The organism is Nonomuraea sp. B208 (genome assembly GCF_057536035.1).
Genome location: NZ_BAAJOU010000001.1, coordinates 1 through 55,995, shown reverse-complemented (window position 1 = coordinate 55,995; position 55,995 = coordinate 1). Strand labels below are relative to the sequence as shown.

The following is a 55,995-nucleotide window of genomic DNA, read 5'->3' as shown; positions in this document are numbered from 1 at the left end:
ATGGTCAGGTACTCGGGGCCGGACAGCACGTAGCCGCTGGAGTTGCGGTGGTCGGCGCCGGAGTTGCCGATGACGGCGCCGGTGCCGTCCCTGGTGCCGTCGGCGGTCTTCATGGCGACCTCGGCCCGGCCGTCGCCGTCGTAGTCGTAGACCTGGAACTGCGTGTAGTGCGCGCCGGCGCGGATGTTGCGGCCGAGGTCGACGCGCCACAGGCGGGTGCCGTTGAGCCGGTAGGCGTCCACGAAGACGTTGCCGGTGTAGCCGGACTGGGAGTTGTCCTTGGCGTTGGACGGGTCCCACTTCAGGATGATCTCGTACTGGCCGTCGCCGTCCACGTCGCCCACGCTCGCGTCGTTGGCGCTGTAGGTGTAGGAGACGCCGTCGGGGGTGGTGCCGCCGGACGGGGGCTGGATGGGCACGTCGAGGTACGCGCCGCCGGTGAAGCGCAGCGAGGCGGGGGAGGCGGCCTGCTCGGCCCCGCCGACCACGGCCCGGACCGTGTAGGAGGCGTCGGCGGCTGCGCCGTCGTCGAGGTAGTTGGTGGAGGCGGTCAGGCCGGAGACGATCCTGGTGGAGCCGCGGTAGAGGTTGAAGGAGACGCCGTCGGGGTCGGTGCCGAGCAGCCGCCAGGAGACGAGGTTGCCGGAGCCGGAGCGTACGCTGATCAGCCCGCGGTCCAGGTCCTCCATCTGCTTGGTCGGCGGGGCGGCCTGGGCGGGGCCACCGGTCGTCACGGCGGCGCCGGTCGCCGCCGTGGCCAGTGCCGTCGCCAGGGCGAGGGCGGCCTTTCGTAACCGCATCACGGGGTCCTCTCGTTGGGTAAGCGCTTTCCCGAAAGGGAAAAACGTTTCACGGGGCGCGGGGCGGGGTCTCGGCGTATTAAAGCCGCGACCCCGCCCGGGCGGCAAGCGATCGTGAAACTTTCGGACTTGCCCTGACGCCGGTGTCAAGGTTCTAGCCTGCGACGGTGAAATTCGGAATCAGCTACAACGCCGCCCATTTCGGCACCGACCCGGAACAGCTCGTGGCGTTCGCCCGGCAGGCCGAGGAGTGCGGGTTCGAGTCCCTGTACGTGCCGGAGCACGTGGTCCTGTACCCGGGCGCCCGGGTCGGGCCCTTCGAGCTGCCGCCGGCGCTGCCGTACCTGGACCCGCTCGACTGCCTGGCCTTCGTCGCGGGGGCGACCCGGCGCATCCTGCTCGGCACCGCCGTGCTGCTGATCCCGTACCACCATCCGGTGCCGCTCGCCAAGCGGCTGGCCACCGTGGACGTGCTGTCCGGCGGGCGCATGAGGCTGCTCACCGTCGGGGTCGGCGCGCTGCCCGGCGAGGCGCGGGCGGTCGGGGTGGACTTCGCCACCCGGGGCCGGCGCGCCGACGAGGCCATCGACGTGCTGCGGCTGCTGTGGGCGGGGGGCGAGGAGGGCGCCGGTCACCAGGGGGAGTTCTACGCCTTCGACGACCTGTGCAGCTTCCCCAAGCCGCTGGGCGGCGCGGGCCTGCCGGTGCACGTCGGCGGGTCCAGCCGGGCCGCCGCGCGCCGGGCCGGGCTGCGCGGCGACGGCTGGTTCCCCGGCGGGCGGCTCGACGCGCGGGAACGGGCCGGGCAGTGGGACCTGGTGAGGGCCACGGCCGCCGAGGCGGGACGGGACCCCGGTGCGCTGGAGTACACCCGCTGGGGAGCACTCGACATGACGGAGGACGACGTCGAGACGCTGGCCGCGCAGGGGGTGACGCGGCTCGTCGTCAGCCCGGCCTCGCCCGACCCCGAGGAGCGGCGGGAGGAGCTGGCGGCGTTCGCCGGGCGGTTCGGCCTGACTCCCTGATCTACTTTGTAAAGGCCACACTCCGGTCGTTGTGACCTTGAGCACTGTTCGGAACGCCGGAAGTCGCCGACAGTGAGGACATGGGCCTGCTGAAGGTGGATTTCGACGAGAGCTGCCTGGTACGCACCCGCCGCGCGGTCCTGGCCTGCGCCCGCGCCCAGGGGGTGACGGGGGAGCGGCTGGGCGACTTCCTGTCGGCGGTCAACGAGTGCCTGGTCAACGCGGTCGAGCACGGCGGCGGGCGGGGCCGGCTGCGCCTGTGGCGCGAGGACGGCCCAGGGGGCGGCAGGCTGGTCTGCGAGGTCGCCGACGACGGGGACGGCATCCCGGTCGAGGTGCTGAAACGCGAGTCGCTGCCGGCCGCGTCCGCCCCGGGCGGGCGCGGCATCTGGCTGATGCGCCGCCTGGCCGACGAGGTGGTCTTCCTCACCGGGCCCGGTGGCACCACCGTCCGCATCGCGCTGGAGGTGGCGGGTTCCTGACCGGCGCGCCGGGGTACACGTACGCTCTCCGTCGATCCCCGTTCGAGCGAAAGGCGTCGGTGCGCGGATGTTCGCAAGGCTGGTCGAGCTGGGCGGTTTCGGGGTGGAGGCGGCGATCACGCTGACCCGCAACGGGCTGCTGGGGCCGGTGCCGCCCGCCGCGCTGGCCCGCGTGGTGGAGGCGTACCGGCATTTCGGCGTCACCCCGGCGGCCGGGGTGGCGATCGCGGCGGCCCGCTGGCCGGACCGCACGGCCGTGGTGGACGAGGCGGGCTCGCTGACGTTCGGCGAGCTGGACGCGCGGGCCGCCGGGCTGGCCGCCGAGCTGCGGCGGCGGCACGAGGTGGGGCCGGGGCGCACGGTCGCCGTCATGTGGCCCAACGACCGGGGCTTCCCGCTGGCGATCGCGGCGGTGTCGCGGCTGGGCGCGGATCTGCTGCTGCTCAACACCGGGCTCGCCGGGCCGCGCCTGCGCGAGGTGCTGACGCGGGAGGGCGTGGACGTGCTGATCGCCGCGCCGGACCTGCCGGCGGTGGAGTTCGACGGGCCGCGCGTGGGCGACCTCGACGCGCTCGCCGCCGCGGGCCTGGCGGACGGCTCCGCCGCCGAGCCGCCGCGCCGGCCGGGGCGGCTGGTGCTGCTGACGTCGGGCACGACGGGCACGCCCAAGGGCGCTCCGCGCCGGCTGTCGCTGGCCGAGCTGACCGAGCCGTTCGTGTCGATGCTGACCACGGTGCCGCTGCGCGGCGGCGAGCCGATGCTCATCGCGCCGCCGCTGTTCCACGGCCTGGGCCTGCTCTGGTACGGCGCGGCTCTGGTGCTCGGCTGCCCGGTCGTGCTGCTGCGCGGGTTCGACGCCGGCGCCGTGCTGGACGCGCTGGCCGTCGAGCGGGCCGCGGCGCTGGTGGCCGTGCCGGTCATGCTGCGGCGGCTGCTGGCCCTCCCGCCGCGCCGCCTGCCGGACCTGCGGGTGGTGGTCTCGGGCGGCTCGGCGCTCCCTCCCGGCCTGGCCGCCGGGTTCATGGACGCCTACGGCGAGGTCCTCTACAACCTGTACGGCTCCACGGAGGCCGGCTGGGCGGCGCTGGCCACGCCCGCCGAGCTGCGCGCCGCGCCCGGCACCGTGGGCCGGCCGCCGCGCGGCGCGACCGTCCACGTGGCGGGCCCGGACGGCGCCGAGCAGCCGCCCGGCGAGGTGGGCCGGGTGCTGGTGTCCGGCGGACTGACCTTCACCGGCGCGGCCGACGGCCTGCTGCCCACCGGCGACCTCGGCCACCGGGGCCCGGACGGGCTGCTGTTCATCGACGGCCGCGACGACGACATGATCGTCTCCGGCGGCGAGAACGTGTTCCCGCAGGAGGTCGAGGACCTGCTGGCCGGGCGGCCGGGCGTGACCGACGTGGCGGTGCTGGGGGTGCCGGACGAGGAGTACGGGCAGCGGCTGGCCGCGTACGTGGTGCCCGACCGGGACGCGCCGCCGTCGGCCGACGACCTGCGCAAGGCGGTGAAGGCCGAGCTGGCCGCGTACAAGGTGCCGCGCGAGGTCGTTTTCGTGGAGTCGCTGCCGCGCAACCAGACGGGCAAGGTCGACCGGTTCAGGCTCCTGGAGCAGGTCGGCGGCTGAGCGGCCGCCGGGCGGATCACCGGCGGCGAACTGTCGGAGGCTCCCGCTAACGTCCCCGACCATGATCAGCCGTCATGGATCGGAGGTTCCCGCGTGAGCGCCTGGGACGACCTGCTGAAGCTCGCACAGGCCGGCGACGTGCATGGCACGATGCGCCGCGTCGGCGAGCTGACCCCGGCCGAGCGCCGGTCGGTGGCCGAGGAGCCGGCCAGGCGCCTCGCCCACCGGCGCGCGGCCGGGATCTCCCCGTGGGAACACCGCCAGGAGCTGTCACCGCTGCTGCTGACGGGCGCCGGCACGATCGGCGGGGCGTCGGCGGTGGCGTCGTGGCTGCTGCGGCGCGACTTCCGCGACCTGAGTGAGCGGAACGTCCCGCGCGTGCTGGAGGTGCTGCGCGCCCGGCCGGACGACTGGCGCGCCGACCTGGCCGTGCGCCTGGCCCGGCGGTTGCGGCTCGCGGACGGATGGCCGTGGCGGGTGGCGGCCGAGCTCGTCCGCGAGACGGGCGTCGAGCCGCCGCAGGAGGCCGACGCCTTCAAGACCGGCTGGCTGCGCACGCTGGAGGCGGACCGGGCGGCGGGCGATCCGCTGCTCGCCGCGTACGGGCCGGGTCTGTTCGAGATCGACGGGCTCGCCACGCTGCCGCTGTGGGAGGTGGCCGACAACGTCGTCCGCCTGGTCGAGGCCGGGCTGCTGGAGCGGACGGTCGTGCTCGACGGGCTGGTCCGGCGGCTGCTGCGCGACGGCCCTGCCGCGCTGTCGCCGCTGGCGGGCCTGCACGACCGGCTCGGCCCCGATCTCGACGAGACCGCCGGGCACGCCGAGGACTACGTGGCGCTGCTGCCCGCCGGGCCGGTCGCGGTGGCGGACCTGGCGCTGGCGCAGCTCCGGCGGCTGGAGGAGGCCGGGCGGCTGAGCGAGGAGTCGTTCACCGAGGCGCTGGAGGCGCTGGTGTTCCGGCCGGAGAAGAAGCTGCTGCGGGGCGCGATCGCGTGGGCGGGCGACGCGGTGCCGCGCGACGGCGGCCGGACGGGCACGGTGCTGCGGGCGATGGCGGTGCTGTTCGCCCAGGACACCCTGGCCCTGCAGGAGCGGGCCGTGCGGCTCGCGGTGCGGCTGGCCCCGCACGCGGGCCCCGAGGAGCGGGAGGCGGTCCGCGCCGCCGCCGCGGGCCTGCCCGCCGAGCTGCGGGAGAAGGTCGCCGCCGGATACGGAGGCGCCATCGAGGCCGACGAGCTGGAGGCGGTGCCGCTGGCGGCGGCGGTGGACGGGCGGCGGCTGCCGGCGCCGTACGGGTCGCCGGAGGAGCTGGCGCGCGGCCTCGACAGCTTCCTCTCCGACGAGGATCCGCACACGTTCGAGGTGCTGCTGGCCGGGCTCGCCACCTGGTCGGAACGCGACCCGGAGGGGCTGCGTGCGGCGCTGCGTCCCTGGACCGAGCCGCTCGACGCGAGCTTCTTCGGGCACTGGCCGGACGGGCTCGACGAGCACGTCGGCTACGGGCTGCGGCGGGCGTTCCTGGCCTTCGCCGCGCCGGAGGTGAGCAGGTCGCTGCCCTCGCGGCCCAGGCGGTGGTCGATGTCCCTGGCCGTGCTCGACGAGCCCCCGGTGCGCCGGTGCGCGGAGCTGGCCGGCCGCTACGCCGACGGCGGCCGCTACCCGGTCGTCCTGGCGACTCCGACGGCGGTCACCGGCCACGTCGCGCCCGGCGTGCTGCTCGACCGGCTGGAGCGCCTGGAGGCCGAAGGGGTGGAGGCCCTGCCCGCCGACCTGACCCAGGCCCTGCTCCGCCTGCCCCGTGAGATCGCCGCCGCCGACGTCGCCCGCGCGGGGCGGCTGGTGTCGGAGGCGGGGCGGGCGTGCGCCGCCTGGATGCGGGGGGAGCGCCTGGGTGATCCCGAGGTGACGATCACGCGGCGCCCCTGGCATCGGTTGCCGACCACCATCGACGCGGTCGGCGCGCCGGAGCGCGTGCGGCAGCTGCTGGAGACGCGGACCGACTACTCGTGGTCGACGGACTGGTGGCCGCTGGTCATGCCCTCACACCGCGAGGTGGTGGCCGCCCACCTGGCGTCCCCGCTGTGCGCGGGCACCGAGAGCACGGACAGCGACGCGCGCGTGCTGGTGGATCTCGTCCACGGCGACGGGCCGCTCGGCACGGGCATGGCGTACGCGCTGGCCTGCGGTATGGGGCAGGCCCAGGCGGCCGGGCGGGCGGCGGCGGGCGACGCGCTGCTCACGCTGGCCGCGCGTGGCGAGGTCCCGGCCGCCGAGCTGGCCGAGGTGGTCACGAAGCTGGTCAAGAGCGAGTACGTCAAGCTGAACCGGGTGGTCGCGGTGCTCGACGACGCGACGCAGGCGGGCGCGCACGAGGCGGTGTGGGAGGTGGTGCTGCGGCTGCTTCCCGGACTGCTGCCGGAGGAGGGCGAACGGCCGCGCGCCGGGCTGGCGGACCTGCTGGCGACGGGGGCGCGGGCGGCGAGGATCGGGCGGGTGCGCGCGGACCTGCCGGAGGTGGCGGCGGTCGCGGCACGCAAGGGCTCGTCGCGGCTGGTCCAGGAGGCGAGGCGCCTCCATAGGCTGGTCTCGGAATCTACATTGTAAAGGCGTCGGGTTGGGTGACGCCTCCATCAGCACCTGGAAAACCCAGCAGCAACGAGTCAGCCCGTGGCGGCCCTGGCGTAGCGGCGGGCCAGGCGCTCGAAGGCGTTCCTGAGCTCCGGCGGGCCGACGACCTCGATGTCGGCGTCGAACCTGCCGAGCCCGGCGGCCAGGCCGTGCCACGACCAGGAGCCGAGGACGAGCCGGCAGCGGCCGGGCCCGAGCTCCTCGACGATGCCGTCGTGGAGATAGGGGGCCACGTCGGCGGCGGGCAGGTGGAGGATGACCTCGCCCTGGCAGGGCCAGTCCGCGGTGCCGGTCGCGGGGTCGGAGCCGCGGAAGCGGGCGGCGATGAAGGTGGCGACGTCGCCCGCGGGCGGCTCGCGCGGGGTGAAGCGGGGGCCGGTCGGGACCTTCGGGGTGATGCGGTCGGCGCGGAAGGTGCGCCAGTCGTGGCGGTCGAGGTCCCAGGCGAGGAGGTACCAGCGCCCCCGCCAGGTGAGGAGGTGGTGGGGTTCGACGCGCCGCGGCGGGCCGTCGTCCTCGCCGCCGGGGGCGTAGTCGAAGCGCAGGATCTCGCGGGCGTGGACGGCCGCGCTGATGGTCATGAGGAGGGCGCTGTCGGTGCGTGCGCGTGGCCGGGTGGTGGGGGGTTCGACGGCGGTGACGTGGAGGGCGTCGATGCGGTGGCGCAGGCGGGCGGGCATGACCTGCCGGACGGTGGTGAGCGCGCGGGCGGCGCCTTCGGCGATGTCGGCGCCGGTGGCGGTGGCGTGGTGGAGGGCGATGGCGAGGGCCACGGCCTGGTCGTCGTCGAAGAGGAGCGGGGGCAGGTCGGTGCCGGGGGTGAGGCGGTAGCCGCCCTCGGGTCCTTTGGCGGCGGTGATGGGGTAGCCGAGTTCGCGCAGACGGTCGACGTCGCGGCGGACGGTGCGGGGGCTGACGTCGAGGCGTTCGGCGAGCAGCGCTCCCGGCCAGTCGCGGCGGGTCTGGAGCAGGGTGAGCAGGGAGAGCAGGCGCGCGGACGTCTTCGGCATGGGGTCATTGTGCCGGGAATGGCGGTCACGTCCTGTCCGCTTCGGCCATCGTTATTTTACTAGTGAAACATTTGCTAAACTTATGGGATGCGTTCTTCTGCCTTCGCCGTCCGTCTGCCCGCCCTGTCCGCGTTGCGGCTGAGACCGCTGGGCGACGTCTGGCACAAGCCCGCGTTCAGCTCGGTCGTCGCGCTGCTCGTGGTGCTGGGGCCGCTGGTGGCGGCGGGGCGTCTGGACCTGGTCCTGTACGGCGCCACCGGCGCCATGTGCGCCCTCTACGGTCACGCGCTGCCCTACCGGGCGCGGGCCGGGGCGCTGGCGTGGGTCGTGGCCGGGATGCTGGCCGGCACGGGGATCGCGCTGGTGACCGCCGCGCTCACCGACGCCGTGGCCGTACGGGTCGCGGTGGCGGCGGTGCTGGCCGGGCTGCACAAGGCGGTGTGCGACGCCACCCGCATCGGCCCGCCGGGCAACGTGGTGCTCACCTTTCTGACGGCGAGCGCGGCGTTCGTGCCGCAGCGGCTCGCCGACGTGCCGCTGCACCTGGGGATTGGAGTGCTGGGCGGGGCCGTGGCCTGGGCGGTGGGGATGGCGCCGTGGCTGGTCCGGCCGGACGGGCCGGAGCGGGTGGCGGTGGCCCGCGCTCTGGAGGCGACCGCGCGCCTGCTCCGCGCCCGGCAGGACGGGGCTGATGCCCTCCACGAGGCGCGGCACGCGGCCGCCGCGGCGGTGAACGCCGCCTGGCAGACGCTGCTGCGCGCGGGCGCGGGCCGCGAGGAGCTGCGCCGGCTGCTGGTGCGGGCGGAGTCGGGCGTGAGCGGCGGCGTCGGGGCGGAGGCGCTGCGCGGCTGGGCGCGTGAGCTGCGCAAGGGGCGGCCGGTGCCCGTGCCGCCGGCCGGTGACCTGGGCACCGCGGCGGCCGAGCGGGCGGAGCTGGCCGGGATCGCCGCCGAGGAGGGCGCCGGGCGTGGGCTGCGGCGGCTGGCGCGGGACGTCGCGGGCCGGTGGCGGGTCGTGGTGATGGTGTTCGCCGGCTCGGCGGTGGCCGGGTGGGCGTCGATGGCGTTCGGGGTCGGGCGGCCGTACTGGGCGGTGGTGACGGCGGCGTCGGTGTTCGCGGCCAACACGGCCATGTCGTGGAGCCGGGCGGTGCAGCGGGTGGTGGGCAACCTGCTCGGGGTGGCGCTGTTCACGTTGCTGGCGCCGGTGACGCGGCTGGGGGCGGTGGCGCTGCTGGTGACGGTGCTGGCGCTGCAGTTCGTGACGGAGCGGGCGATGACGCGGAACTACTGGCTGGGGAGCGTGTTCGTGACGCCGACGGCGATCCTGATGACGCAGTTCGCGGGGGCGCAGCCGGTGCCGGTGCTGGTCGCCGATCGGTGGCTGGACACCTGCCTGGGTGCGGTGGCCGGGCTGGCGGCGTGCGTGGTGCTGCGCGACCGGCGGGCGGCCGGGCGGGTCCACGACGGGCTGGAACGGCTGGAGCGGCTGGTGGCCGAGCCTCGTCCGGCGGCCGACCGGCTGCGCGCGGCGCTGGTGGGGCTGCGGGAGGCGGCCGACCTGGCGGCGGGGGAGTGGCGCGGGGCGGCGTTGCCGGAGGAGCGGATCGTGGCGGCCGAGCGGGCGGGGCACCGCCGCCTGGCCGAGCTGACCGCCGTGCGGCATCCGTGACTGGCGCGTACGATCGGTCCGTCGCCGGGGCCGAGCCGGCGGGGGTCGAGAGGAAGGGCGGGCAGGTGGAGGACGCCGTGGCGGTGGCGCTGCGTCAGTGGCGGCAGGTCCTTCCCGATGCCGACCTCGACGCGATCGCCGTGATCGGCCGGCTCAACCGGTGTACGGCGCTGCTGCAGCAGGCGACGGACGCGCCGCTGGGCCGGGCGGGGGTCAACCGCGCCGAGTACGACCTGCTGTGCGCGTTGCTGCGGGTCGGCGGCGAGCTGACGCCGGGGCGGCTGGCGCGGGAGACGTTCGCCTCGGGGGCGGCGGTGACCAAGCGGGTGCGGCGGCTGGAGCAGATCGGGCTGGTGGCCCGGCGGGTGGACGAGCGGGATCGCCGGGTGGCGCATCTGTCGCTCACCGAGCGCGGTCGGGCGTTCGTGCTGGAGCTGGTGCCGGAGCAGCTGGCGTACGAGAACGCGTTGCTGGCGGGGCTGGCTCCGGGGCGGGAGCGTGAGCTGGCCGGGCTGCTGGGGGAGTTGCTGCTCATGCTGGAGGGGCGGCTCGGCGGCGTGATCGGCTGACGAGCGGCCGGGTCCCGGACGCGGGGCGGTGCCCCGCGTCCGGGTGGTGGTTCAGGCGGCGGTGCCGGTCATGGCGGCGTGCAGCCGCAGGTACGGCTCCGCCTCCTGCGGGCGGCTGCGGCGTTCGAGCGTCCGGCCGAGCAGCAGGTACGCGTACGCCTCGGCCGGGTCGCGCTCGATGACCTGCCGCAGCTCGGCCTCGGCCCGCCCGAGCTGGGCGGAGTGGTAGTAGGCGCGGGCCAGCAGCAGCCGGGCGGCCACGTCGTCGGGCGCTTCGGCGACGACGCCGGCGAGGTGGCGGGCGGCTTCGATGTAGTCCTTGAGCTGGAAGAACATGCGTCCGCGCGCGTAGGTGTCGGCGATCATGGTCACTCCTTTCCCGGACCGGTGTGGGGGAGTCGGGCGGCGGGGACGACGCCGAGGCGGCCGGCCTGGTAGTCCTCCATGGCCTGGACGATCTCGGCACGGGTGTTCATGACGAACGGCCCGTAGTGGACGACGGGTTCGCGGATGGGCTGCCCGCCGAGCAGCAGCACCTCCAGGTTGGGCTCGGCCTGCGGCTGGTCGGGGGCGGCGGCGAGGGTGAGCGAGTCGCCCGCGCCGAAGACGGTCAGCTGTCCCTTGGTGACCGGGCGTCGTTCGGCGCCGGCGGTGCCGTGTCCGGCGAGCACGTACGCCAGGGCGTTGAAGCCGGGGTTCCACGGCAGGTCCAGCCGCGCGCCGGGGCTGAGGCTGGCGTGCACCATCGTGATCGGGGTGAAGGTGACGCCGGGGCCGGGGTGGCCGTCCAGCTCTCCGGCGATGACGCGCAGCAGCGTGCCGCCGTCACCGGAGGCCAGCAGCGCCGACTGCCGGCCGCGGATGTCCTGGTAGCGGGGGACGTGGAACTTGTGGGCGCGGGGCAGGTTGACCCACAGCTGGACGCCGTGGAACAGCCCGCCGGACACGACCAGGTGCTCCGGCGGCTTCTCGATGTGGAGCAGGCCGCTGCCGGCGGTCATCCACTGGGTGTCGCCGTCGGTGATCGTGCCGCCGCCGCCGGCGGAGTCCTGGTGCTCGAAGATGCCGTCGATGATGTAGGTGACGGTCTCGAAGCCGCGGTGCGGGTGCCAGGGGGTGCCTTTCGGCTCGCCGGGGGCGTACTCGACCTCGCCCATCTGGTCCATGTGGATGAAGGGGTCGAGCAGCGACTGGGGCAGGCCGGCGAAGGCGCGCCTGACGGGGAAGCCCTCGCCCTCGTAGCCGGTGGGCGCGGTCGTCACCGAGCGCACGGGGCGCGGCCGGGCGGCGGCCGGATCGGGGGTGGTGACGCGTGGCAGCGTCAGGGTGTCTGCGGTGACGGCGGGCATGACACACCTTCCAGGTTGAAATTTCAACTTCTTGCGCCGTGTAACCCACGGCGCCCCGCCGGCATTCCCGCGGTCAGGTGGTGAGCATTCAGAGGGTGAGCATCGCCTGGCTGCGCTCCCACAGCAGCCGCGCCGCCTCCGGGTCGCCGGCCAGGCGGTGGGTAGGCGCGGGCCGGCGTTTCACGTAGTGGCCGCCGGGCTCCCAGCCCTCGCCGGGAGGGGTGGTGGCCAGCCAGACGAGGGTGTCGGCGCCCTGCTCGGGCGTGAGCATCAGCCGCTTGAGCGGCGAGCGGTAGGTCAGCCGGGCCAGGCTGTCGGTGCCGTCGGCGAAGTTCGTCGCGACCACTCCGGGATGGAAGGAGACCGCGCTGACCCCGTCGGCCCCGTGGCGGCGTTGCAGCTCGCGGGTGAACAGGATGTTGGCCAGCTTGGAGTTGGCGTAGGCGCGGGTGCCGGAGTAGCGGCGTACGGCGTCGAGGTCGTCGAGGTCGAGGCGGGCGCCCCGGTTGAACTCGCTGGAGGTGTTGATCACCGTGGCGCGGCTCTCCGCCAGGCGCGGCAGGAGCAGCGTGGTGAGCAGGAACGGCGCCAGATGGTTGACCTGGAAGGTGGTCTCGTGGCCGTCGGCCGTCACACGGCGCGAGCCCATGATGCCGCCGGCGTTGTTGGCCAGCACGTCGATGACCGGGTGGCGTTCCAGCAGCGTCTCCGCCAGCGCCCGCACCTCGGCCAGCCGGGCGAAGTCGGCCACGTGGAAGTCGGCGTCCAGTTCCTTGGCCAGCGTCTCGGTCTTGTCCGGCGAACGCCCGACGAGCACGACGCGCGCGCCGCGCTCGTGCAGGATGCGGGCGGCCGCGCGGCCGATGCCGTCGCTGGCCCCTGTGACGATCACGGTCCTGGCCGCCATCGCAGCGTCCCTTCGCCGGAGATCTTCTACCTTAACCAGGCTCGCCCTGTCTGGATACGCGCGTGAGCGCGGCCAGGTGATCGGAGACCGGCCCCAAGGTGAGCAGGCCGCTGCCCGCGCCCGCCAGCTCACCGGCCGCCGGTGCCAGCGCGTCGCGGGCCCGCCGCGCCGCCTCCCGGTGCCCTGTGGCGACCGCGGCCCGCGCCACCAGGCACCACATGGCCTCCAGCAGCAGGTCACGCGGCGGGTCCGGCACTTCGTCCAGCGCCGCCGCGGCCATGTCCGTCCGCCCTGCGGCGGCCAGGATCAGGGGACGGACCCACGGCTCGTACGGGCCGTAGTCGGCGTCCCCGCCCGGGGGCGGCAGGCCGCGCCGCACCCGCGCGCACAACAACGCCAACGCCGCAAGCCCCCGCTCCAGCCCCGGCATCCCAGCCCCCACCAGCAGCCCGGCCGCCTCCCGATAGGCCCCTTCCACCTCGGCCGCATCCCCATCGAGCCCCGAGCGGGACGCGGTGCCGGGCAGCGCGCCCGTCATGTCCAGGCGCAGCGCCCGGTACCAGCCGGTGAACACCCCCACCAGCGGCCGTTCATGCCGTTCGGCCAGCCGCCCGGCCGCGGCCGCGTGCTCGTCGGCCGCCAGGAAGTCGCCCAGGGCGCAGCGGGCCTGCAGCTGGACGAGATGGCCGAGCACCTCGAAGGTGACCAGCCCGTGCCGCCCCGACAAGGCGACCAGCTCCGCGCCGATCGCGTCCCGCCGCCCGGCCAGCCCGGCCCGTTCGAAGCTCTGCATGAAGACGGCGTTGAGCGCGAAGGCCAGCAGCGCCGGGTCGTCCAGCTCGCGGGCCAGCCGCTCGGCCTGCCGCGCCGCCTCCGGGCCGCGCGGCCCGTGCCCGCCCCGCGACTCCAGCGCGACGGCGGCCAGCAGCCGCGCCCGCGTCGCCTCGCGTGCCCTCGTCCCGTCCGGGGGCAGCGCGGCGAGGGTGCGTTCGGCCGCCGCGACCACCTGCGCCGCCCGCGCCGGGTCGTCGGACCGGGTCCAGATCGCCGGTACGTCGAACGCCCCGATCACCCGCGCCGTCAGCTCGGCGTCGCCCAGTTCCTCGGCCGCCGCGACGGCCGCCACCCGGTGCCGCCCGGACGCCTCCAGCCCCGCGCCGCCGGTGACGGCCAGGTCGCGCATGAGGTTCACGGTCGACTCCAGCCGCGCCCGCGCCCCCGGCGGCGCGCTGCGGTCGTAGGCGGCGGCCGCCCGCGCCCACACCGCGTCCGCCGTACCGGAAGCGGCGGGGTCGAGATGCGGCGCCTGATGCAGGATGTCGGACTCCAGCCTGCGCAGCGCCGGGCCCGGGTCTACGCCCAGCTCCTCCACCAGCAGCGCCCGCGCCCGCCGCAGCACCGCCAGCGCGTCCCCCTGCCGCCCCGCCCGGTACAGCGCCAGCGCCAGCAGCCGCCAGCCGTCCTCCCGCCACGGGTGCTCGGCCACGTGGGCGTCCAGGTCGGGCACCGCCTCGGCGGCCGGGCGTACGGCGAGGCGCGCCTCGGCCCGCCGTTCGACGGCGTGCAGCCGCAGCTCCGCCAGCCGTGACCGCTCGGCCCGCGCCCACTCCTGCCCGGCGAACTCGGCGTACGCCGGCCCCCGCCACCAGCCCAGCGCCTCCTCCAGCCGCTCCAGCGCCTCCCGGGGCGGCAGCGTGGCGGCGTCGGCCACCGCCTGCTCGAACCGCCAGGCGTCCACCGCGCCGGTCGCGGCGCGCAGCGCGTACCCGGGGCCCTCGGTGACCAGCAGCCGGGGCGCGGCGCGGGGCGGCCGCTCCGGCTCCAGGGCGCGGCGCAGCGCCGCCACGAACGTCCGCACCGCGCTCACCGCGCCGCGCGGCGGGTCGCCGTCCTCCCACAGGTCGGCCACCAGCAGGTCCACGGGTACGACGCGGCGGCGGGCGACGATCAACCGGGCCAGCACCGCCCGGTGCCGTGGCCCCTTGACGTCGATCGTGTTCCCGGCGTCGTCCCAGGCCGTCGCCGGCCCCAGCACCCCGAAGCGCACCCCCACCCTGTCGACCGTAGCGCGCTCATCGGATGCTCATCGCCGCCCGGCAGGCTGGAAGCCGACCCCGAAGGAAAGGAAACCTCATGCGGATCCCAGGCTTCGCCTACCACCGCGTCCCGGTCGCCGGCGATGTGGCGCTGAACGTCGCCGTCGCCGGCTCCGGCAGCCCCGTCGTGCTGCTGCACGGCTTCCCGCAGACCCACCTCATGTGGCGGCACGTGGCCGCCGACCTCGCCACCTCCCACACGGTGATCTGCCCCGACCTGCGCGGGTACGGCGCCAGCGACAAACCCGCCGAGACCGGGCCCGGCACCTACAGCAAGCGCACCATGGCCGCCGACGTCGTCGCGCTGGCCCGCGCGCTCGGCCACGAGCGCTTCGCGCTGGCCGGTCACGACCGCGGCGCCCTGGTCGCCTTCCGCGCCGGGCTCGACCACCCGGCCGCGATCACCCATCTGGCCTGCCTCGACGTCCTGCCCACGCTCGACATGTGGGAGGTGATGCGCGGCGCGGAAGCGGCCGTCGGCTTCCACCTGTACCTGATGGCGCAGCCGCCCGGCCTCCCCGAGGCGATGATCGCGGCGAGCGCGGACGCCTTCTTCGGCCACTTCCTCGATCTGTGGACCGGCGACGCGGAGTCGATCCCGCCCGCGGTCCGGTCCGCCTACCTGGACGCCTGCCGGGCCGCCGTCCCGTCGATCGTGGCCGACTACCGCGCCTCGGCCGGCGTGGACGCCGAGCACGACCGGGCCGACCGGGCGGCCGGCAGGCGCCTGGCCATGCCGGTCACCGTGCTCCAGCAGGACTGGGGCGAGGCGCTCGGCTACGACGCGGCGGCCCTGTGGGGGGCCTGGGCGGGCGATCTGGACCACCGGACCGTCACCTGCGGGCACTTCATGGCCGAGGAGGCTCCGGCCGAGGTCGCCAAGGCCCTGCGCGACCTGCTCGCCCGCTGACACCTGCCGTCAGGCCGATTCCGTGATGATCCGCACCAGGTCGTGCGGGGCGTCGCGCATCAGGTTGTGGCCGCCGTCCACGGCGACCACCCGCCAGGCGGGGTCCTCGCGCAGCCGTTCGTACGTGGTGGTGAACGGGGAGGGGCCGTCCCAGCCGGTCGCGTACACGTACGTCCGCCGCTGCACCCGCTCCAGCCCGCCGGTCAGGCGCAGCGGCTGGAGCACCGAGGCCAGCGGGTGCGGCGTGGCGCGCGGGTCGAAGAACGGCAGGGGCCGCGTGGCGAAGCCGTCGTCGGTCACGTCCAGGTACCAGCGCCGCTCGTTCTCCGAGGCCAGGTCCCAGCAGGAGTCGCCGTCGCCGGGGACCATGGCGTCCAGGTAGACAAGCGAGGCCACCCGCCCCGGCATCCGGTCGGCGACGCCGGTGATGACCATCCCGCCGTAGCTGTGCCCGGCCAGCACCGCGTCGCGTACGTCCTCGGCGGCCAGCAGGGAGGTCACGTCCTCGATGTGGGTGTCCAGGTTGACGCCGCCGCTGAGCAGGTGGGCCCGCTCGCCGACGCCGGTGAGGGTGATCGGCAGGACCCGGTGGCCCCGCCGGCGCAGCTCGTCGCCGAGGTCGGCGTAGCACCAGCCGCCGTGGCACATGCCGGGGACGAGGACGATGTCGGTCACGTGTCGCTCCTGGAGTAGATCGAACTGATCGGTACGGTCCGGCGATCGTAGCAGTCATCGCACCGAGCGGTACGATCCAAGTCATGCCGGTCCCCAAGGGCTCGACCATCGACCCCGCCCGCACCCGCGCCGCCATCCTCCAGTCCGCCACCGCCCTGCTGTACGAACGCGGCCTCGACGGCATCGGCGTCGCCGAGCTGTGCACCAGGCTCGGTGTGTCCAAGGAGACCCTCTACCGCCACTTCGGCACCAAGGACGGCCTGGTGGAGGCGGTGCTGGAAGCGCGCAGCGACCGCGTGATCGCCTGGGTGGAGTCGGCCGTCGCGGCGGCGGGCGACGACCCGGCCGCCCAGCTCGCCGCCGTGTTCGACGCCTTGCAGCACTGGTACGAGGAGCCCGCCTTCCGCGGCTGCGCCCTGGTCAACGCCGCCGCCCAGCACCACGTCCCGCAGGTACGCGCCATCACCGCCCGCCACCTGGGCCGCCACCTCGCCCTGCTGACCGGCATCGCGGACCGCGCCGGAGCCGCCGAACCCGGCCTGCTCGGCCGCCAGCTCCTCATGCTGGTCGAAGGCGCCACCGTCGTCGCCGCCCACCGCGACACACGCGGCCCGGGCGCCGAGGCCCGCGCCGCCGCCCTCACCCTCCTCGCTGCCGCGCGCGCACGGCCGTCGTCGTGACGTCTCGAACGTCGGCACCCAGCCTGGCGAACCACGGCTGCAGGTGCCGCTCACGATGGGCCTGAACAGGTCAGGCGGCCTTGTCCCAAAACACCTTCCGCCCTCCCGCCACCCGCATCCTGCGGAGCCTGCCTCCCTGCCCATACGCAGCCGAGGACGGGTTCGTCCGTCGCGCCGCAATCGTCCTCCTTGCGCGCCCGACCGTCCTGCCCTCGCGATCTTCCTGATCGAACGGCCTGGGAGCCCTTCCTGATCGAACGGCCCGGGGCCGTCCGGGAGCCGCGCGCACCGACGACTGCCGGATCCCGCTGCCCGGGAGCCGCGCGCCGACGGCCAGGCCGCTCTCCCGCAGGCAGGCTTCCCACGTCCCCAAGCCAGCAAGGAACCTTCCACGACCGTCATCGACACCGCCCCGCCCGGCAGGGACACCCATCCGACACCGACGCTTGTGCACCTGTCAGGGGAGACCGACATCTCCAGGACGGCCCGGCTGCGCCAGCGCCTGACCAGCCTCCTCACCCCTGGCGCCTGCGGCCTCGTCCTGGACGGACCCGTCCCAGGTCACCTTCTGCGGTGCCGGTGGACTCGCCGTGCTGCTCGGGGTGCAGAAACGGACCCGCTTCCTGAGCTCACGCGGGCGTTGCCCGGCGTGCCGGCCGCGTGATCCTCCAAACCCCGGCCACTTCCCTCTGCATTTACCCGCAACGCACGAGCCGGCCGGCGACTGCTGATGGGGCGACTCGACGAGCCCCGATCCTGTCGGATGCTTCGGGCATGATGGCGGGCATGGCGTCATGGCAGGAGTTCGAGCAGCAGGCCCCCGAGCTGAGCAAGGTCGCCCGCCGATTGGTGGAGGCTTACCGGCACAAGGTGCTGGCCACGTTGCGCAAGGACGGCTCGCCCAGGGTCAGCGGCACCGAGACGACCTTGAAGAACGGCGAACTGTGGATCGGGTCGATGGGCGGCGCCGTCAAGGCCCTCGACCTGCGGCGCGACCCGCGCATGGCCATCCACGTGACCTCGCGCGCCCCCGAGGGCGACGACCCGTCGTCCTGGGAGGGCGACGTCAAGCTGGCGGGACGCGCGATCGAGATCACCGGAGCGGACGTGCTCGCGGCACTGGAGGTTTCGGAGGAGGGATCGCATCTGTTCCGCATCGAGCTGACCGAGGTGGTCTGGACCCACGTCGAGGGCGACGAACTGGTCATCGACTTCTGGCAGGAGGGATCGAGCCCTCATCAGATCCGCCGCCACTGACAAGCCGTACCGGCCAACGGACCGCGCCAGCCAACAGACTGTGCCGGCCAACGAGTTCGTCCCAATCAGTGGACCATGCCGCCGAGCAGGCCCTGCCGCCCAGCGGACGGTGCCGTGTCGATCAGTAGGCCATGCTGCGCTCCCGCAGGATGCGCGCCGAGTTCTCGTCAACAGGCAGGAACGCCTCCAGGCGCAGCTCCGCCAACGTCACATCCACAGCCGTCGCGAACGAAGTCAGCGTCGTCATCAGCCGCAGCTCACCCTCCGGCACGCGCAACCGCAGCGGCACGGCGAAGCCGAGATGCCCGCCGGGCGCCCCCAGCCCGGGCAGATAACCGTCCAGCTCAGCGATGAACTCCTCCAACTCCGGATCAGGGCTGCGGTCGAGCTGGTCACGCAGGCTGCCCGTGATGTGGCGGCCCCACTCGGCCAGGTTCACCACCCGGCCCGCCATGCCGTCAGGATGCAACGCCAGACGAAGTACGTTGACCGGAGGCTTCAGCAGCTCAGGGGCCGCGCCCTCACACAACACCCCGAAGGCCGCGTTGGCGGCGACCAGCAGCCCGTGCGGCCGCACGACGACCGCAGGACAGGGCAGATGACCATCGAGAATGCGGTCCAACGCCTCGCGCACCGGGCCCAGCTCGGGCGCGTCCAGCGACGACTCCGCGTACACCGGCGCATACCCGGCGGCCAGTAGGAACCCGTTCCGCTCCCGCAGCGACAGGCTCAGCGACTCGGCCAGCCGCACCACCATGGCCCGCCCCGGCCGAGAACGCCCCTGCTCCAGAAAGCTCAGATGCCGCTGCGTCGTGTCGGCCCTGATGGCCAGATCGAGCTGGCTGAGACGGCGACGCGCACGCCATCGCCGAAGCTCGCGGGCGAAGTGGTTGGGCTCGGCCGACACTGTCATGAACCCATTCATACTGGACGGCGTCCGTCGCGCGATTCCCTCCAGGGAATCGCGCCACCGCACTCGCCCGGCACAGACTGCCGGTCATGAGCAACCCCATCGAGATCAAGGAATGGGCCGGCCGCTACGTCGCCCAGTGGAACGAACCCGACCCGGACCGGCGGGCCGCCCTCATCCGGGAGCTGTGGGCGCCCGACGGCGTCCAGGTGCTGGTCGACCCGCCGCAGGCGATCCGAGAGGAGGCGGCGAGCCTGGCGTTCCCGGTGCCGCCGCTGGAGGCGCGCGGTCACGACGGCCTGGACGCCAGGGTCCGGCGGGCCTACGAGATGTTCGTCGCATCGGGGGAGCATGTCTTCAAGGCAGACGGTGAGCCGTTCGCACTGCTGCCTGACCTGATCGCCGTGCGCTGGTCGATGGTGTCGACCAGCACCGGCGAGACGGTCGGCGGCGGCCTGGACCTCCTGGCCCTGAACGACGACGGCCGCATCCGCACCGACCACCAGTTCATCGGCACACCAAGCTGACAGCGCCGCCGCCACACCGCGTCAGCCGAGACGAGAAGGCACGACGGCACCGCCCACCTGCCTCGACGCCTAGGCAAGCCGGTTGGCGGCGACACCACCCCCCACCCCAGGACAACACCACCCCCCAAGGCGACACCACACGCCGCCCCAAGGCCGCACCACTCGCGAGCCCCCGGCCCGTGCCGCGCACCCGTACCAGGGCCCGTGCCGGGCGCCCGTACCAGAGCCCGTGCCGGGCGCCCGTACCAGAGCCCGTGCCGGGCGCCCGTACCAGGGCCCGTGCCGGGCGCCTGCGCCAGGGCCTGTAGCCCCAGCCCTCGCACGGTCCCCGGCCCGCGCACCCGCGCCAGGTCCGTGTGCCCCGCACGCGCGCCCAGTGCGTTGAACCCACGCCACCAAGGCGGCACTGGACACCTGCGCCAGAGCCAGTACCGAGCACCCTTGCACGGGCCCGGGCCGCGCCAAAGCCCATGCCACGCACCTGCGCCAAGGTCCGTGCTGCGCACCTGCGCCAAGGTCCGTGCTGCGCACCCGCGCCCAGTGCGCTGAGCCCGTGCACCATGGCGGCGCTGGACACCTGCGCCAGAGCCGCAGCGCCAGTACCGAGCACCTTTGCGTGGCTCGGGCCGTGCGCAGCCGCGCCAAAGCCCATGCCACACACCTGCGCCAAGGTCCGTGCTGCGCACTCGCGCCCGGCGCGCTGAGCCCACGCACCAGGGCGGCAGCGGGCACTTGCCTCGAAGCGGTGCTGAGCCGCAGCCAAGCCTGCGCCACCGACCTCCCATCCTGGCGGCGCCGCGCAATCACCTCTCAGGGGCGTGCCGTGCATCTGCGCCATCACAGAAACAAAAACAACAGCAACTTAATTAAGTTCCTTATATACTCCTCCGGTGCCGCCCAAACCGCAGCCCGGCGAGCTCGATGTCGCCCACCTGACCTCGGTGCTGGAGGAGTTCACCCGGATGTTCATCCGCCTGCCCGCCGTGCAGCGGCTGAGCTTCACCACGCTGTCAGTGCTCCACACACTGGCCGGACAGGGCCCCAAACGTCTCACCGAGCTGGCCGCGAGTGAGCAGGTCACCCAGTCCGCCATCACCCAGATGGTCGCCAAACTGGAACGCGACGGCCTGGTGGAGCGCCGGCCGGACCCGTCGGACCGCCGCGCCGTGCTCGTCGACGTCACACCGGCCGGCGCCGCGATCGTGCACGGGCGGCGCGCCGACCGCAGGGCGCATCTCGCCGAGCTCACCGGCGAGCTCACCCCCGCCGAGCGGGCGACGATCGCGGCCGCCTTGCCCGCCTTGGCCCGCATGAGCGAGGTGAACCGGCGGCTCGCCGGCGAAGCCGACGCCCCGGACAGGAGGAAATGACCATGCCCACCACAGAGCCCACCGCGCAGGGGAACCGCTCGTTCCCCCTGGAACCGACGCCGATCCACGTGCCCGACGACGTCCTGGACGACCTGCGCCGCCGCTTGGAGCTCACCCGCTGGCCTGCCGACGCCGGCAACGAGGATTGGTACTACGGCGTCAACGCCGACTACCTGCGCGAACTCGTCGACTACTGGCGTACGGGCTACGACTGGCGCAAGGCCGAGGCGGCGATCAATGCCTATGAGCACTACAAGGTAAACGTCGACGGCGTGCCCGTGCACTTCATGCGCCGCCCGGGCGTGGGCCCCAGCCCGACGCCGCTGATCCTCACCCACGGCTGGCCCTGGACGTTCTGGCACTGGTCCAAGGTCGTAGATCCGCTCGCCGACCCGGCCGCTCACGGTGGCGACCCTGCCGAGGCGTTCGACGTGATCGTGCCCTCCTTCCCCGGATTCGGATTCTCCGGGCCGCTGCCCGGCCGCCCGGACATGAACTTCTGGAAGGTCGCCGACGTCTGGCACACCCTCATGACCGACGTCCTCGGCCACGACCGTTACGCCGCCGCCGGCTGCGACGTCGGCGCGCTGGTGTGCGGGCAGCTCGGCCACAAGTACGCCGCCGAGCTGTACGGCATCCACATCGGCTCGGGCCAGATGCTGACGATGTTCAACGGCGACCGGGCCTGGGACCTCAGCGGTGGCCGGCCCATCCCCGAAGGGCTGCCGGCCGACGTCCATGCCCAGGTCGTGGCGCTGGACAGGCGCTTCGCCGTGCACCTGGCCGCGCACGTGCTGGCCCCGAGCACGTTGGCGTACGGGCTGTCGGACTCGCCCGCCGGGCTGCTCGCCTGGATTCTCGAACGCTGGATCAAGTGGAGCGACAACGGCGGTGACGTCGAGACCGTCTTCACCAAGGACGACCTCCTCACCCACGCCATGATCTACTGGGTGACGAACTCGATCGGCACGTCCATCCGCACGTACGCCAACAACAACCGTTACCCGTGGACCCCGTCCCACGAACGGTGGCCGCCCGTGGAGGCGCCGACCGGCATCACCTTCGTCGGCTACGAGAACCCGCCCGGCGTCACCACCGACCAGCGCGTCCAGCACTTCCTCGACAGCGGCAGGGCCGCCTGGTACAACCACGTCAACCTCACCGTCCATGATCACGGCGGCCACTTCATCCCCTGGGAGATTCCGGGGGAGTGGGTGGACGACCTGCGCCGCACCTTCCGGGGCCGCCGCCGCTGACCACACAGTTCTCCTTGTGCCGCAAGCCGCATGATCCGTCCCCATGCCTCTGCGGCCCTGGACCGTCTCCACACCCGCCTGAGCCCCCCCTGTCCTTCGGGAACGGTGCCCGGCTTGCCGTTCCTCGGCTCTTACGACCGGGCTTGGGCTTCCTCCGCCCGGATCCGAGACTCAGGTGGCCGGGCCCGTTCATAGGCGTGGAACGCGCCCCAGCAGACGCACAACGCCAGCGCGAACACCGGTAACCAGGCCAGCCTGGCCAGCACCCAGGACGGTTCGCCGGGCACGGTGTGCAGGCCGTGCAGAGGGCGGCCGGCGAGCAGCCCGAGTGTGGTGACCGCGATCATCGCCGTCTGGTGCCAGAGAAAGATCGTCATTGCGGACAGGTTCGCCAGTGCCACGAACGCCCACACGGTGGGCCGCGCCAGCAGTCGCCGCAGCGGATCGCGGAGAAGGAGCGCGGCTCCGCACTGGGCCAGCCCGAACGCGACCGCCGCGAGGGTGGGCGGGGACTGGTTCGAGATCGGGGCACCCGGCACTCCCACCATGGAAGCCGGATAACCGGCCCACACGATCAGCACGGCCGCGCTGGCCGCGCCGCCGGCCAGCAACGCCCATCCGGTCGTCCGCTCGTTCAGCCGGTCACGGGCCCAGGCCGCCCCCAAGCAGTACGGCACCAGCCACCCCGCCGCCAGGTTCACCCATCCCACCCACTCAGGCCCGCTCCACCCGAACCGCACCAGGTCGACGAGAGCGACCACGGCGAGCGGCCACGCCGGATGCAACCGGGCGACCAGCGGTGTCAACGCCGTCAGCCCTGCGTACACCAGCAGGAACCACAGCGGGGACCACACCAGCTTGGCCAGCGCCTGCACACTCTTGAAGTCGGCACCCGAGGCGAGCATCACCAAGGCCACCAGGGTCCATACCACCGCCACGGCCGCGACCGGCCGCAGCAGCCGTGCCGCACGCACCCGCAGCCACCGCCCGTAGCCGACACCGCGAGCGCGCGCGGAGGCGTGGCTCCTGGCGGTCATCTGGCCGCCCACCAGGAAGAAGAGCGCCATGGTCTGCAGGACCCACGACACCGGGGCGAGGTACGGCATGTCACGCAGCGGGCTGGCGACCCGAACGCTGCCGCTCTCGACGACCAGCGCGCTCACCAGCCAGTGGCCGAGCACCACACCGCCGATGGCCAGGGCGCGCAGGGCATCCACGCTGCGGTCACGCCCGGCCGGCGTCGTCTCCTCGACCTTCCGCACGAGATCACGCACGCCCGGCCACCTCCAGCGGCATCCGCGCGTGCCCGCCCTTGCTCGGCGGCATCCGTGTGTGCCCGCCTCCGCTCGGCGACAGGGGTATGTGCCCGCCCCCGTGCCCCATCGGCGACATGCGCGCGTGTCCGCCCAGGTCCTGTCCCGCGCCCTGTCCCGCGTCCGAACGCGCCTGCGCTGTGACATGGGCGTTCGCTTCCGTGATCGGTCCCTGATTCCTCGTGCTGCTGATGAGCAGTTTCGTGGCCGCGTCCGCTGGTCGTGCCGCGGCTTCGTCCGGTGCTCTCAGGAGTGGCTCTGGTGTTGTGACGGGCGGTCTCTGGTCTGTTCGAACGGCTGCGGTGTCTGGTCGGGAGCGGCCGGGGTCGGCCTGGAGGGGATCCCGGCCTGTGATGATCCGCGCGATGTTCTGCAGGGACAGGGAGCCGTCCGTCAGGTAGTCGCTGTGGCCGCCATCGCCCGCCGCGAAGACGTGCGCGCCGAAATCGGGGGAGACCGGGTCGGTGCCTAGGCCGAGGGTGACGAAGGGCAGGTGCAGACGGATGTGCGGCACCAGGCTGATCCAGTCGTTGCTGGTGCGCCCCGCCCAGACCGCCGCAGAGGTCCGCAACTCGCGGACGTTGTCCGCGCCGACGCCTGGGCTGCCGGTCAGGATGATGCGGGCGACGTCCAGTCCAGGTGCGGCGCGTGCGCACACCACTCCGCCGTACGAGTGGCACAGCAGTGACAAGCTGCCGCCGCCCTTGGTCTCCGTCAGCCGTCGGACGAAGCCGTGCAGATCGGCGGCACCCTTGTCCGCCAGGTCGGACGTGAGCGTGTCCAGACTGATCGTCGCGGGCGTCCGATAACCGAGCCAGGCGACGACGGCGTGCCCCTCGCCGAGCGCTTGATGCAGGCGGAGCGCGCCGCCGCGCAGCAGCCCGTACTTGTCGAGATTGGTGTCGGCGCCGGGAACCAGGACGGCGACGTGCTCCGCCGTCGCCAGGTCGCCGAAGATCTCCACGACGCGCCCGCCGTCACGGCCGTCAAAGGACAGGAACCTGCGGCCGGGATCGGCCATGACTCGCAGCGCCGTGGCTCGCCGCAGGTCCCCATGACGGATGGCCGCGTCGGCGGCGGCCAGGACGTCGCTCCGGCTGGTGGCGTATCTGGCTGCCAGGGCTTGCGCGGTCAGCTCTGACAGAGGGGTCGCGCTCGCGGGGACGGGCGCGGGCACCGCCGCTGGGTGCGCCGTGCCGATCACCGGCGCCACCACCGATGCGGCGACGGACAGGGACAGCAGGGCACGGCGTAGCCGGAGAAGGTTCGACTGGATCACGCGTTCGAGAGTGCCGTGACGGGCCGCCGCGCCGCATCGGACCGTCGTCTGTTCTTTTCGCGGCTCAGGCAGACCACGGTTGTACGACCTGGGTCCGATGCGCGAGCAGGCCGTTCACGCATACGATCCGGGCATGCACGCTGCGTATCGGGGGATGGATGCGCCCCGCCCACGTAAGGTTCAGTCCTGGCCCTCGACGTCGTCCAGCAGTTCGAGTACGCGCCACAGGGCCGGATTGGCCGATCCGCGGTTCCAGATGGCATGGAGTTCCACGGGGTGCCCGCCTCTGTCGTTCTCGACCGTGAGCTCGTCGCCTTCGTCCCCGGTCATCGGATTGCCGCTACGGCTTGCGGAAGTGGGGCTGCCGCCGCCGTGGACGAGGTCCCTGAACACCACGCCCTCGATGCCGAGGGAGCGTGCGCTTGCGGGCACGAGTGCCACGCCTCGCCCTGCGGCCACGAGCAGCACCGCGGTGAGGATCTGGTGCACCTGCTGCTCGTCCCTGGGTCGCACCGTGGACAGGAAACGGACGGTGAGCTCGTGGAAGTAGCGCGACCGTACGGGGTGATAGCTGACCATGGGCAGGCCGGCGAAGTCTTCGGGCGCGAGCGGCCGGTCGAGCGCGGCCAGCGCGTGGCCGGTGGGCACCGCCGCGCACAGCGGCTCGCGGAAGATCACTCGCGAGTCGATTCCGGCCAGGTCGTACGTCGACCGGGCACGATTCACGTCGGCCGGCGGGCGGGCCGACGCCAGGTCAGACAACGGGCGAACTGGATTGATAGGGGGACGGGCCAGATCCAGTGGGGAGGAGGAGTCGGCCACGGTTGGGCCGGGCGATGGGCGGGCTGGATGGGACGGTGGCTGGGCCAAGTCCAGGCGGGACGTTGGGTGGGGTGGGTCGAGAGGCGGGCGGGCCGAGCCAACGCCGGGAGTTGGGTGGGACGGGTCCATGGATGGGCGGGCCGAGTCAAGGCCGGAGGCTGGATGGGACGGGTCCATGGATGGGCGGGATGGCCTAACGCTGGACGATGGGCGGGGCAGGTCGAAGGGTGGGCGGGCCAGGCCCAGGTCGAGTTCGCCGCGCAGGATGCCGTCCATCTGCCTGGCGGTCACCTGTTCGTGCAGGATGATGTCGACCTCCGGCAGACGCTCGGCGAGCAGGCGCAGGAGTGGGCCCAGCACGCTGATCGCCGAGACGGCGGTGAAGCCGAGCCGCAGCGTGCCGCTGGCGCCGCCGGCGATTCGGCGGGCGCGGTCGCCGGCGGTATCGACCAGCGTGAGCATGTGACGGGCGTCCTCCAGGAAGCCGCGCCCGGCCTCGGTGAGGATCACCCGCCGGTTGTCGCGTTCGAGGAGGGTCACGCCGATCGCGCGTTCGAGCTTCTGGATGTGGCGGCTCAGCGGTGGCTGCGTCATGCGGAGGCGTTCGGCGGCGCGGCCGAAGTGCAGTTCCTCGGCAACCGCCACGAACGCGCGGATCTGGTCAAGTGTCAGCATCGTCCGGCCTCACCGTTCTGCCCGGAGTTCGGCGGCGACGGCCCGCTCGCGCAGTTGCGCCGCTTCCGCCCGAGCCGCCTCCAGCTCCGCCCGCAGCTCCTCGATCCGCGCCCGTTCCATGCGCAACTCGATCCGCGTATGGTCGAGCTCCTTGGCGACCGCTTCCGCCCGCGCCTTCTCCTCGGCCGCCGCTGCCTTGGCCGCCTGGATGGAGGCAAGGTCCCGGCCCGCCTCGGTGGCCGCCCGCTCGGCCATCAGGGCCCGTTCCAGGGCTCTTTCCCGTTCCTGTGCTGCGGCTTCCTCTCGTGCGCGGGCCGCGATCAGCTCGCGCTCGGCCCGCTCCTGCTTCTGGAGGGCGGCTTTCGCTTCCTTGCGCGCCTGTTCCTTGTCCGCCCGGTCGCGTCCGGCTTCCTTGCGGACGCGCTCGATCTCGGCCCTCGCCTCCTCCTGGGCGCGGGTCACCTCCGCCCGCGCCTCCTCGGCCCGCCGCTCGGCCAGCTCGGCCTGCCGTGCCGCCTCCTCGGCCCGCCGTTCGGCGAGCTTTGCCCGCCGCCCCGCCTCCTCTGCGGTCTGCAGCGCCTGCCGTTCGGTGCTGGCCGCCTCGCGCAGCGCGGCGAGCGCCTGCTCCCTGGCCCGTTCGGCGTCGTTGAGCGCGGTCTCCTTCTCGCTCTCCGCCTCCTCAAGGCGGACGCGCATCTCGGCCGTCTGCCGACGGGCGTGCTCGGTCGCCTCCCTCGCCAGCCGTACCTGCTCGAACGCCTGCTCACGTTCTGTACGTGCGATCGCCACCCGTGCGTGTGCCTCGGCCTGCACCGCGCTGAGTTTCGCCTCCACGCCGGCGGGGCTGAGCTCCTCGGCCAACGCCCGCGCCAGGGGCTCGATCGCCGCCGCCAGGCCGCTCTCCATTCGGTCGTACAGCTGCTCGGCCCTGGCAAGGGCGCCCTCCAGACCGGGAGTCGCCCGGCGCAGCTCCCGGTCCCGCTTGGCCGCTGCCTGGCAGTTCTTCTCCGGACAGTAGGACTTGGGGCGTCCCCGGCCTCGACGCTGCTCGATCGGTGCTCCGCAGTGCTTGCAAGGTGTCACGACAGCTGTCTCCGAAGCCACACGCAGACCCTAGCATTTTTATTTTCCAGAAATTTGAATTCGAAAAACGGGAGGATGGCGTGGCGGGACGGGACGGGACGGGATGAGGTCGTGCTGGTCTGGTTCCGTTCAAGCTTGGGTGGCTGGTGCTGACGGGCTCGGCTGTTTGAGCAGCGTTTCTTACTGGCCGCCCAGAGGGGCTTCTCGGTGCGCGGGTGGGTCTGTGGAGGTGTGGCGACGTGTCGGCCAAGGTGTGGTGACATCGGGTTCCGGCCCGAGCGAAGGGCGTCGCTCCAGCTCCAGCTCCAGCTCAAGCTCAAGCTCAAGAGGCCGCGACACGGTTGAACAGGCCGCTGTTGCCGATGTCGGTCTACCCGGCCTGGGTGTCGGTGAGGCCCGCAGGCACGATCGGCAGGTCCGTGTTGTGGGGGGTGGTGGCTGCTGTCGCTCGTCGTCTTCCAGGTTGTGTCCGGCTGTGGCTGCTAAGTCTCCTGTAGCAGACAGCTAACGGCTCGCCGGTGTTCATGGCGCGGCTGCGAGCGTGCGAGACGGTGCTCACTGGCGAGGGCTGCACCGACCCGAAGCGGCGCGGAAGGCTGGGTGGGGCGCTGGGCGGGGCGAGCTGATGGTGCACCGGCCTGCGGTTCAGCGGGACGAGTAGCTCGCCCAGCTTCTTCTTCGCGGCGTCCGGCGTACCGGGAGGCCGCGACGAGGTGATCGCGGAGCCGGGCCGCTTGTCACGCCGAAAGTCGGCTCGCCTCACGTGGTGCTGTGGCGGGCTGCCGGGGCCTGCCTGGGCTGGGTGATCTGGATCTGGAGCTGGAGGGGTGGGAGTTGGCGTTGGCGGGCGGCAGATGGCGCTCGCGCGTCGGCGGACGGCTCCAGGAGCGGCTCTGTCTGCCTGAGGCTTCTTCCTTGATGTCGCCGGACTCGCTAGGGAGTGAGCCAAGGTGAGGCGTTCGCGGGTGGCTTGGTGAGAGGCCGAGGAAGGGCGGGGCGGTCGTCGCATCGGTCGGCTGGTTGACGAGGTCGCCGTCGAAAGCGACCTCGTCGGCAGGGTTGTCGGTGAGGTCGTCGGCAGCGACCTCGTCGGTGGGGTCGCTGGCGACGGAGGAGGGTGACGGTCTGGACCGGCGGTGGGAGGGTCGGCCCTGGGTCAGGTCAGGTCGTGTCGATCGCGGAGGATTTTGACCCCTTCGCCCGTGAGTTCGTCGCAGTACGCCGTGCGCCCGGTCATCGCCATGATGAGGGCCAGCGTGCTGCCCGACACCAGCGGCCCGGAGCCGGCGGTGAAAGGGCCGTCGTCGGCGACGAGCCGCAGGCCGGCGATGCGTTTCTTGGCGGGGAGGACGAGGTCGGAGCCCTGGTAGTACTCGGCTGTGCGGGTGAGGGTTTCGATGGGGTAGTCGTGGCGGATGCCCAGCGGCCGCCGGATGTCCTCGGCGTGCACGATCGTTTCGCCCAGCATCGCCACGACCGGGAGAGGCGGTTTGGTGGTGCTCGTGATGACGCGCCGGAACCTGTCGTGCGTCTCGGCGGCGTTCGCGCCCAACTGTTCGGCCAGCCGCATGGCGACCTGCTTGTCGAAGTCGAACCGGTAGCGGATCACGCCCGCCATCCATCGCACGCTGTTGAGGCTCGCCCCCGCGATGAGGTGTGCCAGCACCTCGCGCACGGTCAGCCCGGCGCACAGCGACGGCGTGGCCCACTGCTCGTCGGTCAACTCCGCGAGGTCGGCGGCCAGGGCGGCACGCTCGGCGTGCACCAGGGGCCAGAGGCCGCCCGCGCGGCTGTTCCTGGCGTTCGGCTGCGGATTCGGCGTGCCGGACGGCTTCTCGTGGTTGGTCACAACTGTCCTTGCGTGGAGTCGATAAGGGTATTCGAAGTGAAGACTCCCAGTGTGGGGTGAAATCGTCGCTCAGCAGCGAAGCCAGTTGCCGGCAGGCGTTCCGGGGCTTCCCGAGATGTATGCGTTTCGCATAGAGTTCAAGGATGGAATCGGTACTCGAGGCGACCATCAACGAGTGGCACGCGAGCGTGAACGACGCCGACCTGCGGCGTTCCGCGCAAGTGGTCGGCGACCCCATCGTCGTCCTGGGCCCGAAGGGCGCCGGGCCGATCACCCCGGGACAGTTCGCGGAATGGGTGGAGCGTTCGGGCATCACCCTGCGCCCGAGGTCGTGGCATCCCGTCAGCGAGCGGCTCATGGTCGTGGAGGAGGACGCCACCTGGCCGGGCAGCGGGACCGCGACCCGCGTGGCGACGGTGTTCCGGGTGGCGGACGGGAAGGTGACGGCCGCGCTGCGGCTGCCGGACCTCCGGCAGGCGCTGGAGCTGGCCTACATCTGCCGCGAGATGGCGGCCACCGAATGAGCGACCCGGGGCCGGGGCAGGTTCTGTTCGCGTTCGTACGGTACTGGTCGCGCAGGCCCCAGACCGGCGATCCCGAGATGGCCGAGCAGGGGAGGCTCGTGCTCGTCGCCGAGGCCGTCCACGCGCTGACCGGGCGCGGGGTCCCGGCCACGGTCAACGCGGTCGCCCACGAGATCGGCATCGACCAGAGCGGCGCGTCGCGGCTGGTCAGGAGCGCGAGAGAGGCCGGCTACCTGACCATGGAGGCATCGGACGCCGACGGCCGCCAGCGCAGGGCCGCGCTCACCCCTTCCGGCCTGGCCCTGCTGGATCACGCCCATGACTGGCAGGAGCAGGTCTTCGACCGGCTGACCGAGGGCTGGAGCGAGCGACGCCGCCGCGACTTCCGGCAGGCGATGACGGAGCTGATGGAGCGCTCCTGCGTCCTGGACGAGTGATCCCCGCCGCTCAGGGCGGGCACTCCGGCCGCGTCCTGCGTACGGAGAACTCCAGGCGCAGCGACCCGTCGGCGGGCAGGGCTATCGCGCGCGCCCACGGATCGCTCGCCCAGCAGGCGGGCAGGAGGAAATACCGCTGGTTGGAGTGGATCAGCAGGCGCAGGCCGGTGTAGCGGTAGCGGTACATGGCCTCGGGGTCCGGCAGCGCCGTCTCCTTGATCCCCGGGCCCTCCAGGTGCAGCCGCCTGGCCGCGTACACCACCGTGCTGGGCAGCCCCGCGGAGTCCACCCGGTACTGCAAGGCGGCCTCGGCGCCACGCCGCTGCGCGTACAGGGTGACCGCCCACAGCAGCAGGACCAGCAGGAGCGCCGCGCAGGCCGTGCGGCGGACGAGCTGGTCGGCGGGGGAGCTCGCCGGCCGCGGACGGATCCGCCGGCGCAGGGAGTCGCCGTAGACGAGGACGAAGACGCCCAGCCCCAGGCAGAAGGGCACGACGTAGAACGGCGTTCTCCACCAGCCGGCCAGGGCCACGATCCCCACCGCGACGCTCACGACCCCGAGCACGGCCATGACCGTGATCACCCGCGTCGTCGCCGTACGGTGCCGGTCCGCCGACCGGACCAGCCACCGGTGCGCCGTGGGCGCGATCAGAGCCAGCACCAGGAGCAGGATCAGCGGCTCTGTCGCCGGCGCGACGCTGCGCAGCACGTATTCCTGGAACGACAGGCCCAGCATGCTCTGCTCGATCCCGAGACCGGCGTACATGGTGTTGGCGCGGACGGCCCCGACGTACATCATGACGGCCGCGACGAAAGTGGTGGGCGTCACGACGTGGGCGAGGACGCTCCAGACGCGGCTGAGGTCCTGGGCCGGCCCGGTGTCGTCACCTTCGGAGGCGTCTTCAGGCGGCGCTCCGGTCACGACTCGTCCGGCGCCGGGCCGTGGTCGGTGTCCGGCTGTGTGGGGCCGCCGTCGCCGGAAGGCTGGACGGGTTCCTCGGGGGACGGCGCAGAGGGGCCTCCCGTGCCGGGCTCGGGCCCGTTCGAGGACGACGACGAGGGGGCGGAGGACGGCGACGAGGACGACGACCGCGTGCCGGTGGGCGGCAGCGTCGCGCAGTCCGGGAGGGTGGCGGGATCGGCGGCCACCGAGCACGCGTCCCTGAGGAATTCCGGCGGCAGCCCGCCGAGGCGTTCGAGGGCGGCGCGGGCCCGCAGGGCGGTGGCGCGGTCGCCCTCGGCGGTGGCGGCCACCAGCAGTGTGTGGTTGAGCATCCGCAGGCCAGGCCGGAGCATCTGGGGGTGCAGGTGGGAGCTCTGCTGCTCCGCCTGAAGGGCGTCGTGGTACGCCTCGCCCATCAGCCCCTGGTTCGCCTTGGCCGCCGCCTGGCAGACCTTGGCGATCGCCTTCGTCTCGGGTGAGCTGTCGCCGGAGGACGCCGCGCGGCCCATCCGCTCCGCCGTGCCCGCGAAGTCGCGGCTCTGCCCCATCCGCTGGCAGTCGAGCCCTACTTGGACGGTCGCTTCTGGGAGATCGCCGCTGTCCTCCTCGGGGACGAGCTCCTCGTCGGGGGTGATGACCGGCCGGGCCCGCAGCGGGGCGCCAGGTCCGGCCTCTCCCGCGCCGCCCGCCCCGGACCCGCCGTCGCCGCAGCCACCCGTCAGCGCCAGCGCGGCCGTGAACGCCGCCACCGCGGCAGGCAAGGTCCTCCGCACCGTTTCCTCCGATGGCTCGCCGGTGTCAGAACCAGGTCGTACCTCGCGGGAGCGGGCGCCACTCCGGGCAGGGCGTACCGATCACCGTACGCTGCCGATTTCTTGCCGCCGGGCGTCGCCCGGCTCGACCAGGCGGGTGAGCAGGTCGATCAGGTGCTCGCGGTCGGCCGGGGGCAGCGGGGCGAGGAACTCCTCCTGGGCGGCGGCGATCAGCCGGTCGAGCTCGACGAGCTGCCCGCGGCCGGCCGGGGTGATGGTGATGATGTTGCGCCGGCGGTCCTCGGGGTCGGGCGCGCGCTCGAGGCAGTCCCGTCCGGCGAGGTCGTTGACGACCGCGACCATGTCGCTGCGGTCGATGCCGGTACGGCGGACGAGACCGGCCTGACTGGCGGGGCCGTACTCCTCCAGCGTGGCGAGCAGCGCGTAGTGGTAGCGCCGTACGCCGGCCTGGGCGAGCGCCCGGTCCACGATCCGGTTGGCCGTCAGCGCCGCCTGGTTCGCCAGCCTGCTCGGCAGGCCGCGCAGCCGCCGTGGCGGCGCTTCCTCGGGGATGTTCACGGGCGCCAATCTAGCAATCGTTGGACAGACCCACGATTATCTGCGATCGTTGGCCCGGCCAATGTTGGACGTACCAACGGATTGACGAGGGATCAACGACATGACCGACACCGCCGAACGCCGCGACCCCGGGCGCGCGAGCCTGGGCGCGCGCGTCCGTGGCCGCACGCTCTATCCGGGCGACGAGCGCTTCGAGGAGACCTGTTCGGGCTGGCTGCTGACGGTCGAGCACCGGCCCGCGGTGGTCGTGGAGGCCGCCGACGCGGGCGACGTGGCCGCCGCCGTACGGTTCGCCGCCGACACCGGACGCCCGGTCGCCGTCCAGTCGACCGGCCACGGCGTGTCCGTCCCTGCGGACGACGCCGTCTTCATCGCCACCGGGCGGCTGCGCGAGCTGTCGGTGGACCCGGACGCGGGAACCGCGCGGATCGGCGCCGGCCTGCGCTGGGGCGAGGTGCTCGCCGCGACGGCCGAGCACGGCCTGGTGCCGCTCTGCGGCTCCTCCGAGCAGGTCGGCGTGATGGGCTACCTGACCGGCGGCGGGCTCCCGCTGGCCTGCCGCACGTACGGCTTCGCCGCCGGCCACGTCCGCTCGCTCGACGTCGTCACCGCCGACGGCCGGCTCCGCACCGTCTCGCCGGCGCGCGAACCCGACCTGTTCTGGGCGGTACGCGGCGGCAAGAGCAACTTCGGCGTCGTGGTCGCCGCCGAGATCGAGCTGCTGCCGCTGCGCACCGTCTACGGCGGCGGGCTCCGCTACCCGGTCGAGGACGCCGGGCGGGCCGCCCACGTGCTCCGCTCCTACCTGGCGTGGGCCAAGGAGCAGCCGGAGGAGATGTCGTCCTCGGTGACGCTGATGCGCTTCCCCGACGCGCCGCAGGTGCCCGCGGAGTTCCGCGGCCGTTCGCTCGTGCTGGTCCGGGTGGTCTGCACGGGGGACGAGGAGCGGGCGGAGCGGCTGGTGGAGCCGTTGCGCGCGCTCGGGCCCGACGAGGACACCTGCCGCGCGATGCCGTACCCGGAGATCACCGGCATCTACCAGGACCCCAGGAACCCGGTCATGGCGCACCTGCGCAGCGCTCTGACGTACGAGCTGGACGAGGAGGCCGTGGCGGAGCTGGTGTCGTTCATCGACCCGGCGGCGCCCGGCGGGCCGTTCCCCGGCATCGAGCTGCGCCACCTGGGCGGGGCGCTCGACCGGCCGCCCGCGCGGCCGCACGCGGTCAGCACCCAGGGCGCGGCCTTCCACCTGTGGCTGCGGATGCCGGCCCCGCCCGAGCGGGCCGACGAGGTACGCAGGACCGCCGACGAGGTGCTGCGCCGGCTGCGGCGATGGGACACCGGCGCCCAGCTCCCGGGGTTCCAGTTCGACCACGACTCCGACCCCGCCCGGGTCGGACGTGCCTACACCGAGGAGACCTACCGGCGGCTGGCCGCGCTGAAGGCGGCCTACGACCCGGACCACCTCTTCCGGATCAACCACACCATTCCGCCGAGAACCGCCGAGGGGATTGCGTGACGCCCACGGGGTAGCTGCCGTCCCGTGGAGGCAGTTGCCCGTACCGACGCCAAGGAGCAGCCCATGCGACAGCCGTGGACCTCATTCACGAGGTCAGGACTGGCCGCGGCCTTCGGCGCGGCGGCCCGCCTCCGGCACGGGAGGCCGCTCCACACGTCCGGGCTCGTCCTCGACGCCCACCTGCGCCTGCACGGGACGCCGGAGCCGTGGGGGGTGCCCTTCCTCGACCGGCGGATGGACCTGCCGGGCATCGCCCGGCTGTCCCGCTCGGTCGGCGTGCCGCCGCCGCTTCCCGACATCCTCGGCCTCGCGCTCCGCTGGGAGCAGGACGACACCACCGCCGACCTGCTGCTGGCCACCACCGGGCGCACCGCGCTCGGCCGGCGGCTGCTGCGGCCCGCGACCCGGTGGACGGGGCTCTACAGCTCCCTGTTCCCGTACCAGGCGGGGGAGCGGCGGGTGCTGCTGGGCGCGTTGCTGCACACGCCGGTACGGCTGCCCGCCACGCTCGACGCGCTCGCCCAGGTCGTCGAGCACGGCCCGCTCACCGTGGCGCTCCTCGCCGCCGCCCCGTCGGGGCCGTGGCGGCCGTTCGGGCAGGTGCGCCTGTCCGCGCCGGCCCTTGAGGACGCGGACTATCCGACGCGCTTCAACCCGATCCGTCACCCGATCGCGGGGCTGCCCCCGGCGAGCTGGCTCAACGACGTCCGCGACGCCGCCTACGCCTCCGCGCAGCAGGTGCCCGACCTGCCGGAGAAGTCCCGCGACCTCAGCGGCGTCGCCTAGCGCCTCTCCTGACCGGCATCAAGCCTGTACAGCGTTCCTTATGATCCCTTAACATCTGGGATCCTAAAGTGCTAGCAGGCTAGATAAATGGAGAAGCCGGTGATCGAGTTCCACTTGGACGCCAGGTCGGGTGTCTCGCCGTACCTGCAGCTGGTCCAGCAAGTACGGCACGCGCTGCGCCTGGGCGTGCTGCGCGAGGGCGACCAGATGCCGACCGTCAAGGAGGTCGTGGCGCACCTGGCCATCAACGCGAACACCGTCCTGAAGGCCTACCGGGAACTCGAGCACGAGGGCCTGGTGGCGGCCCGGCCGGGGGTGGGGACGTTCGTGACGGCGACCCTCGCCGACGCCTCGCTGGCCGCGCACGGCCCGCTCCGGCAGGAACTGCGGCGCTGGCTGGACAAGGCCCGCCGCGCCGGCCTCGACGACGAGAGCATCGAGGCCCTCTTCATGACCACCTTTCGGACCACCGCACAGGAGGACATAGCGTGAACGCCGTCCTGGAGGCCCACGGACTGGGCAGGAGATACGGCAGGCGCTGGGCGCTGCGCGAGTGCACCCTCGACCTCCCGGCGGGCCGCGTCGTGGGGCTGGTGGGTCCCAACGGGGCCGGCAAGACGACCCTGCTGAAGCTGGCCAGCGGCCAGCTGGAGCCGACGGCGGGCACGATCACCGTGCTGGGCGGCCGTCCCGCCGGCGGCCCGCCGCAGCTCGCCAGGGTCGGGTTCGTCGCCCAGGACACCCCCGTCTACGCCGGGCTGAGCGTCGCCGACCACCTGCGATTAGGCGAGCGGCTCAACCTCCGCTGGGACGCCGCCCTGGCCCGCGACCGGATCACGGGGCTCGGCCTCGACCCCGCCCAGCGGGCGGGCAGATTGTCGGGCGGCCAGCGCGCCCAGCTCGCCCTCACCCTGGGCCTGGCCAAACGGCCCGAGCTGCTGATCCTGGACGAGCCGGTCGCCTCGCTCGACCCGCTGGCCCGCCGCGAGTTCCTGCAAGGGCTGATGGAGGCCACGGCCGAGCACGAGTTCAGCGTGCTGCTCTCCTCCCACCTGGTCTCCGACCTGGAACGGGTGTGCGACTTCCTGATCGTGCTCGTCGACTCCCGCGTCCAGGTCGCCGGGGAGGTCGACCGGTTGCTGGCGACCCACTACCGGCTCACCGGCGCCCGCCGCGACCCCGACCGGCTCCCCGCCGACCAGCACGTGGTCAGCGCGCGTCACACCGCCAGGCAGAGCACGTACGTGGTCCGCACCGACGGCCCCATCCACGACCCCGCCTGGACGGTCACCCGGCTCGGCCTGGAGGACCTCGTCCTCGCGTACATGGACAAGACCACCGTGGACCGGCGGGTCGCCCTGGAGGTGCGGCGATGATCTGGCTGACCTGGCGCCAGTTCCGCGGTTCGGCCGCGATGACGGCCGCCCTGCTCGTCCTGCTCGCCGTCGTCCTGGCCCTGACCGGCCCCGGCCTGGCCTTCGACTACTCGGCCGGGATCGCCGCCTGCGCCCAGGACGGCACCTGCGACCGCTTCTACGACCGTTTCTTCGGCGGGCACGAGACCGCGTTCGTGGCCCTGACCCTCGTCGTGCTGCTCCTGCCCGCCCTCGCCGGGCTCTTCTGGGGAGCGCCGCTGATCACCCGCGAGCTGGAGGCGGGCACGCACCTGATGGTGTGGAACCAGGGCATCACCCGCAGCCGCTGGCTGGCGGTCAAGCTCGGGCTCATGGGCCTGACCGCCGTGACCTTCGCCGGCCTGTGCGGCCTCATGGTGACGTGGTGGTCCGACCCGCTGGACAAGTCGGCCGCCGAGAACCTGGCCCTGATGGCTCCGCTGGTGTTCGGCGCGCGCGGCATCGCCCCGATGGGGTACGCGGCCTTCACCTTCGTCCTCGGCGTGACCGCCGGCATGCTGGTACGCCGCACGCTGCCCGCCATGGCCGTCACCCTGGCCGTCTTCGCCGCGCTCCAGCTCGCCATGCCGCTGCTGGTCCGGCCCCACCTGATGCCCCCGGTCACCTCGACCTTCGAGCTCGGCCCGACGAACGTGGACAACCTCGGCATCAGCCGGGACCAGGGCGGAGAAGTGCGGATCCAGCTGAAGTCGGCCGTCCCCGGCCACGCGGGCGCCTGGGTCCTGTCCGCCGACCTGGTCGACGCGTCCGGGCGTACGGTCGGCGCCGGCGGCGAAGGCGCCGCCAAGATCTCCACCACGTCGGGCCCCTGCGCGCCGTCGGCGGCCGGCGGGGACGGCTGCATCGCCGAGATCAACCGGCTCGGCTACCGGCAGCAGGCGACCTACCAGCCCCTTGAGCGGTTCTGGCCCTTCCAGTGGATCGAGACCGGGATCTACGCCCTGCTCACCCTCGCCCTGTCGTGGCTCTGCTTCTGGTGGATCCGCAGGCGCCTGTCATGACCGCCGTCAGGATCACGGCCGCCGCGCTCGCCCTCGCGGCGACGGCGGCCTGCACGGCGCCGCCGCCGCCGCGCGCCCAGGCGAGCACGGCCGGCACGGTCTGCGCGGCCCCCCGGAGCGCCCCCGCAGCGGAGACGGCCACCACGATCGACGTCATCGAGCAGGCGTACTTCTGCATCCTCGGCAACTACTACGGCGGCCCCACGCTGGACGCCCGCTCGCTGCTCAGCGCCGGGTTCGCCGCCCTGACCCAGGAGCTCAACCGCGCCGGCCGCGACCTGCCCGAGGCGGGCATGCCGGCGCTGACCGGCGACCGCGAGAGCGACTGGACCGCCTTCGAGGCCGCCTACCGCAGGGTCACCGACCAGGTGCCCGGCCTGCGCGACAGGCTGGCCGTCGTCACCCTCGAAGCCATGGTGGCCGCCCTCGGCGACAACCACGCCCGCTGGACGCACGACGTCGAGCGGCCGCCCGACGCCTACGACGGCGACGGCTACGGCCTGGGTCTCCTGGCGAACGTCAACGGCCCGCAGGTGGACGGCAACCCCGGTGTCGCCCTGCCCCCGCTGTTCGTCACCGCCGTGCAGGGCGGGGCGGCGCGGGCGGCCGGGCTGCGCCCGGGCGACATCATCGAATCGGTCGACGGCTCGGCGCCCTTCACCGACGGCAAGGCCACGCCCGCGATCGCCGCCCTCTACCCGGCGTACCCGGAGGCGCGCCCGGTCCGGCTGCGGCTCCTGCGACAGAGCACCGGCCGCCGCTGGAGCGTGACGCTCGAACCCGGCCTCTACCAGCAGGACCTGGCCGCCCTGCAAGTGGTTCAGTCGAAGCTGCTCGACGACGACACCGCCTACGTACGGCTGCGCGGCTTCGCCCCCGACTCCGCCGACCGCGTCTTCAGGGCCGTCGCCCGATTGCGCGCCGGCCGGACCCTGTCCGGCGTCGTGCTGGACGTACGCGGCAACGGCGGCGGCAGCCCCACGGAGGCGACCCGGCTGGTGAGCGCGTTCGGCCACGGCAAGGTCACCGCCTACCAGTGCACCGCGGACGCCACGTGCGCGACCACACGGACCGACGACACCGTCGAACTGCTCGGCCTGCCGCTGGTGGTGCTCACCGACCGCGGCTGCGCCTCGGCGTGCGAGCACTTCAGCTCCGCGGTCAAGGACCTGCGCCTCGGCCGGCTGGTCGGCACCAGGACGGCCGGGGTGATCTCGGGGCCGGCGGAGCCGTACCTGCTGGCGAACAACACCCTCCTGAGCTTCCCCGCCAGGCACCACCTGGGCCCGGACCGCGAGGTGATCGACCGGATCGGCGTGCCGCCCGACCACCACGTGCCCCTGACCCCGCAGGACGCGGCCGCCGGGCGCGACCCCGCGCTCGCCAAGGCCCTGACCCTGCTGCACGAGTGAACGGACCTCCCGATGAGACAGATCCTCGCAGCCGCCGCGGGACTGGTCGTCCTGGCCGTGTCCGCCTGCTCCGCGCCCGCGCCGCCCCGGTCCGCCGTCCCGTCGGCCACGCCGGCCGGCCCCGCCACCCTGCCCGCCCCCACCGGCGCCCACCGGGTCGGCACCACCGCCCTGTACCTGAAGGACGCCTCCCGCCCCGACCCCTGGAATCTCGACGCCGACGCCAGGGAGCTCAAGGTCACGCTGTGGTACCCGACCGAGCAGCGGGACGGGCGGCGGGCGGCGTACATGACGCCGAAGGAGTCGGAGCTCACCCTGCGCGGGCTGGGCGTCGCGGGCGTGCCTGACGACACGCTCAGCAGGACGCGCACCAACGCCGTCGCGGACGCCGCACCCACGGGCGGGAAACGGCCGCTCGTGGTGCTCTCCCCGGGCTTCACCAAGCCGATGAGCACGCTCACCTCCCTGGCCGAGGACCTGGCCAGCCGCGGGTACGTCGTGGCCGGCATCGACCACACCTACGAGAACCACGCCACCACCCTTCCCGGTGGGCGGGTCGCGGAATGCCTCGCCTGCGACAGCGACAGCGACCCGGGCTTCGGCGCGGGGCTGGTCGCGGTACGGGCGGCCGACGTCTCCTTCGTGCTCGACCAGTTGCCGGCGAGATGGGATGGCGCCGACCGAATCGACCGGTCCCGCATCGCCATGGTGGGGCAGTCGATCGGCGGGGCCGGCGCCCTGGCGACCATGGTGAAGGACTCCCGCGTACGCGCCGGGATCGACATGGACGGCACCACCTACGCCCGCATCCCCAAGAGCGGGTTCTCCCGGCCGTTCCTGTTCCTGGGCTCGCCGCAGCACGTCCCGGGCGGCCGCGACACCTCGTGGGAACGCGACTGGAAGCTGCTGACCGGGTGGAAACGCTGGCTCGTGCTGGCGGGCGCGGAGCACCAGTCCTTCACCGACGGCCCGCTGCTGTCCGGCGCTCTCGGCGTCACGCCCGCTTCCGGCGTCCTGCCCGCGGCGCGCGCCGCCGAGCTCACCCGCACCTACGTGGCGGCCTTCCTCGACCGGCACCTGAAGGGCGAGCGGCAGCCCCTCCTGGACCAGCCGTCCGCGCGCTACCCCGAGGTCACGTTCTGCCCCACGACCTGCTGACGGCGCGGACGCGGATTGTCGGAGATCATCTCTAGGGTGCTGCCATGACGTGCCCCCCTTCTTGCGCGCGGATTCGCGAGCGCGCCGTCGCCCGCGACGCGCGCGGCCTGGCCGACCTCGTGATCGCCCTGTCCGACGCCGAGCGGGCCGAGACCGCCCGGCACCTGCCCGACCTGCGCGACGAGCTGCGCGGCCTCGGCGGCTACGGGGAGCTGCTGCGGATCGTGGGAGCCGGCGTGCTGTCCGGCCCCGCCGCGACAGCCGCCTGGCTGACCCGCCGCGAGTTCGCCGACCCGTGGCCGAGGCTGGATGAGCTGGCCCGGGTGCTCGCCACGCGCCCGGCCGGCTGGCAGGCCGACGTGGCCGCCCGTCTCGGGAGGAAGATCCGCACACCGGACGACCGCGACGTCCCGCTGGCGCTGGCCGTGCTGCGGGCCACCGGGGCCACGCCACCCGAGCACGACCCGCTCGTGACCGCCTGGCTGCGCACCGGCCCGGCCGACGACGACCCGCTGCTCGGCCCGCTGCTGCCGCGGATCTTCGAGGCCGAGGGCGTGGGCCGCGAGCTGCGCGAGGAGCGCCTCACCCCCGCCCCCACCCCCTGGCTGTCCCTGATCGGGCGGCTGCTCGCGGCCGGTCGGGTGTCGCGGGCGGAGCTGCTGGACGGCTGCCTGCGCCGCTTCCTGCGCGGCGGCGACGGCATCGGCCTGCGCTTCTTCGTCCGGCTGCACGAAATGCTCGACCCGACGCCGCAGGAGGCCGCCGCCCGCACCCGTGACTACCTGCGGCTGCTGCCCGTCGCGCCCGGCCCGGTCGCCGAGCTGGCCCTCGCCCAGCTCCGCCGCGGCGGCCCGCTGGAGCCGGCCGACACGGCCGAGGCGGCCGGCGCGCTCACCTTCCGCGCGGAGTCCAAGCTCGCCCTGGGCGGCCTGCGCCTCGTCGAGGGGGAGACCGACGGTGCGACCGGGCATCCGTACGCCGCCGAGCTGGCCGCCGCCCTGGCCACGGCGTTCGGGCACGCCTCCTACGAGGTCCAGGGACGGGCCGCCAGGATCGCGCTCAAGCGTGCCGCCGCCCTCGCCCCGGCCGGCCAGATTCTCGCCGAGGCGGTGCCGCTGCTTCCCGAGGCGCTGGGGGTGCGGGTGGCCGGCCGGTTCGGCGGCGAGGCGGCGCGGGAGGAGCAGCCCGAGGCGTTCACGCCGCCGCCGCTGCCCGCGCCCGCCGCGCCCGGGCCGTTCCCTGAGCCGACGCTGGACGTGTGGGAGAGCGTGCACACGTGGGTGGACGGGGAGCGGTGGCTGGCGGCGTTCGTCCGGCGGGCCGCCACCGATCGGGAGGGGCTGCGGCGCACGCTGGCCGGGCAGTTCGGCGGCCACCCGCAGGTGCACCCCCAGGAGTCCTGGGTCGAAGTCAGCGACTGGATCGACGCCCTGGCCGCGCAGGTGACGGACCCGGACCCGGAGCCGGCGTCCGCCTCCACCGGTCCGGAGCCGACGGCCGTCTTCGCCAGGCCGGAGCCGGCGTCCGCCTCCACCGACCTGGAGCCGATGGCCGTCTTCGCCAGGCCGGAGCAGGCCGTCGGCGGGCTGGAGCAGACCATCGGGGAGCTGCTGGAAGCGGCGTGGAGCGGCGCCGTGCGCCTGCTCGGCCTCCACCCGTCGGCCGGACGGCTGGGCGGATCGAGGGGCGGACCGGCGGCCGGATGGATCTGCGAACCGCTGGCCGGACCGCTGGGCGGGCCGCTGGGCGGGCCGTCGGCTGGGCTGGGAGCCAGGAGTCAGCCGAGCCTGCCCCCTGCGGACGAGGTCGCGCCGCCCCACCTGTTCCTGCTGCGCCGGCTCGACGAGATCCACCGCGCGCTGCGGGCCGGCACGCTGCCGCCCGTGCTGCTGGCCACCCCCACCCTGACCACCGGCCACCTCGACCCCGCCGTCCTGGTGGAGCGGCTGGCGGAGTGCGCCGCAGTGGACGCCGCGCCGCTGCCCGCCGACCTGGCGCAGGCGCTGCTGCGGCTGCCCCGCGGCCGCCACCCCGAGGCGGCCGGGCAGGCCGCGCGGATCGGCTCGCCGGCAGCCGCGACCACCGCGCGCTGGCTGGCCGAGGGCGGGCTGCGCGACCCGGAGACGCACGTACGGTGGTCCTACCTCGACGGCGCCACCGACCGCTTGTTCGACGAGCACGAGCCGGCCGAGCGGCCCTACCAGATCCGGCTGCGGCCGGTGCTGCGCGCCGAGCCGACCGGCCTCGAAGCGCTCGACGAGCTGCTGACCACCCGGACCCGCTGGAGCTGGTTCCGGTCCCGGGGCCTTCTCAGCTGGTGGCCGTCGCTCCTGCCCTCGCACCGCGAGATCGTCGCCGCCGACTACGTGCCCGACGTCCTCCATCCCGGGGTGGCCGCGCGGTGGGTGCGGAACCTGGCCGACGCGGACGGGCCCGCCGGGGAGGCGATGGCGCTGGTCCTGGCCTGCCAGGTCGCCAGGGCGGAGCCCGAGGCGGCGGCGCTGCTGGTGCGCATGGCCGCCAGGGGCGACCTGCCGGCCGAGGAGGTGGGCGCGCAGGTGGCGCTGCTGCTCCGGCGCACCCCGCACTACCGGCAGCGGCCGATCGTGGGGGTGCTCGCCGACGCCGCGCGGCAGGGCGCGTACGAAGCCGTCTGGCGGCTGCTCACCCGCCTGCTGCCCGCGCTGCTGCCCGCCCCCGGCGAACGGGCGCGGGTCGAGCACACCGAGGCCGTGACCCTGGCGGCGGACGTGGCGGCCTGGGCGGGGGCACGCGGCCCGATCCCGGAGGTGTCGGCGTACGCGACGGCGGGCGGCAGGAGCCGGTTCGCCCGCGCCTGCGCCCGTCTGCACGACCAGCTCCGCCACGGCGGTCCGGTCGGCCACGGCCGGGTTCACGAGGGCGAGGAGGAATCAGTCGCCTGAACGAGCCGCTGCTCCCAAGCCCGCGGGGTTTGCGTGGTGCTGCTCGCCGGCGCTCGTTAAATGCGTTGCCGGAGAAGCGGCGGCTGCGGAATACTGCGGGCGAAGCAGATCGCCTGTCGAAGGGAGGGTGAGACCGTGACGACGACTGTTCGCGTGCCGTTTTCCGCGTCCCCACACCTTCCCGCCGGGCGTCCGCCGCTGACCTGACTCGATCGGCACCCCGGTGGGCCTCACATCTGGAGCATTCCCACCGTGCCGAAGCACTCGCAACACCGCCGCCGTGGCAAGCACGCCCTCGACGCCGACGACATCGCCTGGCTGGAGAGCACGCCCGAGACGGCGTCCGACGACGGCCCTCCCGAGGGTGATCGCTGGTCCACCTGGGACCAGAGCACGCCCACGGAGAAGGGGCCGCGCCCGTACCCCGACTGGCTGGTCACCGAGCTGGCCGCCGTCGACACCGAGCACGGCATCCTGAAGACCGGCAAGGAGGCCGACGTCCACCTGATCTCGCGGGGCGTGCCGGGCACCGACCGGGTCTGCCTGCTGGCGGCCAAGCGCTACCGGTCGGCCGAGCACCGCCTGTTCCACCGCGACTCCGGCTACCTGGAGGGCCGCACGACCCGCGAGAGCCGGACGAACCGCGCCATGGCCAACCGCACCGCGTTCGGCAAGCAGATGATCGCGACGCAGTGGGCGGTGGCGGAGTTCGGGGCGTTGTGCCGGCTGTGGGAGCTGGGGATGCCGGTGCCGTACCCGGTGCAGATCCTCGGCACGGAGATCCTGCAGGAGTTCGTCGGGACGCCCGACGGCTACGCGGCGCCGCGCCTGGCCCAGGTCTCCGAGGGCCTCGACGACCTGTGGAAGCAGCTCGTCGAGGCGATGGTGACGCTGGCGGGGGAGGGGCTGGCGCACGGCGACCTGTCCCCGTACAACGTGCTGGTCCGCGACGGCAGGCTGGTCATCATCGACCTGCCCCAGATCGTGGACGTGGTCGCGCATCCGGCCGGGCCGTCGTTCCTGGACCGCGACGCGCGCAACATGGCCACCTGGTTCGCGGCCAAGGGCGTCGCCGGGGCCGACCCGGAGACCCTGGCGGCGCTGCTGCGGCGCGAGGCCCGCATGTGACCTCCATTTGCCCAGGTCCTTCCCCATATGGGGGTTTCCCGATGGAAGACTGGAGCTGACGGAAGGAGGCGTCGTGATCGAGATCAAGAGCATCGAGAAGCCGGACGAGCGCCGTGACTTCCCGAAGGGTCATTTGGAAGTGTGCAACCTGTCCGGGCTGAGCTTCGGCGTGGCCACGTTCGAGCCGGGCTGGCGCTGGTCGGAGTCGGTCAAGCAGATCGCGGGGACCAGCTCCTGCCAGATCCGTCACCACGGGTTCGTGGTCCAGGGCCGGATGCGGATGCGCATGGACGACGGGGCGGAGGCAGAGGCGGGACCGGGCGAGGTCTTCGTCTGCTCACCGGGGCATGACGCCTGGGTGGTGGGCGACGAGCCGGTCATCCTCTACGACTTCGCCGGAGGAGCAGCCGACTACGCCCGCGCGGCCGGGGACTGCTGAGCGCGGGTCGCGCGACCGGTGACTGCTGAGCGCAAGTCGCGCGACCGGTGACTGCTGAGCGCAGTCGCATGCCCGGCGACCGTTGAGCGGAACCGCGCGGGCGGCGACCGCTCCACGCGGTGGTCAGCCGCGCGACCTGCGGCCCAGCGCGCGGCGCATCCTCCTGGACAGGACGGCGCGCATGCCGCGCTGCTGGTCGAGCCGGCGGTCGCGTTGCGCCGCGTGCACCTCGCGGCGCAGCGCGCCCACCTCACGGCGCAGTTCCACCGTGCTCTTGCGCCAGCGCGCCGCCTCGTCACGCCACTTGGCGACCTGGCCGCGCAGCCGTTCGGCCTCGCCGGCCAGCCGCGCCGCCTCCGCCTCGGCCCGCACCCTGGCCTGGTACGCCGCCCGCCGCCCCAGCGGCTCGACCGGCCCCTCGGTGAACCCGTACGCCTCGCCCGTCACCCACCGCACGCCGGAGACGTCCGCCACGGCGTCGTCCAGGTCCTCGCCGGGCCGGACCACGAGCCGGGCGCGGGCGAAGGCGGACACCCGTTCCAGCCGGGCCGCGACGACGCCCTCGGGTGACTCCCGCAGCAGCACCTGGACCAGGCCGAGCCCTTCGGCGCGGGCCAGGTCGAGCAGCTTGGCCACGCCGTCCTCGCCCGGCGCCCAACCAGCGGGCAGGCGCAGCACGAACGGGACCGACGGGTCCACCTCGGCGGCGGTCGCCAGGCGTACCCGGGGTTCGTGCTCGTAGTGGCCGTGCACCAGGACCAGGTCCAGGTCGGGGTCCTTGAGCGGGGCGCGGCGGTCGCGGTCGAGCCGGTCCCAGGGGCCGACCAGCACCACCGACAGGTCCGCGACCGTGGAGGCGAGCAGGGCGTCCACGGCGGTGCGGACCGCCTCGTAGCCGGCCGTGCCGTCCAGGACCGCGGTCACGTACGGCACCTTCCACCGCCGCGCCGGATGCGTACGCAGCCACTGGTAAGCAGGGATGCGGTCGGCGACGAAGGCGTGGCTGACCCGGTCGACGCGCTGCTGCTCGCGCATCCGCATGGTCGGGCCGAGGTGGTAGGCGCGGGCCCGCGGCTCGGGCACGAACACCGCCCCCGCCTGCGCCAGCCGGTAGCCCATCTCGGTGTCCTGGCCGACGACCAGGTCCTCGTCCATGGGGCCGGCCGCCTCGATCAGGCGGGCGCTGACCGACGTGGCCCCGCCGACGTGCAGGCTGAACGGCCGCACCGGGTTGGCGGTGAGGCCGTCGGTGCGCTCGACCAGCCCGACCAGCCAGGCGTGCGGCAGGGCGGGCTCGAACGCCGCCTCCAGGTCCTGCGGCAGCGTGTCGGGCAGCGGGGCGGAGGTGAAGCGGATGTAGCCGGTGACCGAGAGGTAGGGGGCGGCGTGGTGCCAGCGCATGTGCGCCTCGATCGCGCCCGGCGTGAGCACCACGTCGGAGTCGAGCCAGTGGATGACGTCGCCGGTGGCCTCGGCGAGGCCGGCGTTGCGGGCGGCGGCGCGGCCCGGCCGGTCGCAGCGGATGAGGCGGGCGGCCGAGTCCCCGGGCAGGCGCAGCGGCGGCGAGCTGCCGTTGTCCACGACGATGATCTCCGTCAGCTCCGCCGGGTACGTCTGCCGCGCCAGCCCCCGCAGCACCAGATCCAGCTTGTGCTGCGCGCCGTACGCCGGGATGATCACGCTCACCCGCAGCTCGGGCACGAAGTCCTCGGGCGGCTGGAGGACCCGGTAGTCGTTGCCGCGCACCCGTCGCACGTCGTCGCCGACGGTGGTTTCGAGAGAAGAGACGGACATGCGCGCGAATGCTCCTAGATCGTCAGGCCGGATGGACGGGCCTCACCCTAGGACGCCTACCTGGGAGAGAACCCGGCCCGGCGATCCGCGCGCACCACGTCTTCGCAGGTCAGAGCTGCCAGAATGCGCACAGGAAACGCGCAGGTCGCCGCTCAGGACCGGAGTGTCGCGGCGACGGCCAGCGTGGTGAAGGCCGTGGTGAAGCCGCCGCCGGCCGCGTCCACGGCGGCTCCGACGTCCTCCAGCACCCGGGCCAGGTCGTCCGGCCTGAGCCGGGTGAGACCGCCGGTGGTGGGCAGCAGGTCGAGCCATTCGGCGCGGGTGTAGTGGCGTTCCCCGTCGAACCGCCACAGCTCGGGCTCGCCGAACGCGCCCGCCTGCCGGATGCCGTCGGCGAACCTCTCGAACATCTGCCGGTAGACGTCCTGGGCGGCCTTCGGCGGGCCGGCGACGGCCGGTGCGCCGGGCAGCACGCGGCGCAGCGCGCCGGCGAGCGCCTCCGCGATCGGCGGCGGCGCGTCGTACACGTGGGCGAACGCGGCGAGCAGGCCGCCGGGGCGCAGCACCCGCGCGGCCTTGACCGGGCCCGCGACCGGGTCCACCCAGTGCCAGGACTGGCCGGCCACGACCGCGTCGAACGTGCGTCCGGCGGCGTCCCATTCCTCGAACGTCGCCACCTCGACCTCGACGCCGGTGCGGCGGGCGAACGCGGCCATCCGCGCGTCCGGTTCGACGCCGAGCACCGTGTGGCCGGCCGCGAGGAACTGCCGGGCCTCGATGCCGGTGCCGCAGCCGACGTCGAGGAGGTGGGGGCCGGGGCTCGCGGCTATGATCCGCTGGATCAGGGCGTCCGGATAGGCGGGGCGGGCGCGGTCGTAGCGTTCGGCGTCCACACCGAACGATTCGGCCGTCTGCCGGGCCTCATGAGGCTCCTGCGGGGTTCCCTGAGTTAAAGTGGGCATGCGCCCACAGTAGTGGGCGCTCGCCCACTTGTCGAGCGTGCGAGAGGGAGAACGGGCGATGCCGACGGGAGTGGCGCTCCGCGATGTGCGGCAGCAGTTGTTCGACGCCGCGGAGCGGGTCCTGCTCAGGGACGGCGCGATCGGGCTGACCAGCCGGGCCGTCACCGACGAGGCCGGCGTCGCCAAGGGCGTCCTGCACCGGCACTTCGCCGACTTCGACGCCTTCCTCGCCGACCTGGTGCGCGAGCGCGTGCGCCGGCTCGCCGCCGAGGCCGCCGACCTGCGCGCGGCCGCCGGACGCGGGACCGTCGCCGGCAACCTCACCGCCGCGCTGATCCAGTTGTTCGACCCGGTCGCGGTGTCGATCGTCGGCCTCGTCATCTTCCGCGACGAGCTGCGCGCCCGGCTGCGCCAGGACCGTCCGGAGGCCGGTGTCCCGGTCCTCGCCGAGGCCGCTGCCATGATCGGCGGCTACCTCGGAGAGGAGCGCGCCATGGGGCGGATCGCCGCCGACGCCGAGGTGGACGCGCTCGCGCTCTCCCTCGTCGGCGCGGGGCACCTGCTCTTCGCCGACCGCGACGGCGCCGCGCCGGATCCGGAGGCCGTCGAGAAGGTCGTACGGGCCGTCATCGCCGACGTGGTCCAGCGCCGCCTGCTGTGACGCCGCCTCGGGCCTCCAGGTTGGCGGCCATCCGCTGGAGCGTGCGTACGGTGCCGGCGTACTCCTCCTCCGTGAGACCCGTGAGGAACGCCGAGCGGATGCCGTGCACCTTCTCCTGGACGGCGGCGTGCCCGGTCAGGCCCTCCGGCGTGAGGGCGTGGCGGCCCTCGGCGTCCTCGGTGAGCCAGCCGCGCCGGGTCAGCTCGCCGGTGACGTCCTCCAGGGTGATCGCCCCGGGCTGCCAGAAGGGGCGCAGTGTCTCCCGGAGACCGCTCGCGGTCTGCGGGGCCTGGCGGAGCACGTTCAGCACCTGCCAGTGCCGGCGCGTGAGGCGCTCCTCGTCGAGGACCCGCTCGGCCTCGGCCTCGATGAGCCGGTCGAGGTGCTTGAGCCAGTAACCGATGGGACGATCCATGACGCATGCCTTCCTGCATATACATGTCTTATTACAAGTATATGCTCAGGAGGCAGGATCCCGGTAAGTGCGCACGGCGCTCAACCCTGGCGGCCCGCCAGTCAAGGAGCGACGGGGGTGGTGGCGAGCCGGCGAGCGGCGGCGATCACCGCTTCGCGGCGGCGGGCCAGCGCCGCCTGGTCGCTCTCCTCGCCCAGCATCATCCGGCACATCCCGGGCACCGCGAAGTTCCAGGAGATGAGCCCCATGATGGTGAAGAGCAGGTCCTGGGCGGCCCGTACGCGTTCCTGCTCGGGCAGGTGAGGGGCCACGCTGTCGGCGAGGCCGCACACCTTCTCCCGGAACGCGACGCGCCGCTCCGTCTCGCTCGCGCCGAGCCCGCCGTCGCGCGTCTCCAGCGCCTCCCACAGCAGCAGCCGGATCAGCTCGGGATGTTGCTGGTGCCAGTCGAAGATCTGCCCGACGGAGTCGGCCACCGCGTCGGGATCGATGGAGATCGCGACATGGACCTCCTCCAGCTTCGCCCGCAGGACGGCGGCGAACAGCTTCTCCTTGCCGCCGTAGTAGAGGTAGATGGCCTGCTTGTTGGCCTTGGCGGCGGCGGCGATCCGGTCGACCCTGGCCCCCGCCAGCCCGTGCTCGGCGAACTCGGCGGTGGCGGCCGCGAAGATGCGCCGCTTGGTGTCCTCCGCGTCATAGGCCATGGACGAATTAAACCATCGGGTTGACTCACTCCCTCGCGAGCGGCAGGATCGGACCGGAAATAAAACAACCAGATGGTTTATTTCTCGCCATCCAGGAAGGCATCTCATGTCCACTGGCACCACCGCGCCCGCCCCCGTACGCTCCCCGCTGCCCACCGGCCTCGCCGGCGCCACCGCCGTCCTCATCGGCGCGAGCTCGGGCATCGGCCTCGCGGCCGGCGTCCTGCTGCGTTCCGTCGGCGCGCGCGTCGTCCTCGTCGGACGCGACCCCGGCCGGCTGAAGGCCGCCGTCGCCCGGGTACGCGAGGCGGGCCAGGACGAGGACCCCGACGACGCCGTGGTGGCCGTCGCCGGCGACGGCGGCGACGAGCGCACCCTCGACGAGGCCTTCGACCGCGCCGGGCGCACCGACCACGTCCTCGTCACCGCGGGCGGCATGGCCGGCGCGGGCCCCGTGAGCGGGGTGTCGCGCGACGGCCTCGGCGCGCTCCTCGACACCCGCCTCTGGCCCGTGTTCGCCGCCGCCCGCGCGGCCGCGGCCCACCTGCCCGCCGGAGGCTCGCTCACGTTCAGCTCGGGAACGCTCGTCGTCCGCCCCAGGCCCGGGATGAGCGCGCCGCTGTCGCTCGCCGGCGCCGTGGAGACCCTGACCAGGGCCCTCGCCGTGGAGCTCGCCCCGGCCCGTCAGCGCGTGAACGCCGTACGCTTCGGCATGATCGACACCCCGCTCCTGCGCTCGATCCCGGGCATGGACTCCGACGAGGGAGTCGCCGCCGCCGGGGCGGGCATGCCGCTGGGCCGCGTCGGCACCGCCGAAGAGGCCGCCGCCTCCGTCCTGTTCCTCATGGCGAACACCTACGTCACCGGCCAGGTCATCACCGTCGACGGCGGTGCCACCCTGGCCTGAGCCCTCATCGGCTGACCGGGGTCTCCCGCTCGACGTGCGACAGCTTCTCGGGGTTGCGCACGGCGTAGAGGCCGGTGATGAGGCCGTCGTCGATCCGTACCGTGAGAACGGTGCTGATCGCGCCGTCGATCCGGAAGATCAGCGCCGGATGGCCGTTGATCTGCGCCTGCTCCAGAACGGCCGGCGCGTCGGGCGTGCGCAGCCTGGCCACCAGCGCGGCCACCTGGTCGGGGCCGACCAAGGGGGTCAGCGCGGCCTTGGCGACCCCGCCGCCGTCGCCGAGCATGACCACGTCGGGGGCGAGGATGCCGAGCAGCCCTCGCAGGTCGCCGGTCTCGACCGCCCCTTGGAAGGCCGCCAGCGCGTTCCTGATCTCGGCGGGGGAGGCGCTGCCGCGCGGCCGCCGCGCGGCGACGTGGGCCCGCGCGCGGTGCGCGATCTGCCGGACCGCGGCCGGGGTCTTGCCGACGGTCTCGGCGATCTCGTCGTAGTCCACGGCGAACACCTCGCGCAGCACGAACACCGCCCGCTCGGCCGGCTGCAGCGTCTCCAGCACCAGCAGCATCGCGGTCGAGACGCTGTCGGCCAGCTCGACGTCCTCCGCCACGTCCGGCGAGGTCAGCAGCGGCTCGGGCAGCCAGGGTCCGACGTAGGACTCCCTGCGCCGGCCGAGCGTGCGCAGCCGGCCGAGCGCCTGCCTGGTGGCGATCCGCACCAGGTAGGCGCGCCGGTCCCGTACGGTGCCGAGGTCCACGCCCGCCCACCGCATCCAGGTCTCCTGCAGGACGTCCTCGGCGTCGGCCGCCGAGCCGAGCAGCTCGTAGGCGACGGTGAACAGCAGGTTCCGGTGCGTGACGAACGCCTCGGTCGCCGCGTCCAGCCGTTGCTCGCCGCCTGTGCTCATGGTCGCTCCTGCCCGCTCGCCGTCGAAAGTGCCACGCATGTGACACCGCCCGCGGCCCCGCTGTGACACCACGGCACTGTGACCCCTGTCACAGTGCCGTGGTGTCGTGGGATCAGGAGCTGGTCAGGACGGCGAGCCGCTGGGTCGCGCGGGTCATCGCGACGTAGCGGTCCACCGCCCCTTCGACGCCCTCGCCGAACCGCTCAGGATCGACCAGCACCACCAGGTCGAACTCCAGCCCCTTCGCGAGCTGCGGCGTCAGCGACCGGACCCGGGGCCGCGCCTCGAACGCCGGGTCGCCGATCACGCAGGCGACCCCCTCGGGGTGCTCGGCGAGCCACCCGTCCACGATCGCGTCCAGCTCCGCCACCGACCCGTGCCGCACGGGCACGCCACCGGCGCGGATGGACGTCGGCACGTTGGCGTCGGGGAGCGCGGCCCGGATGACCGGCTCGGCCTCCGCCATGATCTCCTCCGGCGTCCGGTAGTTGACGGTGAGCGAGGCGAGGGTGATCCGGTCCAGCCCGACCCGTTCCAGCCGCTCCCGCCACGACTCGGTGAAGCCGTGCCTGGCCTGGGCGCGGTCCCCGACCACGGTGAAGCTCCGCGACGGGCAGCGCAGCAGCAGCATCTGCCACTCCGCGTCGGTCAGCTCCTGGGCCTCGTCCACCACGATGTGCGCGAACGGTCCGGCCAGCCGGTCGGGTTCGGCGGCGGGCAGCGCGCCCTCGTCCACCAGGGCCTCCCGCAGGTCCGCGCCGTGCAGCATCGTCACCGCCGCCTCGCCGTCGTCGTCGGCCTGGAGCAGGTTGTCGACCACGCCGACCATGCGCTCGCGCTCCGCCGCGGCGGCGGCCTCCTGCCTGCGCCTGCGCCGCGACGACTCCGGGTCGCCGAGCCGCTGCCGGGCCGCGTCCAGCAGCGGCAGGTCCGACACGGTCCACGCCTGCGGGTCGGCACGCTGCAACCGCCTGATCTCCTCCTTGGCCAGCCAGGGAGCGCACAGCCGCAGGTACGCGGGCACCGACCACAGGTCGCCGACGAGGTCGGCCGGCTCGATCACCGGCCAGGCGCGGTTGAAGGCCGTCAGCAGCTCCCGGTCGCGCAGCAGCGACCTGCGGACCAGGTCGGCGGGGACGTCCTCGTCGTCGTGCTTGCCGACGATGATCTCGACCAGTTCCTCCCAGATGCGGTCGCGCGCCTCGTTGTGCGGGGTGCCGGGCTCCGGCGCCGCGAACGCCTCGGCCCAGTCGTCGGGGCCGAGCCGGACGTCGGACCACTCGGTGGTGACCGTCATGCCCTTCGCGGGCGGGTTCTCGTAGAACCTGACGGCCGGCTCGATCGCCTTCACCAGGTCCGCGGACGCCTTCAGCCGGGCCACCTCGGGGTCGCTCTCGGCCGCCGCCGTCGCGCCCTCGGGCACGAGGTCGCGCAGGGTGCAGGTCTGCACGCCCTCCTCGCCGAGACTGGGCAGGACGTCGGCGACGTACGCCAGGTACGGCTGGTGCGGCCCGACGAACAGCACGCCGCCCCGGTTGTGGCCGAGCCGAGGGTCGGCGTAGAGCAGGTACGCCGAGCGGTGCAGGGCGACGACGGTCTTGCCGGTGCCCGGACCGCCGTCCACGACCAGCGCGCCGCGCGAGCTCGCCCGGATGACGGCGTCCTGGTCGGCCTGGATGGTGGCGAGCACGTCCCGCATCCGCGGCGAGCGGCTGCCGCCCAGGCTGGCGATGAAGGCCGACTGGTCGTCCAGCGCGGCGTGCCCGTCGAGCCCGTCCGCGGTGAACACCTCGTCCCAGTAGTCGCTGATCCGGCCACGCGTCCAGCGGTAGCGGCGGCGGCTGGCCAGGCCCATCGGGTTGGCGTGGGTGGCGCCGAAGAACGGCTCGGCCGCAGGGGACCGCCAGTCCAGCAGCAGCCGCCGGCCCTCCCGGTCGGTCAGGCCCAGCCGCCCGACATAGACAGGTTCGGCCCCCTCCGACCCGACCATGCGGCCGAGACACAGGTCGAGCCCGAAGCGGCGCAGCGTACGCAGGCGGGCGCTCAGCCGGTGGACCTCCAGGTCCCGGTCCAGCGCCGCCCGGCCCGCGCCGCCGGGGGCCCTGCGCGTGGCGTCGAGACGGTCCGACAACTCGGCGACCGTCTGCTCCAGGGCCTCGGCGACGGCCGCGAAGTGCTGCTCGTCGCGGCCGATCAGCGCCGGGTCGGCCTTGGCGGACAGCCTTTCCGGCAGGTCGAACACGCTGATGGTCGATGGGTGATTCACGTAATGCGCTCCGGCGTTTTCGCAGGTTCTCGGCCTCGGCCGCCGATTGTCCTGCACGACCGGGGTCTTGCCGCAAGCCCCCGGGTGCGCTATAGGTTGAAAGTGGAAAGGAGCGGATTCTCCCCTTTCCCGTCCTCGGTCTCCTCCTCAGAACGTCTCCTGGTGCCGCCGCTCTGCTTCGTCGTGCCGGCAGCGCACGTCGCCCCTGGCCGCACGAGACTGATCCGCAAGGCCGCGCACGTACGGGGAAGAGGGGGTCCCATGGCTGAAACGGATGTGACCATGGGAGTCGAGGAGGGGTTCATTCTTCTGGACCCGGCCACCGCGAAGGTGACGCCGGTCGCCGGCGACGTGCGCGAGCGCGTCGGCGGCACCGTCCGGGACCAGGTGACGGCGCGGACCGGATTCCAGATCGAGACCCGCAGCGGCGCGCACACCGAGCTGGCGGGCCTGCGGGAGGAGTTGCTGCGGCTGCGCGCCGTCGTGGTGGCCGCCGCCGACGGCGCGGGCGCCGGGGTGGCGGCCACGGGCACGGCGTTGTCGGGCGACCTGCCGGGCGACGCCGGTTGTCTCGTGTGGCTCGGCGTTGACGACCGGGAGGAGGCCGTCCAGGTGGTCGACCATCTGCGGCCCTGGCTGCCCGTGCTGCAGGCGCTGACCGTGAACTCGCCGATCGGCGGCGACACGGACACCGGCTGCGCGAGCGGGCGCGCGATGGCCAGGAGCCGTCATCCCGCCGCCGGGCCGCCGCCCTGGTTCCGGTCAGCCGAGCACCACGACTGGCTGGTCGAAGGGCTGCACGCCACCGGGGTGGTCCCCGAGTGGCAGGCCAGGCTCTCCTCCGAGAGGCCGGCGATCGAGATCAGGGTGGCCGACACCTGCCAGACCGTGGCCGAGGTGGTGCTCCTCACGGGGCTGGTCAGGGCGCTGGCCGCCACGGCGCTCGGCGAGGTACGGGCGGGCCGGCCCGCGCCGAACGTGGACCACACCCTGCTCGCCGCCGCGAGCTGGCGGGCCGCCCGCGACGGGCTGGAGGGGGAGAACGTCGACCAGCTCACCGGCCGCACGCTGCCCGTCTGGCGGCTGGTGGACACGCTGATCGACCACATCGGGCCCGCGTTGCGCGCCCTCGGCGACCTGCCCCTCATGGACGAAGGGCTGGACGTGCTGCACCGGCACGGCTCGGGCGCGGCGCGGCAGCGGGCCGCGTACGAGCGGCGGGGGCTGGTGTCCGACGTCGCCCGCATGCTGGCCGACCAGTCGCGGCAGGACCTGCCGCGCCTGGCGGGCTGAGCCGGTCAGCTCGTCTCGATCCGCCCGAGCGGGCCCGGCTCCGCCGCCAGGGCCGCGCACGCGCTGGGCCAGGCGGGGTCGCCCAGGTCCAGGGCGGTGCGGAGGTAGGCGGTGGTGAGCCGCTGGATCAGGGCGACGCGGGCCGGGCTCTCGTCCGTGGTCTCGGCGGCGCCGGGGCCGACGATCCCGCCGAGCGAGTGCTCCGCCCCGAACAGGGTGAGCAGGCTCTTGCCTCCCGGGCTCAGCCGGTACGGGTCGGTGAACCAGTCCGGGCCCCGTACCGACAGCGCCGACCGGTCCTGGTCGCCCGCGACCACGAGCGCCGGCGTGGTCATCCGCGCGAAGTCCGGGTTCATGAACGGGAAGTGCTCGGCCGCGAACGGCGTCAGGTCGGCCCCGCCCGATCCCGGCGTGGCGAGCAGCACGCCCGCCCTGACCCGCAAGTCGGACAGATCCTCTCCCGGCCGGCCCGCGGCGTCGAGGACGCGCGCGCCGAGCAGCATGCTCGCCGTCTGCCCGCCCCAGGAGTGCCCGGCCACGGCGATCCGGTCGCGGTCGAGGCGCCCGGCGAGGCCGGGAACGGCCGCCTCGACGGCGTCCAGCCGGTCCAGGACGTGCCTCAGGTCCGTCACCCGCCACCGCCAGATGAGCGGGGTACGGGGATCGTCGGGAGGCAGGGCGAGCGTCCGCGAGTCGAGATGGGTGGGCTGGACGACCACGAATCCGTGCGCCGCCCAGTGGTCGGCCAGCGGCCCGTAGCCGTCCATCGACCAGCCGAAGCCGTGCGAGAGGACGACGACCGGCAGGTCCCGCCCGGTCGCGGGGGAGGACACCCGCACCCGCAGGTCCTCGCCACGGCCGGGGGTGGGCAGCACCACCGGTTTCACCGAGACGACCCGGGCGGCGATGGTCGTCGTGTCCGTCATGCTCATGAGAGCGGTCTTCCTTTGCGTCAGTCGGTCAGTGGGTGGGGATGAGCTCGTCGGCGACCCATCGGGCGACGCCGTCGGGGTAGGGGGCGGGCAGTCCGAGCACGACGTGCCGGAAGCCGGCCTCGACCGCCGCGCCGATCGCGTCCCTGGTGGGGCCGGGACGGTCGTAGGAGACGGGCAGGTGGATCGAGCGGGTGATCGCGGCCGCGTCGCGGCCGATCTCGGCGCAGTAGCGGTCCAGCAGGGCCGAGCGGCCCGCGAGGTCGGCGATGTCGCCGCCGCCGGGGATGTTCCACAGGTCGGCGTGCTCGGCGGCCACGCGCAGCGTCGCCGACGAGCGCCCGCCGACGAGGATGGGCGGGTGGGGGCGCTGCACCGGCTTGGGGTTGCCGAACGCGCCCTTCAGCCGGTGGTGGACGCCGTCGAAGTCGAACGGCTCGTCCTCGGTCCACAGCCGCCGGATCACCGTGCACGCCTCGGCCAGGCTGGCCACGGCGTGGGCGGTGTCGTGGAAGGGCAGGCCGTGGGCCTCGTACTCGCGCCGGGCCAGGGGATGGTCGGGGCGCGAGCCGACGCCGATGCCGAAGTCGAGGCGTCCGCCGGAGACGATGTCGACGGTCGTGGCGATCTTGGCGAGCAGCGCGGGCGGCCGGAACCGGTTGCTGGTCACCATCAGGCCGAGCCGCAGCCGCCGGGTCTGCGCGGCGAGGGCGGCGAGCAGGGTCCAGCCCTCGTGGACGGGGCCGGTCAGGTCGCCCGCGATCGGCAGGAGGTGGTCGAACAGCCAGGCGTGCTCGATCGCCGGGATCGTGTCCGCCTCGCGCCAGACCCGCAGGACGTCGTGGTAGCCGACCTGCATCGGCGCGGTCATGATCCCGAAGCTGGGCGGGGAGTCGTAGGGCATGGGTGTGCTCCTTCCGGCCGGGTGGCCGGGGGTTCGCGGAGGGAGGATGCGGGCGCGCGCTCTGGCATCATGGGAGAGAGAACAAGTGGGACTGTGTCCCGTTTAGAACATATGGGACAGTGTCCCGTTTAGCAAGCCGGGCGGCGGTGCCGGCGGAAGGAGCGGCGCGGTGAGCGACAGCGAAAAGAGCGCGCAGACCGCGCAGGGCGGGCAGGCCGCGCAGGCCGCGCGGGCCGCGCAGGGCACGCAGGGCGCGCAGGCCGCGCGGGCCGCGCAGGGCACGCAGGGCGCGCAGGCCGCGCGGGCCGCGCAGGGCACGCAGGGCGGCACGCGCAAGCGGGCCGATGCCCGGCGCAACGAGAAGACCCTGCTCGACGCCGCCGCGGCGGTCTTCGTCACCTCGGGCGTCGAGGCGCCCATCCGGGACATCGCGGCCGAGGCGGGCGTCGGCACGGCCACGATCTACCGC

At 73.7% G+C, this 55,995-nt stretch carries 52 protein-coding genes (1 of these 52 only partly in view); 28 read left to right on the top strand and 24 right to left on the bottom strand.

The window, feature by feature from the left end:
- Window positions 1-800: the start of a rhamnogalacturonan lyase gene (locus AC27IY_RS00260; protein ID WP_487176705.1), read on the bottom strand. It extends 1,045 nt beyond the left edge of the window; 800 of the gene's 1,845 nt are visible here — the first part of the coding sequence; it begins with the start codon at window positions 798-800; the stop codon falls past the left edge of the window.
- A 167-nt stretch (window positions 801-967) separates the two neighbouring features.
- On the opposite strand from AC27IY_RS00260, the gene AC27IY_RS00255 reads away from it, so the two are divergent.
- The 4 genes from AC27IY_RS00255 to AC27IY_RS00240 all read left to right on the top strand — a co-directional run bounded on the left by AC27IY_RS00255 (window position 968) and on the right by AC27IY_RS00240 (window position 6,535).
- Window positions 968-1,825 carry a TIGR03619 family F420-dependent LLM class oxidoreductase gene (locus AC27IY_RS00255; RefSeq protein ID WP_487176704.1) on the top strand — a complete coding sequence of 286 codons (858 nt, stop codon included), beginning with the start codon at window positions 968-970 and terminating at the stop codon, window positions 1,823-1,825.
- A gap of 80 nt (window positions 1,826-1,905) precedes the next feature.
- Complete coding sequence (locus tag AC27IY_RS00250) at window positions 1,906-2,307, top strand: ATP-binding protein (RefSeq protein ID WP_364462661.1); 402 nt, start codon at window positions 1,906-1,908, stop codon at window positions 2,305-2,307.
- Between the two features lie 67 nt (window positions 2,308-2,374).
- Complete coding sequence (locus AC27IY_RS00245) at window positions 2,375-3,931, top strand: AMP-binding protein (RefSeq protein WP_487176702.1); 1,557 nt, start codon at window positions 2,375-2,377, stop codon at window positions 3,929-3,931.
- A 93-nt stretch (window positions 3,932-4,024) separates the two neighbouring features.
- Window positions 4,025-6,535: a DUF7825 domain-containing protein gene (locus AC27IY_RS00240; protein ID WP_487176701.1), complete on the top strand. Its 2,511-nt coding sequence runs from the start codon at window positions 4,025-4,027 to the stop codon at window positions 6,533-6,535.
- Between the two features lie 56 nt (window positions 6,536-6,591).
- Here the strand turns inward: AC27IY_RS00240 and AC27IY_RS00235 are convergent, their stop codons facing one another.
- On the bottom strand, window positions 6,592-7,569 hold the full coding sequence (locus AC27IY_RS00235) for a helix-turn-helix transcriptional regulator (protein ID WP_487176700.1): 978 nt from the start codon (window positions 7,567-7,569) through the stop codon (window positions 6,592-6,594).
- A gap of 87 nt (window positions 7,570-7,656) precedes the next feature.
- On the opposite strand from AC27IY_RS00235, the gene AC27IY_RS00230 reads away from it, so the two are divergent.
- Window positions 7,657-9,240 (top strand): FUSC family protein, encoded by a 1,584-nt coding sequence (locus tag AC27IY_RS00230; protein WP_487176699.1) that lies wholly within the window; start codon window positions 7,657-7,659, stop codon window positions 9,238-9,240.
- A complete protein-coding gene (locus AC27IY_RS00225; RefSeq protein ID WP_487176698.1) occupies window positions 9,237-9,809 on the top strand; it encodes a MarR family winged helix-turn-helix transcriptional regulator in 573 nt (190 codons plus the stop codon). The genes AC27IY_RS00230 and AC27IY_RS00225 overlap by 4 nt, the downstream gene beginning before the upstream one ends.
- A gap of 51 nt (window positions 9,810-9,860) precedes the next feature.
- Here the strand turns inward: AC27IY_RS00225 and AC27IY_RS00220 are convergent, their stop codons facing one another.
- The 4 genes from AC27IY_RS00220 to AC27IY_RS00205 form a co-directional block, all read right to left on the bottom strand.
- On the bottom strand, window positions 9,861-10,175 hold the full coding sequence (locus tag AC27IY_RS00220) for a tetratricopeptide repeat protein (RefSeq protein ID WP_344216245.1): 315 nt from the start codon (window positions 10,173-10,175) through the stop codon (window positions 9,861-9,863).
- Between the two features lie 2 nt (window positions 10,176-10,177).
- Entirely contained in the window at window positions 10,178-11,158 is a 981-nt protein-coding gene (locus AC27IY_RS00215) for a pirin family protein (RefSeq protein WP_487176697.1), read from the bottom strand.
- Window positions 11,159-11,246: 88 nt separating this feature from the next.
- Complete coding sequence (locus AC27IY_RS00210; protein WP_487176696.1) at window positions 11,247-12,065, bottom strand: SDR family NAD(P)-dependent oxidoreductase; 819 nt, start codon at window positions 12,063-12,065, stop codon at window positions 11,247-11,249.
- A gap of 31 nt (window positions 12,066-12,096) precedes the next feature.
- Window positions 12,097-14,118: an AfsR/SARP family transcriptional regulator gene (locus AC27IY_RS00205; protein ID WP_487176695.1), complete on the bottom strand. Its 2,022-nt coding sequence runs from the start codon at window positions 14,116-14,118 to the stop codon at window positions 12,097-12,099.
- 80 nt (window positions 14,119-14,198) lie between these two features.
- On the opposite strand from AC27IY_RS00205, the gene AC27IY_RS00200 reads away from it, so the two are divergent.
- Window positions 14,199-15,071, top strand: a complete 873-nt coding sequence (locus AC27IY_RS00200) for an alpha/beta fold hydrolase (protein WP_487176694.1) — start codon at window positions 14,199-14,201, stop codon at window positions 15,069-15,071.
- Window positions 15,072-15,080: 9 nt separating this feature from the next.
- Here AC27IY_RS00200 and AC27IY_RS00195 read toward each other — a convergent pair whose 3' ends face one another.
- Window positions 15,081-15,746: an alpha/beta fold hydrolase gene (locus AC27IY_RS00195; RefSeq protein WP_487176693.1), complete on the bottom strand. Its 666-nt coding sequence runs from the start codon at window positions 15,744-15,746 to the stop codon at window positions 15,081-15,083.
- A gap of 83 nt (window positions 15,747-15,829) precedes the next feature.
- Here AC27IY_RS00195 and AC27IY_RS00190 point away from each other — a divergent pair, with 83 nt between their 5' ends.
- The gene (locus AC27IY_RS00190) at window positions 15,830-16,426 is read left to right on the top strand and encodes a TetR/AcrR family transcriptional regulator (protein WP_487176692.1); all 597 of its coding nucleotides are present in this window, start codon (window positions 15,830-15,832) and stop codon (window positions 16,424-16,426) included.
- A gap of 786 nt (window positions 16,427-17,212) precedes the next feature.
- Window positions 17,213-17,683 (top strand): pyridoxamine 5'-phosphate oxidase family protein, encoded by a 471-nt coding sequence (locus tag AC27IY_RS00185; protein ID WP_487176691.1) that lies wholly within the window; start codon window positions 17,213-17,215, stop codon window positions 17,681-17,683.
- Window positions 17,684-17,804: 121 nt separating this feature from the next.
- Here the strand turns inward: AC27IY_RS00185 and AC27IY_RS00180 are convergent, their stop codons facing one another.
- A complete protein-coding gene (locus AC27IY_RS00180) occupies window positions 17,805-18,596 on the bottom strand; it encodes an MmyB family transcriptional regulator (RefSeq protein WP_423448088.1) in 792 nt (263 codons plus the stop codon).
- A gap of 86 nt (window positions 18,597-18,682) precedes the next feature.
- On the opposite strand from AC27IY_RS00180, the gene AC27IY_RS00175 reads away from it, so the two are divergent.
- From AC27IY_RS00175 to AC27IY_RS00165, 3 genes are all read left to right on the top strand, one after another.
- On the top strand, window positions 18,683-19,120 hold the full coding sequence (locus AC27IY_RS00175; protein WP_487176690.1) for a hypothetical protein: 438 nt from the start codon (window positions 18,683-18,685) through the stop codon (window positions 19,118-19,120).
- Between the two features lie 890 nt (window positions 19,121-20,010).
- The gene (locus tag AC27IY_RS00170) at window positions 20,011-20,490 is read left to right on the top strand and encodes a MarR family winged helix-turn-helix transcriptional regulator (RefSeq protein ID WP_344216226.1); all 480 of its coding nucleotides are present in this window, start codon (window positions 20,011-20,013) and stop codon (window positions 20,488-20,490) included.
- 2 nt (window positions 20,491-20,492) lie between these two features.
- Complete coding sequence (locus AC27IY_RS00165; protein ID WP_487176689.1) at window positions 20,493-21,746, top strand: epoxide hydrolase family protein; 1,254 nt, start codon at window positions 20,493-20,495, stop codon at window positions 21,744-21,746.
- 131 nt (window positions 21,747-21,877) lie between these two features.
- Here AC27IY_RS00165 and AC27IY_RS00160 read toward each other — a convergent pair whose 3' ends face one another.
- The 5 genes from AC27IY_RS00160 to AC27IY_RS00140 form a co-directional block, all read right to left on the bottom strand.
- Window positions 21,878-23,020, bottom strand: a complete 1,143-nt coding sequence (locus AC27IY_RS00160) for an acyltransferase family protein (protein WP_487176688.1) — start codon at window positions 23,018-23,020, stop codon at window positions 21,878-21,880.
- Window positions 23,013-24,338, bottom strand: coding sequence for an alpha/beta hydrolase (locus tag AC27IY_RS00155; RefSeq protein ID WP_487176687.1), 1,326 nt, complete (start codon window positions 24,336-24,338; stop codon window positions 23,013-23,015). The genes AC27IY_RS00160 and AC27IY_RS00155 overlap by 8 nt, the downstream gene beginning before the upstream one ends.
- A gap of 180 nt (window positions 24,339-24,518) precedes the next feature.
- The gene (locus AC27IY_RS00150; RefSeq protein ID WP_487176686.1) at window positions 24,519-25,835 is read right to left on the bottom strand and encodes a LysR substrate-binding domain-containing protein; all 1,317 of its coding nucleotides are present in this window, start codon (window positions 25,833-25,835) and stop codon (window positions 24,519-24,521) included.
- A gap of 9 nt (window positions 25,836-25,844) precedes the next feature.
- The gene (locus AC27IY_RS00145; RefSeq protein WP_487176685.1) at window positions 25,845-26,918 is read right to left on the bottom strand and encodes a hypothetical protein; all 1,074 of its coding nucleotides are present in this window, start codon (window positions 26,916-26,918) and stop codon (window positions 25,845-25,847) included.
- A 1,156-nt stretch (window positions 26,919-28,074) separates the two neighbouring features.
- Window positions 28,075-28,686, bottom strand: coding sequence for a maleylpyruvate isomerase family mycothiol-dependent enzyme (locus tag AC27IY_RS00140; protein ID WP_487176721.1), 612 nt, complete (start codon window positions 28,684-28,686; stop codon window positions 28,075-28,077).
- A gap of 224 nt (window positions 28,687-28,910) precedes the next feature.
- Between AC27IY_RS00140 and AC27IY_RS00135 the strand changes: the two genes are divergently transcribed.
- A complete protein-coding gene (locus AC27IY_RS00135) occupies window positions 28,911-29,291 on the top strand; it encodes a hypothetical protein (RefSeq protein WP_371247401.1) in 381 nt (126 codons plus the stop codon).
- Complete coding sequence (locus AC27IY_RS00130) at window positions 29,288-29,728, top strand: MarR family winged helix-turn-helix transcriptional regulator (protein WP_423448079.1); 441 nt, start codon at window positions 29,288-29,290, stop codon at window positions 29,726-29,728. Before AC27IY_RS00135 ends, AC27IY_RS00130 begins: the two co-directional genes overlap by 4 nt.
- 10 nt (window positions 29,729-29,738) lie before the next feature.
- Here the strand turns inward: AC27IY_RS00130 and AC27IY_RS00125 are convergent, their stop codons facing one another.
- The 3 genes from AC27IY_RS00125 to AC27IY_RS00115 form a co-directional block, all read right to left on the bottom strand.
- Window positions 29,739-30,650 (bottom strand): hypothetical protein, encoded by a 912-nt coding sequence (locus AC27IY_RS00125; protein WP_423470980.1) that lies wholly within the window; start codon window positions 30,648-30,650, stop codon window positions 29,739-29,741.
- Complete coding sequence (locus AC27IY_RS00120) at window positions 30,647-31,444, bottom strand: hypothetical protein (protein WP_487176684.1); 798 nt, start codon at window positions 31,442-31,444, stop codon at window positions 30,647-30,649. Before AC27IY_RS00120 ends, AC27IY_RS00125 begins: the two co-directional genes overlap by 4 nt.
- Before the next feature lie 81 nt (window positions 31,445-31,525).
- Window positions 31,526-32,002, bottom strand: a complete 477-nt coding sequence (locus AC27IY_RS00115; protein ID WP_344216206.1) for a MarR family winged helix-turn-helix transcriptional regulator — start codon at window positions 32,000-32,002, stop codon at window positions 31,526-31,528.
- A gap of 100 nt (window positions 32,003-32,102) precedes the next feature.
- On the opposite strand from AC27IY_RS00115, the gene AC27IY_RS00110 reads away from it, so the two are divergent.
- The 10 genes from AC27IY_RS00110 to AC27IY_RS00065 all read left to right on the top strand — a co-directional run bounded on the left by AC27IY_RS00110 (window position 32,103) and on the right by AC27IY_RS00065 (window position 43,784).
- Window positions 32,103-33,521 carry an FAD-binding oxidoreductase gene (locus tag AC27IY_RS00110; protein WP_487176683.1) on the top strand — a complete coding sequence of 473 codons (1,419 nt, stop codon included), beginning with the start codon at window positions 32,103-32,105 and terminating at the stop codon, window positions 33,519-33,521.
- Window positions 33,522-33,584: 63 nt separating this feature from the next.
- Window positions 33,585-34,307 carry a hypothetical protein gene (locus tag AC27IY_RS00105; protein WP_487176682.1) on the top strand — a complete coding sequence of 241 codons (723 nt, stop codon included), beginning with the start codon at window positions 33,585-33,587 and terminating at the stop codon, window positions 34,305-34,307.
- Between the two features lie 87 nt (window positions 34,308-34,394).
- The gene (locus tag AC27IY_RS00100) at window positions 34,395-34,799 is read left to right on the top strand and encodes a GntR family transcriptional regulator (protein ID WP_344216200.1); all 405 of its coding nucleotides are present in this window, start codon (window positions 34,395-34,397) and stop codon (window positions 34,797-34,799) included.
- Window positions 34,796-35,683 (top strand): ABC transporter ATP-binding protein, encoded by an 888-nt coding sequence (locus AC27IY_RS00095; RefSeq protein ID WP_364457897.1) that lies wholly within the window; start codon window positions 34,796-34,798, stop codon window positions 35,681-35,683. The genes AC27IY_RS00100 and AC27IY_RS00095 overlap by 4 nt, the downstream gene beginning before the upstream one ends.
- Window positions 35,680-36,723: an ABC transporter permease gene (locus AC27IY_RS00090; RefSeq protein WP_487176680.1), complete on the top strand. Its 1,044-nt coding sequence runs from the start codon at window positions 35,680-35,682 to the stop codon at window positions 36,721-36,723. The genes AC27IY_RS00095 and AC27IY_RS00090 overlap by 4 nt, the downstream gene beginning before the upstream one ends.
- Window positions 36,720-38,135, top strand: coding sequence for a S41 family peptidase (locus tag AC27IY_RS00085; RefSeq protein ID WP_487176679.1), 1,416 nt, complete (start codon window positions 36,720-36,722; stop codon window positions 38,133-38,135). Before AC27IY_RS00090 ends, AC27IY_RS00085 begins: the two co-directional genes overlap by 4 nt.
- A 12-nt stretch (window positions 38,136-38,147) precedes the next feature.
- On the top strand, window positions 38,148-39,293 hold the full coding sequence (locus tag AC27IY_RS00080) for an alpha/beta hydrolase family protein (RefSeq protein ID WP_487176678.1): 1,146 nt from the start codon (window positions 38,148-38,150) through the stop codon (window positions 39,291-39,293).
- A gap of 44 nt (window positions 39,294-39,337) precedes the next feature.
- A complete protein-coding gene (locus AC27IY_RS00075; protein ID WP_487176677.1) occupies window positions 39,338-42,217 on the top strand; it encodes a hypothetical protein in 2,880 nt (959 codons plus the stop codon).
- Window positions 42,218-42,469: 252 nt separating this feature from the next.
- Entirely contained in the window at window positions 42,470-43,345 is an 876-nt protein-coding gene (locus AC27IY_RS00070) for a serine protein kinase RIO (RefSeq protein ID WP_487176676.1), read from the top strand.
- A gap of 73 nt (window positions 43,346-43,418) precedes the next feature.
- Window positions 43,419-43,784: a cupin domain-containing protein gene (locus AC27IY_RS00065; RefSeq protein ID WP_423448069.1), complete on the top strand. Its 366-nt coding sequence runs from the start codon at window positions 43,419-43,421 to the stop codon at window positions 43,782-43,784.
- 123 nt (window positions 43,785-43,907) lie between these two features.
- On the opposite strand, the gene AC27IY_RS00060 is transcribed toward AC27IY_RS00065, so the two are convergent.
- Both AC27IY_RS00060 and AC27IY_RS00055 read right to left on the bottom strand, forming a co-directional pair.
- A complete protein-coding gene (locus tag AC27IY_RS00060) occupies window positions 43,908-45,578 on the bottom strand; it encodes a glycosyltransferase (RefSeq protein ID WP_487176674.1) in 1,671 nt (556 codons plus the stop codon).
- 152 nt (window positions 45,579-45,730) lie between these two features.
- Complete coding sequence (locus AC27IY_RS00055) at window positions 45,731-46,540, bottom strand: class I SAM-dependent methyltransferase (RefSeq protein WP_487176673.1); 810 nt, start codon at window positions 46,538-46,540, stop codon at window positions 45,731-45,733.
- Between the two features lie 58 nt (window positions 46,541-46,598).
- Between AC27IY_RS00055 and AC27IY_RS00050 the strand changes: the two genes are divergently transcribed.
- Window positions 46,599-47,201 carry a TetR/AcrR family transcriptional regulator gene (locus AC27IY_RS00050; protein WP_487176672.1) on the top strand — a complete coding sequence of 201 codons (603 nt, stop codon included), beginning with the start codon at window positions 46,599-46,601 and terminating at the stop codon, window positions 47,199-47,201.
- On the opposite strand, the gene AC27IY_RS00045 is transcribed toward AC27IY_RS00050, so the two are convergent.
- Both AC27IY_RS00045 and AC27IY_RS00040 read right to left on the bottom strand, forming a co-directional pair.
- Window positions 47,167-47,616, bottom strand: a complete 450-nt coding sequence (locus AC27IY_RS00045; RefSeq protein WP_423448065.1) for a MarR family winged helix-turn-helix transcriptional regulator — start codon at window positions 47,614-47,616, stop codon at window positions 47,167-47,169. The genes AC27IY_RS00050 and AC27IY_RS00045 overlap by 35 nt on opposite strands.
- Window positions 47,617-47,717: 101 nt before the next feature.
- Entirely contained in the window at window positions 47,718-48,320 is a 603-nt protein-coding gene (locus tag AC27IY_RS00040) for a TetR/AcrR family transcriptional regulator (RefSeq protein ID WP_487176671.1), read from the bottom strand.
- 106 nt (window positions 48,321-48,426) lie between these two features.
- Between AC27IY_RS00040 and AC27IY_RS00035 the strand changes: the two genes are divergently transcribed.
- On the top strand, window positions 48,427-49,227 hold the full coding sequence (locus AC27IY_RS00035; RefSeq protein WP_487176670.1) for an SDR family NAD(P)-dependent oxidoreductase: 801 nt from the start codon (window positions 48,427-48,429) through the stop codon (window positions 49,225-49,227).
- Window positions 49,228-49,231: 4 nt separating this feature from the next.
- Here the strand turns inward: AC27IY_RS00035 and AC27IY_RS00030 are convergent, their stop codons facing one another.
- Together AC27IY_RS00030 and helR are read right to left on the bottom strand one after the other, a co-directional pair.
- Entirely contained in the window at window positions 49,232-50,131 is a 900-nt protein-coding gene (locus AC27IY_RS00030) for an RNA polymerase sigma-70 factor (protein WP_423448062.1), read from the bottom strand.
- Window positions 50,132-50,243: 112 nt separating this feature from the next.
- Complete coding sequence (helR, locus tag AC27IY_RS00025) at window positions 50,244-52,397, bottom strand: RNA polymerase recycling motor ATPase HelR (protein WP_487176669.1); 2,154 nt, start codon at window positions 52,395-52,397, stop codon at window positions 50,244-50,246.
- Window positions 52,398-52,658: 261 nt separating this feature from the next.
- Between helR and AC27IY_RS00020 the strand changes: the two genes are divergently transcribed.
- Window positions 52,659-53,690, top strand: a complete 1,032-nt coding sequence (locus tag AC27IY_RS00020; protein ID WP_487176668.1) for a carboxylate-amine ligase — start codon at window positions 52,659-52,661, stop codon at window positions 53,688-53,690.
- 5 nt (window positions 53,691-53,695) lie between these two features.
- On the opposite strand, the gene AC27IY_RS00015 is transcribed toward AC27IY_RS00020, so the two are convergent.
- Together AC27IY_RS00015 and AC27IY_RS00010 are read right to left on the bottom strand one after the other, a co-directional pair.
- Window positions 53,696-54,622, bottom strand: coding sequence for an alpha/beta hydrolase family protein (locus AC27IY_RS00015; protein WP_487176667.1), 927 nt, complete (start codon window positions 54,620-54,622; stop codon window positions 53,696-53,698).
- Window positions 54,623-54,650: 28 nt separating this feature from the next.
- A complete protein-coding gene (locus AC27IY_RS00010; protein WP_487176666.1) occupies window positions 54,651-55,526 on the bottom strand; it encodes an LLM class flavin-dependent oxidoreductase in 876 nt (291 codons plus the stop codon).
- A gap of 169 nt (window positions 55,527-55,695) precedes the next feature.
- Here AC27IY_RS00010 and AC27IY_RS00005 point away from each other — a divergent pair.
- Window positions 55,696-55,995: TetR family transcriptional regulator (locus AC27IY_RS00005; protein ID WP_487176665.1), on the top strand; the 300-nt coding region annotated here is incomplete at its 3' end.

Bases quoted from the DNA above. Each gene is read 5' to 3' on its own strand.
- AC27IY_RS00250 (WP_364462661.1), top strand. From the start codon at position 1,906: ATGGGCCTGCTGAAGGTGGATTTCGACGAGAGCTGCCTGGTACGCACC.
- AC27IY_RS00245 (WP_487176702.1), top strand. From the start codon at position 2,375: ATGTTCGCAAGGCTGGTCGAGCTGGGCGGTTTCGGGGTGGAGGCGGCG.
- AC27IY_RS00235 (WP_487176700.1), bottom strand. From the start codon at position 7,569: ATGCCGAAGACGTCCGCGCGCCTGCTCTCCCTGCTCACCCTGCTCCAG.
- AC27IY_RS00230 (WP_487176699.1), top strand. From the start codon at position 7,657: ATGCGTTCTTCTGCCTTCGCCGTCCGTCTGCCCGCCCTGTCCGCGTTG.
- AC27IY_RS00220 (WP_344216245.1), bottom strand. From the start codon at position 10,175: ATGATCGCCGACACCTACGCGCGCGGACGCATGTTCTTCCAGCTCAAG.
- AC27IY_RS00215 (WP_487176697.1), bottom strand. From the start codon at position 11,158: ATGCCCGCCGTCACCGCAGACACCCTGACGCTGCCACGCGTCACCACC.
- AC27IY_RS00210 (WP_487176696.1), bottom strand. From the start codon at position 12,065: ATGGCGGCCAGGACCGTGATCGTCACAGGGGCCAGCGACGGCATCGGC.
- AC27IY_RS00200 (WP_487176694.1), top strand. From the start codon at position 14,199: ATGCGGATCCCAGGCTTCGCCTACCACCGCGTCCCGGTCGCCGGCGAT.
- AC27IY_RS00190 (WP_487176692.1), top strand. From the start codon at position 15,830: ATGCCGGTCCCCAAGGGCTCGACCATCGACCCCGCCCGCACCCGCGCC.
- AC27IY_RS00185 (WP_487176691.1), top strand. From the start codon at position 17,213: ATGGCGTCATGGCAGGAGTTCGAGCAGCAGGCCCCCGAGCTGAGCAAG.
- AC27IY_RS00180 (WP_423448088.1), bottom strand. From the start codon at position 18,596: ATGACAGTGTCGGCCGAGCCCAACCACTTCGCCCGCGAGCTTCGGCGA.
- AC27IY_RS00175 (WP_487176690.1), top strand. From the start codon at position 18,683: ATGAGCAACCCCATCGAGATCAAGGAATGGGCCGGCCGCTACGTCGCC.
- AC27IY_RS00165 (WP_487176689.1), top strand. From the start codon at position 20,493: ATGCCCACCACAGAGCCCACCGCGCAGGGGAACCGCTCGTTCCCCCTG.
- AC27IY_RS00150 (WP_487176686.1), bottom strand. From the start codon at position 25,835: ATGCTGACACTTGACCAGATCCGCGCGTTCGTGGCGGTTGCCGAGGAA.
- AC27IY_RS00135 (WP_371247401.1), top strand. From the start codon at position 28,911: ATGGAATCGGTACTCGAGGCGACCATCAACGAGTGGCACGCGAGCGTG.
- AC27IY_RS00130 (WP_423448079.1), top strand. From the start codon at position 29,288: ATGAGCGACCCGGGGCCGGGGCAGGTTCTGTTCGCGTTCGTACGGTAC.
- AC27IY_RS00110 (WP_487176683.1), top strand. From the start codon at position 32,103: ATGACCGACACCGCCGAACGCCGCGACCCCGGGCGCGCGAGCCTGGGC.
- AC27IY_RS00105 (WP_487176682.1), top strand. From the start codon at position 33,585: ATGCGACAGCCGTGGACCTCATTCACGAGGTCAGGACTGGCCGCGGCC.
- AC27IY_RS00100 (WP_344216200.1), top strand. From the start codon at position 34,395: ATGGAGAAGCCGGTGATCGAGTTCCACTTGGACGCCAGGTCGGGTGTC.
- AC27IY_RS00090 (WP_487176680.1), top strand. From the start codon at position 35,680: ATGATCTGGCTGACCTGGCGCCAGTTCCGCGGTTCGGCCGCGATGACG.
- AC27IY_RS00085 (WP_487176679.1), top strand. From the start codon at position 36,720: ATGACCGCCGTCAGGATCACGGCCGCCGCGCTCGCCCTCGCGGCGACG.
- AC27IY_RS00080 (WP_487176678.1), top strand. From the start codon at position 38,148: ATGAGACAGATCCTCGCAGCCGCCGCGGGACTGGTCGTCCTGGCCGTG.
- AC27IY_RS00075 (WP_487176677.1), top strand. From the start codon at position 39,338: ATGACGTGCCCCCCTTCTTGCGCGCGGATTCGCGAGCGCGCCGTCGCC.
- AC27IY_RS00060 (WP_487176674.1), bottom strand. From the start codon at position 45,578: ATGTCCGTCTCTTCTCTCGAAACCACCGTCGGCGACGACGTGCGACGG.
- AC27IY_RS00055 (WP_487176673.1), bottom strand. From the start codon at position 46,540: ATGCCCACTTTAACTCAGGGAACCCCGCAGGAGCCTCATGAGGCCCGG.
- AC27IY_RS00050 (WP_487176672.1), top strand. From the start codon at position 46,599: ATGCCGACGGGAGTGGCGCTCCGCGATGTGCGGCAGCAGTTGTTCGAC.
- AC27IY_RS00045 (WP_423448065.1), bottom strand. From the start codon at position 47,616: ATGGATCGTCCCATCGGTTACTGGCTCAAGCACCTCGACCGGCTCATC.
- AC27IY_RS00040 (WP_487176671.1), bottom strand. From the start codon at position 48,320: ATGGCCTATGACGCGGAGGACACCAAGCGGCGCATCTTCGCGGCCGCC.
- AC27IY_RS00035 (WP_487176670.1), top strand. From the start codon at position 48,427: ATGTCCACTGGCACCACCGCGCCCGCCCCCGTACGCTCCCCGCTGCCC.
- AC27IY_RS00030 (WP_423448062.1), bottom strand. From the start codon at position 50,131: ATGAGCACAGGCGGCGAGCAACGGCTGGACGCGGCGACCGAGGCGTTC.
- AC27IY_RS00020 (WP_487176668.1), top strand. From the start codon at position 52,659: ATGGCTGAAACGGATGTGACCATGGGAGTCGAGGAGGGGTTCATTCTT.
- AC27IY_RS00015 (WP_487176667.1), bottom strand. From the start codon at position 54,622: ATGAGCATGACGGACACGACGACCATCGCCGCCCGGGTCGTCTCGGTG.
- AC27IY_RS00010 (WP_487176666.1), bottom strand. From the start codon at position 55,526: ATGCCCTACGACTCCCCGCCCAGCTTCGGGATCATGACCGCGCCGATG.